Annotated in this window: 52 protein-coding genes (2 of these 52 only partly in view); 18 read left to right on the top strand and 34 right to left on the bottom strand. The window is 60.3% G+C overall.

The features are described from left to right. From LOY67_RS12835 to LOY67_RS12740, 20 genes are all read right to left on the bottom strand, one after another. A protein-coding gene (locus LOY67_RS12835; protein WP_265067522.1) for a cytochrome P460 family protein crosses the window boundary here: on the bottom strand, positions 1–196 show its 5' end (the start). It extends 311 nt beyond the left edge of the window; the window shows 196 of its 507 coding nt (coding positions 1–196); it begins with the start codon at positions 194–196; its stop codon lies off the left edge, out of view. Between the two features lie 22 nt (positions 197–218). Then, positions 219–1,289: an alpha/beta fold hydrolase gene (locus tag LOY67_RS12830; protein WP_265067521.1), complete on the bottom strand. Its 1,071-nt coding sequence runs from the start codon at positions 1,287–1,289 to the stop codon at positions 219–221. Between the two features lie 83 nt (positions 1,290–1,372). Beyond that, positions 1,373–2,701 carry an epoxide hydrolase family protein gene (locus tag LOY67_RS12825; RefSeq protein ID WP_265067520.1) on the bottom strand — a complete coding sequence of 443 codons (1,329 nt, stop codon included), beginning with the start codon at positions 2,699–2,701 and terminating at the stop codon, positions 1,373–1,375. A gap of 425 nt (positions 2,702–3,126) precedes the next feature. Beyond that, a protein-coding gene (locus LOY67_RS12820) for an IS3 family transposase (RefSeq protein WP_265063257.1) occupies positions 3,127–4,274 on the bottom strand; the annotation gives its coding sequence in 2 pieces (ribosomal slippage) (positions 3,127–4,019 and positions 4,019–4,274; 1,149 coding nt in all). Between the two features lie 611 nt (positions 4,275–4,885). Continuing rightward, positions 4,886–6,001: a TRAP transporter substrate-binding protein gene (locus LOY67_RS12815; protein WP_265067519.1), complete on the bottom strand. Its 1,116-nt coding sequence runs from the start codon at positions 5,999–6,001 to the stop codon at positions 4,886–4,888. Positions 6,002–6,105: 104 nt separating this feature from the next. Next, entirely contained in the window at positions 6,106–6,537 is a 432-nt protein-coding gene (locus LOY67_RS12810; RefSeq protein WP_265067518.1) for a chemotaxis protein CheY, read from the bottom strand. After that, a complete protein-coding gene (locus LOY67_RS12805; RefSeq protein ID WP_265067517.1) occupies positions 6,534–7,739 on the bottom strand; it encodes an EAL domain-containing protein in 1,206 nt (401 codons plus the stop codon). The genes LOY67_RS12810 and LOY67_RS12805 overlap by 4 nt, the downstream gene beginning before the upstream one ends. Before the next feature lie 424 nt (positions 7,740–8,163). Beyond that, on the bottom strand, positions 8,164–9,381 hold the full coding sequence (gene nhaA, locus LOY67_RS12800; protein ID WP_265067516.1) for a Na+/H+ antiporter NhaA: 1,218 nt from the start codon (positions 9,379–9,381) through the stop codon (positions 8,164–8,166). Positions 9,382–9,599: 218 nt separating this feature from the next. Further along, on the bottom strand, positions 9,600–10,373 hold the full coding sequence (locus LOY67_RS12795; protein ID WP_265067515.1) for an OmpA family protein: 774 nt from the start codon (positions 10,371–10,373) through the stop codon (positions 9,600–9,602). 10 nt (positions 10,374–10,383) lie between these two features. Beyond that, the gene (locus LOY67_RS12790; protein WP_265067514.1) at positions 10,384–10,800 is read right to left on the bottom strand and encodes a DUF4398 domain-containing protein; all 417 of its coding nucleotides are present in this window, start codon (positions 10,798–10,800) and stop codon (positions 10,384–10,386) included. A 424-nt stretch (positions 10,801–11,224) separates the two neighbouring features. Continuing rightward, entirely contained in the window at positions 11,225–11,905 is a 681-nt protein-coding gene (locus tag LOY67_RS12785; protein WP_265067513.1) for a fimbrial protein, read from the bottom strand. A 692-nt stretch (positions 11,906–12,597) separates the two neighbouring features. Beyond that, the gene (locus tag LOY67_RS12780) at positions 12,598–13,602 is read right to left on the bottom strand and encodes a fimbrial protein (protein WP_265067512.1); all 1,005 of its coding nucleotides are present in this window, start codon (positions 13,600–13,602) and stop codon (positions 12,598–12,600) included. Positions 13,603–13,638: 36 nt separating this feature from the next. Further along, positions 13,639–16,113 carry a fimbria/pilus outer membrane usher protein gene (locus LOY67_RS12775; protein WP_265067511.1) on the bottom strand — a complete coding sequence of 825 codons (2,475 nt, stop codon included), beginning with the start codon at positions 16,111–16,113 and terminating at the stop codon, positions 13,639–13,641. A gap of 220 nt (positions 16,114–16,333) precedes the next feature. Then, a complete protein-coding gene (locus LOY67_RS12770; RefSeq protein ID WP_265067510.1) occupies positions 16,334–17,002 on the bottom strand; it encodes a molecular chaperone in 669 nt (222 codons plus the stop codon). A 101-nt stretch (positions 17,003–17,103) separates the two neighbouring features. Next, on the bottom strand, positions 17,104–17,625 hold the full coding sequence (locus LOY67_RS12765) for a fimbrial protein (RefSeq protein ID WP_265067509.1): 522 nt from the start codon (positions 17,623–17,625) through the stop codon (positions 17,104–17,106). Positions 17,626–18,014: 389 nt separating this feature from the next. After that, positions 18,015–18,506, bottom strand: coding sequence for a hypothetical protein (locus tag LOY67_RS12760; protein ID WP_265067508.1), 492 nt, complete (start codon positions 18,504–18,506; stop codon positions 18,015–18,017). Between the two features lie 411 nt (positions 18,507–18,917). Continuing rightward, positions 18,918–22,553, bottom strand: a complete 3,636-nt coding sequence (locus tag LOY67_RS12755; protein ID WP_265067507.1) for a transporter substrate-binding domain-containing protein — start codon at positions 22,551–22,553, stop codon at positions 18,918–18,920. Continuing rightward, positions 22,553–23,179: a response regulator transcription factor gene (locus LOY67_RS12750; protein ID WP_265067506.1), complete on the bottom strand. Its 627-nt coding sequence runs from the start codon at positions 23,177–23,179 to the stop codon at positions 22,553–22,555. Before LOY67_RS12750 ends, LOY67_RS12755 begins: the two co-directional genes overlap by 1 nt. Before the next feature lie 192 nt (positions 23,180–23,371). Then, a complete protein-coding gene (locus LOY67_RS12745) occupies positions 23,372–24,391 on the bottom strand; it encodes an EAL domain-containing protein (protein WP_265067505.1) in 1,020 nt (339 codons plus the stop codon). Between the two features lie 307 nt (positions 24,392–24,698). After that, entirely contained in the window at positions 24,699–24,875 is a 177-nt protein-coding gene (locus tag LOY67_RS12740) for a hypothetical protein (protein WP_265067504.1), read from the bottom strand. A gap of 1,152 nt (positions 24,876–26,027) precedes the next feature. Between LOY67_RS12740 and mgtE the strand changes: the two genes are divergently transcribed. Beyond that, positions 26,028–27,413 carry a magnesium transporter gene (gene mgtE, locus LOY67_RS12735; RefSeq protein ID WP_265067503.1) on the top strand — a complete coding sequence of 462 codons (1,386 nt, stop codon included), beginning with the start codon at positions 26,028–26,030 and terminating at the stop codon, positions 27,411–27,413. Positions 27,414–27,472: 59 nt separating this feature from the next. Continuing rightward, complete coding sequence (locus LOY67_RS12730) at positions 27,473–28,201, top strand: MgtC/SapB family protein (protein ID WP_265067502.1); 729 nt, start codon at positions 27,473–27,475, stop codon at positions 28,199–28,201. Positions 28,202–28,497: 296 nt separating this feature from the next. Here LOY67_RS12730 and LOY67_RS12725 read toward each other — a convergent pair whose 3' ends face one another. Next, on the bottom strand, positions 28,498–31,530 hold the full coding sequence (locus tag LOY67_RS12725) for an FAD-binding and (Fe-S)-binding domain-containing protein (protein WP_265067501.1): 3,033 nt from the start codon (positions 31,528–31,530) through the stop codon (positions 28,498–28,500). Between the two features lie 144 nt (positions 31,531–31,674). Here LOY67_RS12725 and LOY67_RS12720 point away from each other — a divergent pair, with 144 nt between their 5' ends. Next, positions 31,675–32,559: a LysR substrate-binding domain-containing protein gene (locus LOY67_RS12720; RefSeq protein ID WP_265067500.1), complete on the top strand. Its 885-nt coding sequence runs from the start codon at positions 31,675–31,677 to the stop codon at positions 32,557–32,559. 25 nt (positions 32,560–32,584) lie between these two features. Here LOY67_RS12720 and LOY67_RS12715 read toward each other — a convergent pair whose 3' ends face one another. From LOY67_RS12715 to hpaA, 7 genes are all read right to left on the bottom strand, one after another. Next, positions 32,585–33,142, bottom strand: a complete 558-nt coding sequence (locus LOY67_RS12715; protein WP_265067499.1) for a cupin domain-containing protein — start codon at positions 33,140–33,142, stop codon at positions 32,585–32,587. Positions 33,143–33,507: 365 nt separating this feature from the next. Beyond that, positions 33,508–33,849 carry a hypothetical protein gene (locus LOY67_RS12710; protein ID WP_265067498.1) on the bottom strand — a complete coding sequence of 114 codons (342 nt, stop codon included), beginning with the start codon at positions 33,847–33,849 and terminating at the stop codon, positions 33,508–33,510. 228 nt (positions 33,850–34,077) lie between these two features. Continuing rightward, positions 34,078–34,377: a chorismate mutase gene (locus LOY67_RS12705; protein WP_265067497.1), complete on the bottom strand. Its 300-nt coding sequence runs from the start codon at positions 34,375–34,377 to the stop codon at positions 34,078–34,080. Positions 34,378–34,540: 163 nt separating this feature from the next. Beyond that, on the bottom strand, positions 34,541–35,323 hold the full coding sequence (locus LOY67_RS12700) for a hypothetical protein (protein ID WP_265067496.1): 783 nt from the start codon (positions 35,321–35,323) through the stop codon (positions 34,541–34,543). Between the two features lie 109 nt (positions 35,324–35,432). Further along, positions 35,433–35,678, bottom strand: a complete 246-nt coding sequence (locus LOY67_RS12695; RefSeq protein ID WP_265067495.1) for a hypothetical protein — start codon at positions 35,676–35,678, stop codon at positions 35,433–35,435. Between the two features lie 129 nt (positions 35,679–35,807). Then, a complete protein-coding gene (hpaR, locus tag LOY67_RS12690; protein WP_265067494.1) occupies positions 35,808–36,230 on the bottom strand; it encodes a homoprotocatechuate degradation operon regulator HpaR in 423 nt (140 codons plus the stop codon). 181 nt (positions 36,231–36,411) lie between these two features. Further along, positions 36,412–37,317 (bottom strand): 4-hydroxyphenylacetate catabolism regulatory protein HpaA, encoded by a 906-nt coding sequence (hpaA, locus tag LOY67_RS12685; protein WP_265067493.1) that lies wholly within the window; start codon positions 37,315–37,317, stop codon positions 36,412–36,414. A gap of 184 nt (positions 37,318–37,501) precedes the next feature. Here hpaA and LOY67_RS12680 point away from each other — a divergent pair, with 184 nt between their 5' ends. The 8 genes from LOY67_RS12680 (at position 37,502) to hpaI (ending at position 44,871) form a co-directional block, all read left to right on the top strand. Then, positions 37,502–38,179 (top strand): fumarylacetoacetate hydrolase family protein, encoded by a 678-nt coding sequence (locus tag LOY67_RS12680; protein WP_265067492.1) that lies wholly within the window; start codon positions 37,502–37,504, stop codon positions 38,177–38,179. Further along, positions 38,176–38,946 carry a fumarylacetoacetate hydrolase family protein gene (locus tag LOY67_RS12675; protein WP_265067491.1) on the top strand — a complete coding sequence of 257 codons (771 nt, stop codon included), beginning with the start codon at positions 38,176–38,178 and terminating at the stop codon, positions 38,944–38,946. Before LOY67_RS12680 ends, LOY67_RS12675 begins: the two co-directional genes overlap by 4 nt. 5 nt (positions 38,947–38,951) lie before the next feature. Next, a complete protein-coding gene (gene hpaE, locus LOY67_RS12670; RefSeq protein ID WP_265067490.1) occupies positions 38,952–40,412 on the top strand; it encodes a 5-carboxymethyl-2-hydroxymuconate semialdehyde dehydrogenase in 1,461 nt (486 codons plus the stop codon). A 202-nt stretch (positions 40,413–40,614) separates the two neighbouring features. After that, positions 40,615–41,472 (top strand): 3,4-dihydroxyphenylacetate 2,3-dioxygenase, encoded by an 858-nt coding sequence (gene hpaD / locus LOY67_RS12665; RefSeq protein WP_175362890.1) that lies wholly within the window; start codon positions 40,615–40,617, stop codon positions 41,470–41,472. 24 nt (positions 41,473–41,496) lie between these two features. Then, positions 41,497–41,889, top strand: a complete 393-nt coding sequence (locus LOY67_RS12660; protein WP_265067489.1) for a 5-carboxymethyl-2-hydroxymuconate Delta-isomerase — start codon at positions 41,497–41,499, stop codon at positions 41,887–41,889. Positions 41,890–41,938: 49 nt separating this feature from the next. Continuing rightward, positions 41,939–43,243: an MFS transporter gene (locus LOY67_RS12655; RefSeq protein ID WP_265067488.1), complete on the top strand. Its 1,305-nt coding sequence runs from the start codon at positions 41,939–41,941 to the stop codon at positions 43,241–43,243. A gap of 10 nt (positions 43,244–43,253) precedes the next feature. After that, positions 43,254–44,057 (top strand): 2-oxo-hept-4-ene-1,7-dioate hydratase, encoded by an 804-nt coding sequence (gene hpaH / locus LOY67_RS12650; RefSeq protein WP_265067487.1) that lies wholly within the window; start codon positions 43,254–43,256, stop codon positions 44,055–44,057. Between the two features lie 16 nt (positions 44,058–44,073). Further along, positions 44,074–44,871, top strand: a complete 798-nt coding sequence (gene hpaI / locus LOY67_RS12645) for a 4-hydroxy-2-oxoheptanedioate aldolase (protein ID WP_265067486.1) — start codon at positions 44,074–44,076, stop codon at positions 44,869–44,871. A gap of 175 nt (positions 44,872–45,046) precedes the next feature. Here the strand turns inward: hpaI and hpaR (LOY67_RS12640) are convergent, their stop codons facing one another. The 3 genes from hpaR (LOY67_RS12640) to LOY67_RS12630 all read right to left on the bottom strand — a co-directional run bounded on the left by hpaR (LOY67_RS12640) (position 45,047) and on the right by LOY67_RS12630 (position 47,890). Beyond that, positions 45,047–45,469, bottom strand: coding sequence for a homoprotocatechuate degradation operon regulator HpaR (gene hpaR / locus LOY67_RS12640; RefSeq protein ID WP_041020126.1), 423 nt, complete (start codon positions 45,467–45,469; stop codon positions 45,047–45,049). 237 nt (positions 45,470–45,706) lie between these two features. Continuing rightward, on the bottom strand, positions 45,707–46,648 hold the full coding sequence (locus tag LOY67_RS12635; RefSeq protein WP_265067485.1) for a p-hydroxyphenylacetate 3-hydroxylase reductase component: 942 nt from the start codon (positions 46,646–46,648) through the stop codon (positions 45,707–45,709). A gap of 72 nt (positions 46,649–46,720) precedes the next feature. Next, positions 46,721–47,890 (bottom strand): p-hydroxyphenylacetate 3-hydroxylase oxygenase component, encoded by a 1,170-nt coding sequence (locus LOY67_RS12630; RefSeq protein WP_265067484.1) that lies wholly within the window; start codon positions 47,888–47,890, stop codon positions 46,721–46,723. A 299-nt stretch (positions 47,891–48,189) separates the two neighbouring features. Here LOY67_RS12630 and LOY67_RS12625 point away from each other — a divergent pair, with 299 nt between their 5' ends. The 6 genes from LOY67_RS12625 to LOY67_RS12600 all read left to right on the top strand — a co-directional run bounded on the left by LOY67_RS12625 (position 48,190) and on the right by LOY67_RS12600 (position 53,067). Beyond that, positions 48,190–49,488 (top strand): NAD(P)/FAD-dependent oxidoreductase, encoded by a 1,299-nt coding sequence (locus LOY67_RS12625; RefSeq protein ID WP_024779817.1) that lies wholly within the window; start codon positions 48,190–48,192, stop codon positions 49,486–49,488. Between the two features lie 42 nt (positions 49,489–49,530). After that, positions 49,531–49,896, top strand: coding sequence for a cupin domain-containing protein (locus LOY67_RS12620; protein ID WP_265067483.1), 366 nt, complete (start codon positions 49,531–49,533; stop codon positions 49,894–49,896). A gap of 51 nt (positions 49,897–49,947) precedes the next feature. After that, positions 49,948–50,607, top strand: a complete 660-nt coding sequence (locus LOY67_RS12615; RefSeq protein WP_265067482.1) for a helix-turn-helix transcriptional regulator — start codon at positions 49,948–49,950, stop codon at positions 50,605–50,607. 85 nt (positions 50,608–50,692) lie between these two features. Then, entirely contained in the window at positions 50,693–51,514 is an 822-nt protein-coding gene (locus LOY67_RS12610; RefSeq protein WP_265067481.1) for a molybdenum cofactor biosynthesis F family protein, read from the top strand. Further along, a complete protein-coding gene (locus LOY67_RS12605; protein WP_265067480.1) occupies positions 51,507–52,310 on the top strand; it encodes an SDR family NAD(P)-dependent oxidoreductase in 804 nt (267 codons plus the stop codon). The genes LOY67_RS12610 and LOY67_RS12605 overlap by 8 nt, the downstream gene beginning before the upstream one ends. Beyond that, entirely contained in the window at positions 52,300–53,067 is a 768-nt protein-coding gene (locus LOY67_RS12600) for an SDR family oxidoreductase (protein WP_265067479.1), read from the top strand. Before LOY67_RS12605 ends, LOY67_RS12600 begins: the two co-directional genes overlap by 11 nt. A 274-nt stretch (positions 53,068–53,341) precedes the next feature. Here LOY67_RS12600 and feaR read toward each other — a convergent pair whose 3' ends face one another. The 3 genes from feaR to LOY67_RS12585 all read right to left on the bottom strand — a co-directional run bounded on the left by feaR (position 53,342) and on the right by LOY67_RS12585 (position 56,492). Next, the gene (feaR, locus tag LOY67_RS12595) at positions 53,342–54,304 is read right to left on the bottom strand and encodes a transcriptional regulator FeaR (RefSeq protein WP_265067478.1); all 963 of its coding nucleotides are present in this window, start codon (positions 54,302–54,304) and stop codon (positions 53,342–53,344) included. Between the two features lie 123 nt (positions 54,305–54,427). Beyond that, on the bottom strand, positions 54,428–55,048 hold the full coding sequence (locus tag LOY67_RS12590; protein ID WP_265067477.1) for a DUF3156 family protein: 621 nt from the start codon (positions 55,046–55,048) through the stop codon (positions 54,428–54,430). Continuing rightward, a complete protein-coding gene (locus tag LOY67_RS12585; RefSeq protein WP_265067476.1) occupies positions 54,993–56,492 on the bottom strand; it encodes an APC family permease in 1,500 nt (499 codons plus the stop codon). The genes LOY67_RS12590 and LOY67_RS12585 overlap by 56 nt, the downstream gene beginning before the upstream one ends. A gap of 290 nt (positions 56,493–56,782) precedes the next feature. Between LOY67_RS12585 and LOY67_RS12580 the strand changes: the two genes are divergently transcribed. Then, positions 56,783–57,268: the beginning of an alginate export family protein gene (locus LOY67_RS12580; RefSeq protein ID WP_265067475.1), read on the top strand. The gene runs 843 nt beyond the window's last position; the window shows 486 of its 1,329 coding nt (coding positions 1–486); it begins with the start codon at positions 56,783–56,785; the stop codon falls past the right edge of the window.

Genomic DNA, 57,268 nt, shown 5'->3' with positions numbered 1-57,268 from the left:
GCACCGCTCGAAGCTCGTTCAGCGGCTCGGCTTCCTGTGCCGGCGCTATCAGCGGCCAGGTGCGATAGCCATCGGGAAGCTTCACCCCATAGATCGGTGAAGCCTCGCCGCCGCCGGCATCGCCCAGGGCCAGGCCGGTGTTGATCAACGCCGCCGATGCAACAGCGGCGGATGCCGCCAGATGCTTGAGTTTCATCGTTGCTCTCCCTTGCGCCGGATCAGAGATGATCGGCATCGATGACGGCCTGGGCGAAGGCTTGTGGGGCCTCCTGCGGCAAGTTGTGACCGACACCGCCGCTGATCAACCGGTACTCGTACTTGCCGGTGAAGCGCTTGGCATAGGCCTCGGCCGGTGGGTGCGGCGCGCCGTTGGCATCGCCTTCAAGGGTGATGGTCGGCACGCCGATGGACGGGAACGCCGCCAGTTTCTTCTCCAACGCGTCGTACCTGGCCTCGCCCTTGATCAGGCCCAGGCGCCAGCGGTAGTTGAAGATCGATACCGGGACGTGATCGGGGTTCTGCAACGCGGCGGCGCTGCGATCATAGGTGGCGTCGTCGAAATCCCACTTCGGCGAGGCCAGTTTCCAGATCAGCTTGGCGAAGTCGTGGGTATTCTTTTCATAGCCCAGGCGGCCGCGCTCGGTGGCAAAGTAGAACTGGTACCACCACTGCAACTCGGCGGCCGGCGGCAAGGGTGTCTTGCCGGCTTCCTGGCTGCCGATCAGGTAACCACTCACCGCCACCAGCGCCTTCACCCGCTCCGGCCACAGCGCCGCGACGATGTCGGCGGTGCGCGCGCCCCAGTCATAACCGCCGAGCACGGCCTGCTTGATGTGCAGCGCGTCCATGAAGTCGATCAGGTCACTGGCAAGCGCGGCCGGCTGGCCGTTGCGCACGGTCTTGGCCGACAGGAAGCGCGTATCGCCATAGCCCCGCGCATAGGGAATCAACACGCGATAGCCCTTCTGCGCCAACTCCGGCGCCACATCGGTGTAGCTGTGAATGTCGTAGGGCCAGCCGTGCAACAGGATGACCACCGGCCCATCGGCGGGACCGACTTCGGCATAGGAAACGTCCAGCAAACCCGCCTTGACGTGCTTCAACGGGCCGAACGAAGTATTGGCCCCCGGCGTGATGGCGCCGATGGTACCGGCCGGCACCTCGGCAGCGCTGGCCTGTGACGAGGTCACGGCCAGGGCGCCCAACTGCATCATGGCGACCGCCAGGAGAGCCGGTGCGAGCAGACGCCGATGCCGTGGTTTGGAGGTGTGGTTCAAGATTTTGGTCATGGTGAGTCTCCCTTGCGAACCGCCGCACGGCGGTTGCGAATCATGTGATCGAAGGTGTTTAGCGGACACGCTGCGGCGCTGGGTTACTTGGCCGCCGCCCGCAATGGCCGGAATGCTTCGCGCAGTTCTTCACTGAACAGTTGAGGTTGTTCCCAGGCTGCGAAGTGACCGCCCTGGTTGACCTCATTAAAGTAGGACAGCGACGGGTACGCACGCTGTGCCCAGGTCTTCGGCGCCTGGTAGATCTCGTGCGGGAACACCGTGATCGCCACCGGCACCTTGATGTCCGTGGTCTTCTGCGCGGCGGCGCTGAAGTTATTGTTGTTGTTCTCCCAGTAGAAACGGGAGGACGACGCCCCGGTGTCGGTCAGCCAGTACAGGCTGATGTCATCGAGCATTTCATCGCGGCTGAGCACGCGCTCAGGCTTGCCGTCACTGTCGGTCCAGGCCGCGAATTTCTCGTACATCCACGCTGCCGTACCGGTGGGCGAGTCGGCCAGCAGGTAGCCGATGGTCTGCGGCCGGGTCACCATCATCGCGCCGTAGGCCGCATTACGACCGAAGAACGTACTCAGGGAGCTGTAGGCTCGGCGTTCCGGATCGGTCAGCCCGGCGGGTGCCGGATCGCCGCTGTTGATCGGCTTCACCAGTTCCGGCAGCACAGTGGCCGGCATGTTCAGGTGGATGCCCAGCAACCCGGGCGGCGCCAGGCGGCCCAGCGCATCGGAAATCACCGAACCGTGATCGCCGCCCTGGGACACGTAATGGCTGTAGCCCAGGCGCTTCATCAGCACGTCCCAGGCCTTCGCCACCCGGTCGGGACCCCAACCTAGTTCGGTCGGTTTGCCGGAAAAACCATGGCCGGGAATCGACGGGATGATCACATCGAAGGCATCTTCCGCACGGCCGCCGTAAGCGGTCGGATCGGTCAGCGGGCCGATAGTCTTGAGGAACTCGAACTGCGATCCGGGCCAACCATGGGTGAGGATCAGCGGCATGGCGTTGGGGTGGCGCGAACGCACGTGGATGAACTGGATGTCGACGCCATCGATGGTGGTGATGAACTCCGGCAAGGCATTGAGCCTGGCCTCAGCCTTGCGCCAGTCGTAGCCATCGCCCCAATACTTCACCAGCGCTTGTACCTGAGCCAGTTGCACGCCCTGGGAGACGTCATTGACGGTTTCCTTGTCGGGCCAGCGGGTGGCCGCAATGCGTTGGCGCAGTTCGGTCAACTGCGCTTCATCGACGTGAATATGGTAAGGGCGAATGGCCTCCGATCCGGCCGATGCGGCACTGGCGGACGGACTGTCCGCAGCCAGGGTGACCCCGCTGCCGGCAAGCAGGGCAAGACCGACGATGGCGGATGACGCCAGGCAACGCTGCCAGGTAGAAACGGAACAAGCTGCATGCATGATGGATCTCCTTGAAAGTCCGTGGTGAGAAAGCGTGGGCTGTCTCGACGCAGGTCATTTAAGGCCGGGCAGGTATCGCGGATGTGTCAGCAACCGCCCGTAAAGAAACAGTCCGTATCGGCAAGGGGGCTGGATACACAGAGATACATTGGAGGCAGGAAGCTGAGATCAGCCACAGGGGATTTGGGGTGAGCAGGATCTTCGGGGCGACCCGGAAAAACTGTGGGAGCGAGCCTGCTCGCGATGACGGCGGCACAGCCAACATCAATGCAAGCTGACCCACCGCTATCGCGAGCAGGCTCGCTCCCACAGGGGATTTGGGGTGGGCAGGACTTCTGCGGGCGACGCGAAAAAAACTGTGGGAGCGAGCCTGCTCGCGATGACTGAGGTGGTCAACTTTTTCCGGACACCTCAATCGGTGTTTTTCAGGCTGCTTGCCGCTCATACTGATTGGGCGGTAAATAGCCCAAGGATGAATGGATTCGCCTTCCGTTGTAGAACCGCACGATGTAGTCCGTGATGTCCTTGATCGCTTCGCCATGGTTGGCGTAATCCTTGCGCCAAACACGCTCCATCTTCAGATTCAAGAAGAAGCGCTCCATGACCGCATTGTCCCAGCAGTTGCCCTTGCGACTCATGCTGCAACGCATTCCATGTCGCGTCAGCAAGTCCTGGTAATCCGTACCGGCATACTGGCTGCCTCGATCCGAGTGTGCGATCAGGCCCGGTTCAGGTTGCCTCTGCGCGATGGCCAGTTGCATCGCACTGCATACCAACTCTGCCCGCATGTGGGGTGCCATGGCCCAGCCCACGATTTTGCGTGAGTACAGGTCCATGACGGCCGCCAGGTACAACCAGCCGCTGCGGGTACGGATGTAGGTGATGTCAGCGACCCACGACTGGTTGATGCGCTCGGGATTGAACTGGCGATTGAGCAGGTTCTCAGCCACCGGAAAATTGTGATTGCTGTCAGTGGTATGAACGAACTTGCGCTTCCAGATCGGGCGCAAATCCTGTTGTTTCATCAGGCGGCGGACCTTGTTCCGTCCAACGGAGACGCCAGTGTCACGCAGCGCTTTCACCAAACGACGACTGCCATAACAGTGTTCATTGGACACGAAGGCAGCCTTGAGCTGAGCGGCAACCGAGCACACAGGTTTTGGCTTCAAACGCCTCTGACGAGCTTCGTAAAACCCCGAACGACTGATCCGCAACACCCGGCAGATACGCGCCACCGGGTAGGCCTTGCATTGAATTTGGTGAACCAACTGGTGGATCACTTCAACTCGCGGGCAAAGAAGGCCGTAGCTTTTTTTAATATGTCATTATCCGTCTTCAGTTCGCGGACTTGCTGTTCAAGCTGGCGAATACGCTGCTGGTCGCTGGTCAATGGTTTGCCAATCCCCGTACCGCCCGACTGCTCGGTTTGATACTGCTGAACCCAGCGGCGCACGGCGGTGTCGCTCAGGCCTAAATCGGTACAAACCGAGTTCACGCTCAGACCTTGATCAACAATCATCTTGCAGACCTTCAGCTTGAACTCGGCGTCGAATTTTCTGTATTTCTTAGTCATGGAATATTCCTCAATGGGTGTAGTTTCACCCATTGAGGTGTCCGGGGCCATTAGACCAGCTCAGACGGCTGCACATTCAACATCAATGCAAGCTGACCCACCGCTATCGCGAGCAGGCTCGCTCCCACAGGGGATTTGGGGTGGGCAGGACTTCTGCGGGCGACTCGGAAAAACTGTGGGAGCGGGCTTGCCCGCGATGGCGGCGGCACAGTCAACATCAATGCAAGCTGACCCACCGCTATCGCGAGCAGGCTCGCTCCCACAGGGGATTGGGGGTGGGCAGGACGTCTGCGGGCGACCCGGAAAAACTGTGGGAGCGAGCCTGCTCGCGATGGCGGTGGCACAGTCAACATCAATGCAAGCTGACCCACCGCTATCGCGAGCAGGCTCGCTCCCACAGGGATCTGGGGTAGACATGACTTCTGTGGGCGACGCGAAAAAAACTGTGGGAGCGAGCTTGCTCGCGATGGCGGCGGCACAGCCAACATCAACGCAAGTTGACCCACCGCTATCGCGAGCAAGCCCGCTCCCAGAGGGGATTTGGGGTGGGCATGATTACTGGGGGCGACTCGGAAACATCGCGGCACTGGACTTGCTGATGCAGATGCGACTCACCTGTTTTCGTTGGGGACTTGCGAACCATCCGAACTGAAGTAGGCCTTCAACAAAACCTCTGCGCGTTCGCCTACCCGCGACTGCCAGGTTTCCAGCGCATGCAAACCGGCATCGCGCAACGCCTGCTGTACAACAGGCGCTGGACTATTCTGAATTACAACGCCATTGGCACGCATTCGTGCGGCATTCTCCTCCAGCCGCGTGTTCAGCCGCGCCCACTGTTTGTCTTCAGTGACTTTGGCGGCAGTGGTTACAGCCTCTCGCTCTGCCGGGGTCAGCGCTTGCCAGGTGGCGGCATCGATGACCGCAAATGACAAAGGCATGGCGTAGCCAATGGCCGTAAAGCAGGGTAAGTAGTTCCATAACTTGCGGCCGGCACCACCATCACCCGACGACAGCACAGCATTCACCGAACCGTCAGCCAAGCGAGGCATGGCATCGACAAACGACAGGCTCTGCGCGGTCGCTCCTGCCGAACGCATGACCTCGGCAGAGGTCTCGTCGTATGTGCGTACAGACAGTGCATGCAGATCGTCAAGAGTCTCTACGGGGTTACGTGACCACAGACCTGTTGGCGGCCAGGGCGAGATGTAGAGCAGGTGTTGCCCCTGTTTCTCGAAAGCACGCGCATAGTCAGCCCGAGCCAGGTCGGCCAATCGGCGTGCCTTATCAACGGACGTAGCCAGGAATGGCAGCGAAGAGAGAAGAAAAATCGGATCGACCTCACCCAACGCACCGCCGAACATGTCGCCGACTTGCAGCTTACCGTCGCGAATCGCGATCAACATCTGCGCCGACTTGAAGCCTGCGCTTGCATCGAATGAGGGCTGCGGTGCTATCGCGCCCTGTGTGCGAGCAGCGATCTCTCGCGCAAACGTTATAAGCCCCTCGCCCGGCATCGACGTTGCGGGGTACTCGGTGGCCATCCGCCAAACGACTGGCGAGGATTGCGTATGAGCGAGGTGAGAGGATGTAGCTCGGACCTCTAAGTTGCCCTGTTCGTTGAATGGTTTGCTCGTCTCTCCCAGCACTGCGCCTGAAGAAATTGCAACACCAATCGCCAGTGCCCCCGCTTGAGCTCTCCATGAAAAAACGCTTTGTTTAGTTTCCATATAAACCCCCAGACTCAAGTTCGCAGCTACACGCTTGCATTATCAACCAGTCATTTCCCCCCACTGCACGAACGCTCGCAGCCATACAGCCACCGGTGGCACGCTCAGGCAGTCGCGCAGAACCATGGCAACGATTTCAACCCGACCCGCCGGCTCGGTGGATCGATGATGCTCATCAATACATTCAGCGAGGTGGCATCGGGAGTTTCGGTCCAACGGATCTGGACCGTTTGATCGGGCCGTTGCAGCACCAGCTCGATGGATTTGTCCGGCGTGTCGTAGAACAGCGCATGCAGGATATGCGGACGCGCCCGACAGAATGCGCTCATGTCGATGCCCTTGGGCACAGGCAGATTCCGGTTGACGATGAGCAGATCGAACGACTCGCCTGGATGGTCGGTCAGCGAAGCCAGTTCATCGAAGGTGCGGATCGGCGCGACCCGGTAGTAACCGAGACGATTCAGCAGCCGTTCGAGATGCAATAGCTGGCTAAGGCGCTCGTCGGCGATGAGGACACGCAGGGCTTTATTGGTCATGCGCGCTGGCTCCGCGGTTGGGTCTCATCAAGCCAGCGAACCAGGTCGCCACCGCTCATGGGCCTGGCGTACCAGTACCCCTGCCCTTGCGTGCAGCCCATGTTCAACAGGTGCTGGCGCTGCTCGTCGGTCTCGATGCCCTCGACCACCACGGACATGCCCAGCTTCTCACCCAGTGCCAGAGTGCTGCTGACCACTGCATGGCAACGCGGCTCCTGCATCATCGCCCGGGCGAACTCACCGTCGAGTTTGATTTCATTGAAGGGCAATTGATACAGGCGTTGCAGGGAAGAGAAGCCCGCACCGAAATCATCGATGGACAGTTGGCAGCCCATCATTCGCAGGCGAAACAGGCATTCCAGACTGGTTTCCGGCGCCTGCAGCAAGCCACTTTCCGTCAACTCGAACGTGAGGCTGGAGCCGCGCACGCCGTACTCCACCAGCAGGGTGTGGATCCGGGTGGCGAGCGTCTCGTCCGTCAATTGCGTGGCGTGCAGGTTGAAGGCGAAATCGAGTTCATGCCCGAACGCCTTCAGTTGCTGCTGCAAGGCCAGGCTCTCATGCAACTGCTGGAACAGCAGCTCATTCAACAGGCCACAGCGCTCCAGGACCGGCATGAAAAAGGCCGGCGACAGCACCTTGCCGGACGCTTCCCGCCAACGCGCCAACACTTCAACCCCGGTCACCTCCCCCGTTTCCAGGATGAACTTGGGCTGGAAAAACGCACACAGCCCACGGTCCGCCAGGGCCTGGCGGACCTGACTCTCATCAGGGAGTACTCGTGGCTGCTCTGGAAGGGTTCCAGTACGCGGCACACTGTGATGCTTTTTTAGCAGGCGCTCCAGGGTTTCATAGTGCAGCGGCTTGCCGATGTCACCCAGCAGCTCCAGGTTCAACAGCGAGATGATCTGCCGCACCGTGCGGCGCAGATCTGCGGAAAGCGAGCTGCTGATGATCACCGAGCCGACCAGCCCCGAATGCCCGACAGCCTGCAGAAACGCCAGGCCATCCATGCCTTCCATGCGCAGGTCGCACAGGGCGATATCGACCGGGCCGACCTCATTCAAAATCGCCAGCGCCTCCGCTCCGTCCGCCGCCTGGAATACTTCAGTGCACCCCAGTTGCTGCAACAGGTTGACGGCAAAGGCGCGTTGAAACGAATGGTCTTCAAGAACGATGACACGCAAAGAGAAATTAGACATTGGAACCACCCACGAAAGTGTGATGGGTCATTCTGTGCGTTGGCTCGAAGGAACAACCGAGGCAATGGCCTCAGTGCTTGTATGAAATTTCCTAAGCAATTCGACGGGGGAAATGCGATGTGTCGGTGTGTCTGATGGATCGAGGTGGCTGGATTGGAGCCGCTTCGCGTCTCAGCGGGAGCAAGCTCCCTCGCCACAGGGATTGTGGTCACTGAACTTTGGAAACTTGGCTGCGGTGACTCACACCACAGTATCCCTGTGGCGAGGGGATTCATCCCCGTTGGACTGCGCAGCAGTCCCAAAACCTGACACTTCGGTGTATCAGGTGGATTGAGACGACTGGACTGGAGCCGCTTCGCGGCTCGACGGGGATAAATCCCCTCGCCACAGATGGCCCCCCTCGCCACAAGAGTGGTACACGGCATCAACCCGGTGTGTGTGCACCAGAACGCTTGGCACTGCGCAGAACAATGACAGCCAGAACAGCGGAAAGGATCGACCCCAGCAGAACCCCAACCTTGACCTCATCAATCAACGCCGGAGCATTCGGAAACGCCAGCGCGCCGATGAACAGACTCATCGTGAAGCCGATACCGCACAACAGCGCAACACCATACAACTGAAGCCAGCCACACCCCTCGGGCAGCTTCGCCAACCTGGCACGGATCGCCAGCGCCGCCAGACCAAACACACCGATCTGCTTGCCCACCAGCAACCCCAGCGTCACCCCCAACGGCACTGGTTTGATCAGGTCACCGGGAGAGATACCGGCCAGGGACACCCCGGCATTGGCAAAGCCGAAGATCGGCACCACCGCGAAGGCCACCCACGGGTGCAGTTTTTCTTCGAGGTGCAGCAGCGGCGACGTGTGTTCGTTGGCCGGGTCACCCAGCGGAATGCACAGGGCCAGAATCACCCCGGCCAGGGTCGCATGGACGCCCGATTGCAGCATGAAGAACCAGAGCAGCGCCCCCACTACCAGATAGGGCAACAGCGCCCGCACCCCGCAACGGTTCATCACCACCAGGACAACGACAGCCCCCAGCGAAGCCAGCAGCATGCCGACCGACAACCCCGTGGTGTAAACCAGAGCAATGATGAGCACCGCACCGAGGTCATCGAGAATCGCCAGCGCCGACAAGAAGATCTTCAAGGAAACAGGAACCCGCTTACCCAGCAGCGACAGTATCCCCAAGGCAAACGCGATATCGGTTGCAGCAGGAATCGCCCAGCCACTGAGGGTGTCGGCGCTGCCCCAGTTGACGGCGATATAAATGAAAGCCGGTATCAGCATGCCGCCCAGCGCGGCGAAGCCCGGGAGTGCGCGATCACTCCAGGTGGACAACTGACCCACCAGCATTTCACGCTTGATCTCCAGGCCCACCAACATGAAAAAAATCGCCATCAGGCCATCGTTCACCCAATGCTCAATCGACAGGCCGGCCACCTTGACTTGCAGTGTCGCGAAGTAAGCAGCGGACCAGGGAGAGTTGGCAACGACGAGCGCGACGAATGCCGCGGCCATCAGGATCAGGCCACCGGAGGATTCGGCGGCGAAGAAACGGGAAAGAAAACTTGCAGCGGAGGAAGATGACTCACGACCATCCTGGGTCTTGGGCAAACTTGAGGGATTGACACTCATAAGCACGAAACTCCATTCGATGGCGGACCTGCGCAGATCAGACCGCTCTTCAGGAACAGCCGAACGGGAATTCTACACAGATGGTAAATGGCCAGATAGCCCACGCCGCGTGGCGTGGGCCCTACTCTGTTCAAAGCGAACATCCCGCTATTCCGGTAGTTGCGCGGGCGATTCCCCTATGAAAGGGCAGCTCCTGCTGCCCTGCCCGCCAACCGGAATCAACCGCGACCTTGAACCATCGCCGAACCGTTGGAGATGATCACCTCCACCCGACGATTGAGCTGCCGCGAGCTGGCGCTGGAGTTATCGGCCACCGGATACTCCCGGCCATAGCCGGCAGTGATCAGACGGCTTGGGTCGACACCCAGGCGTTGCAGTGCAAAGGCAACGCTGTCGGCGCGACGCTCGGAGAGGCGCTGGTTGGAAGCGTCATTACCCACGCTGTCGGTAAAGCCTTCGATGCGCACCTTGCGCTCCGGGTTGGCAGCCAGGAAGTCAGCAAGCTGACGCAGGTTGTTGTTCGCACCGTACTTGAGGTCAGACTTGCCGGTATCGAACAGTACATCGCCAAAGGTCACCACCTGACCGCGATCGGTATTCTTGGCGTTGAGCGCTTGCAACGCCTTGAGCTGCTGGGTGCGTACGTCCAGTTGAACCTGGGTGCGTTCCACAGCAATGTTGCTCAGGCCGGCTTCGGCCTGACGCCCGGCAATGGTCTGCTCGGCCAGGGCGATTTTCTGTTGGGCGATGTAGGCCAGCTGATCGATAGCCGGTGCCTTGCGGTCCTGGTTCGACAGCAGGTCGGCCTTGTTCAGCGCGTTGAAAGCGTCCTTGGTTTCAATGGCCGCCAGGGTGCTTGACGCCGGGTTGCTCTGCAGGGTCGAGAACTGCGAGCGGGCCTCAACCAGATTGGCATTTTCCGGGGTCGCGGCGCAGCCCACCAGGGTCAGGCCGAACATCGAAACCATGGGTACCAGCAAAGAAATTCGCATGGATGCGTCCTCAGTTAGTTTGAGTAGAAGTTGGGTTGATGCCGGAGTTCGGGGCATTGAGCATTTCGTTCTTCAGTACTTGAATGCCCTGCTTCGCCGCTTCCAGATCCTTTTGGGTTTTCACCGTCCGGGCCTTGCGCTCAGCCAGACTGGCATCGGCTTCGATCTGCTCGGCCAGGGCCTTGGCTTCTACGTATTTCTTTTCGCCAATGGCGCGTTGCATTTCGAACACTTTGTCCTGGGCGGTTTTCATTTCCAGCGGCGCATATTGAGTGGCACCGGCCGCCACCGCCCGATTGACCGCATCGGTGGACAAGGCGATTTGCTCATTGGGCATCGGCGCGCTGGAGCAGCCGCCCAACACGGTGGTCATGACGATAATCAGGCCCGCAAAGCCGGCCCGGCTGTAAAGGTGTTGATTTTTCATAAGGGACTCTCCAAGTTTTTCAGGTCAACTGTTTTTCGAACACTTGATGTGTGCACTTAACCGGCACACAGCGTTTCACCTACCAACATGGTTTATTGAATGGTTGTCACCTCGCGCATTAAAGACACTTGCAGTAACGGGAAATTGGCAAGTGCAGTCCTACGAAACTATTGGCACTTCGAACTGGCGTTGACGTAAGTGCATGGGGCTTATTCTGTCTGATGCCCCAAGGTAACAACCGAGGTAACGGCCTCAATCCTTGTAGGAAATTTCCCAAGGGGTGAGGCAAGCAAAAATGTTGGGTAAAAAAGAACCAGCGAATGCTGGTTAAAAGGGAGGAAACTCGGTGTGCGCCATTGCGTAGCAATGGCGCTTGCATGAATGGACACAGGCAAATGCCCTACGAACAATCCAACCTGCACGCTTAGTTGTAATTCATGGTAAAGGTTGCAGTGCTATTGGCTTGACCCGCGGTGACAGCAGCGGCTGTCTGATAATAGCGAGCAGACAAACCGATATTGTAAGAACCGCTACCCGCCACCGTCCCCACGGCAATGGGGATGCCCAACGTAACGGGGGTGCCGTTGTAAAGCAGCTGTAATCCCACACCCGTGGCAATCGAAGTGGCAGCCGTATCCAGCGCCAGCACTCCTACGACCCCGGAACCATGGGGAACACCATTCAACATTACTTGAACCCGGGTACCAGCGTCGCAATTGAGTGGGATATTGAAACTTCTTTCCGGTGTTGTAGTGCCTAAAGTGGTCAGATCCTTGGTTGATACGCTCCCCATCGGCACCACAATGGATGTATTGGTGACGGAGCATGCAACGGTGGATACCGAGGACGTACCAAAATTGAAGCTATATACGAAAGTCTGGCTAACGAGACTGGCTTGAATCTGCCCCGGCAAAGTAATTTTTCCGCTGCCGGTCACATCGGCAATCTTGACCAACTCGAACGTGGTAGCCCCCCAATTGTTGCCGCAGTACCAGATATACGCCGTCCCCCAGAAACAACCAGGTTGGCCGGTATTGGTTACATCCCTTGGAAACGGACCGATAAATGGAAGCGTATAACCCGTGCTGGGCGTTATGACGCGCATCGCGATTCCAGCCGTACCCGTAGTAAACAGTTGCTCTCCATTGAACATGACCGACGTAAGGCCTGATACCCCCCAACGGGCTACGAAAACAGTGCTTGGGGTTGGCCTGCTGCACTGTAGGAAACTCCCCCTGGAACTGAATCGGGTTGAGGTATAAGCGGCCAATGTCGTACCAATAGCCGCATCCCGCTGCACCACAAAATTACCGAACGTTACAGTCTCGCTGTCCGACGCCGAGCCCGATAGAAACGTACATGATGCCTGTGAAAAAACTGAATAGCTTCCAGTCAGGCACAGCACAGCAGTCAGATACTTTCTGTCCATATCGATTTAATTCTTCCATATTTTTTGTGGTCTTCCATTTGCCAAAGAGTGGCGAGTTTATCCCGCATCGACCTTCAGCCTTGTCACAGTAATACCGAACAGCACCGCAAACACTTATCAGCATTATTTATTATTAGTCACTCTCCACCTCAATGGACTTGCAGCCCAAAAAGGCCGGCAACTAGTGGTCTGCACGGCTAATTCGAGTACTCAAATTCGAGTGTCAGGGCTTGCCAAGCAAGGCGCCATGACGAGTCGTAGCCCCGCTACGGCGAGGAATGGCAACGCAGCGTGGCAAGTCCTGGCGCCGAAGTTGAGTAAACGAATTAGCTACCCAGGCACTAGCCCCTATGAACACTTTTTTAAACCTAGTTATACGTCATGGTAAAGGTTGCAGTGCTGTTCGCTTGCCCTGCGGTGACCGTCGCGGCCGTCTGGTAATAACGAGCAGTCAAGCCAACATTGTAAGTGCCGTTGCTGGTTGTCGCTCCCACGGAAGTCGCCGATCCCAAAGTAACAGCGGTGTTGTTGTAAAGCAGTTGTAACCCCAGACCGGTCGCAACGCTAGTAGAGCCCGACGAATCCAGAGCCAGCACACCGGCTATGCCGGAACTGTGACGGGTGCCGTCCAACGTCACGCTGACTTTAGTACCTGCGTTGCAATTGAGCGGAATCGTGACTGTTTTTGGGGACGCTGTAGCGCCTACACCAGTGAAGTCTTTTGTTGATACTTTATCCATAGCAATAGGGATGGATGTATTGGTTACGGTGCACCCGGGGCTGACAATGCTAGAACTCGTCAGATTGGCTGTATAAATCCAGTTCCAGCCACGTATGCTGGCTCTGACTAGTGTCCCAGCCGACATTTGTCCAGCACCAACACTGGGAGATATCTTAACCAGTTCAAACGTTACAGTTCCCCATGAGCCACCGCAGTAACCCCATGGAGTTCCAGAGGTAGTACAAAAATTACTAGTTATTATTCGATCAAATGCACCGCTGCCAAACTGACCAGTTGTTGAGCCTGCCCCTGGAGTGACGATACGAATCGCATAGCCGGCGACACCAGACTGATAAAGAACCTGGCCTCCATAGGAAACGGGTGTCAACCCTGGGGAGCGCCAATCCTGCTGGTTGAATGTTGTACACCCTGTAATAAAGAGATTGCGATTCATAAGTACTGTCGATGTTTTCGTAGCCACCACCGTACCAACGGGTGTGGAAAGTGGGGCTGTCACGGTGCCGAAGTTAATCAATTCTTGTGTATCAGCAGAATAACCGGCCACAAAAGTACAGTCGGCATAGGCCGAAACGCTGGCGGATGCCCCTCCTAATGCCAACACTGTCAACAGTGCTTTCTTGAGTATGTTCATGTCATTGTCACTCTAAAATAAATGGATGGCGTGCACTTACTTACAAGATGCCTCGAATGTACGCACCGTCGAAATCGCGTCCTTGGAAACCTTCGGCAATGTGAAGTCCACCTTGCATTGCTGGTCGGCGCGGTCGCCCCATTTGACCTGCAATTGCCCTGCATCCGGTACGCCACCGAGAAAGACCTCGCCATCCAGCCCCACGATGGCGCTGTTCGGCGTTGCCATGGTGTCTTCCACCACGGTGGCGGTGGCCCCGAACGGCACCGGTTTGCCCTGGTGCTTGAGGGTGATCATGGCCCGGCTACCGGAACGGGTCTGGAAGTTGGCCAGTACCACCGCGCCCTTGGTCGGGATGACGGTCTTGGTGGTGCTTTCGATGTCGACATCGTCGGCCAAGGTTTCACCGTCCAACGTGACGCGGTTCTGACGGTAGGTACTCACGTACGGCACCACCGCGTAACCGCGCCAGTCGGTCTTGACCCCGGTATTGTTTTGCACCTTCACGCCCGAAGCGCCCGGTGCCCGCACCAGCGCCAGGGTTTCACCCTGTTGCTGAGAGAACGTCACGCCATAAGGGTGAGCGACAACGCCGCCCTGCAACCCGTAGTTCACCTGCTGGGAATTGCGGTCGTAGTTGTAGCCGGCCATCGCCTCGCCGTAAGTGCCCTTATAGTTGGCGCTGGCACCGCCGCTGCCGCCGACTCCCTGGTTGGCATAGCTCTGCTGCACGTTGTAGTTCAGGTTGTTATCCGCCAGCGCGGTGCCGCTCAAGCCCACATCCTGGGTGGTGTTGCCCCGTTTGCTGGTGCTGAGGTTGTAGCGCGCCCAACTGTTGGGCAGCACTTTCTCCAGAGGCACCTGCACGCTCACGGACAGTTGCTGGTCCTTGCTGTTGCGGCCTTCATAGGTCGGGGCCTGGGTATAGGTGTAATCCACGCCATAGGTCACGCCTTTATAACCGGCGGTATAACCGGCACTCACACTGCGCTCGTAACCCTTCTGGCGCCAGAAGTCCTGCTGATAACCGTTGACGTAGAAGTTGCCGTACTCGCCCAGGGACTGGCTGACGTTGATCTGTGCCTTGCTGCGCTTGTTATACAGCCCACGCCAGTTGTTGAAGTTGCCCGGATCGATCTCATTGGCTTCCTGGAAGTCGTAGTAGCCGCTGGTGGAATAGCGATAGCCCGCCAGGGTGAACGCGGTGCCGGTGGCAGCGATGTCCTTGGCGTACTGGAAGCGATAGGACTGGCCGCTATGCTTGGAACCGTCGCGCAGTTCGGTCTTGGCCTGGGTCACGTCGGTGGAAATCGAACCCCAATCGCCAAAGCCATGGCCGACACCCAGGCTGCTTGCCGCATATTTATCGGAGCCCAACAGGCCGCCATACAACGTGGTGTCGTGGGGCATGCCGTAGATCAGCGTGCCCTGGGCGAATGTCGGATTGCTGCTTTCGCTGGCATTGGAACGGTATTCACCGGCGGTCGCCGAGTATTTCAGCCGCCCCTCACGCAACATCACCGGCACGGCGGAGAACGGTTGCAGAGAACGACGCTCAGTGCCGTCGGCCTCTTTGATCGTGACTTCCATATCACCGCTCGACGAGGTCGGATACAGGTCGGTAATGGCGAAGGCACCAGGCGCCACATAGGTCTGGTAGATGATGTAACCGTTCTGCCGCACGGTGACCTGGGCATTGCTCTGGGCAATACCACGCACCACTGGCGCAAAGCCTTTCAGGCTGTCGGGGAACATGTTGTCGTCCGACGCCAGTTGCGCACCGCGATATTGCACGCTGTTGAACACATCGCTCGGGGTGGAACTGTCACCCAGGGTCAATTGACCCTTCAGCGACTGGACGTCCCGTTGCGCGTAGGTGTTGACGTTGTCCCAGTTGCTTTGGCCATTGCTCTGGTTGAAAGCGGAATAGTTGCGCAAGCGCCATTCGCCCAGGTTCACGCCGCTGCGCAAGTTCAGGTAATAGTTGTCGTCCGTGCCCGAGCGACCATCCCGCGAGGTATTGGCGCCGCTGAAGTTGTAGTTCAACAGCCCGGCGGTGATCCCCTGGTCCCAGGTGGCAGGGTCGACGTAGCCACGGGCCTCGCTGGTGAGCGCCGCTTGCGGAATACTGATGTCCAGCCGCTGCCGGCTGAAGTCGAAGCGGCTGCTGGCGTCGGGAATATAGTCCTGCAGGCGGGTAATGATTTGCGTGGCCGGCAGTTTCTGCAGATTCGGCAGCGCTTCAAGCTTGACGCCCATCTCTTGCAATTGCTGCGGGGTCACTTCGGGTTGCAACTTACCTTCGACGTCGACAAAGGTCACGTCACGTTGGGTGACCCGGTTGTCGTTCACGTAGATATCCACCCGATACGTACCGGGAAGTTGCCCGCCCTGGCTGGAAAAATGCTGGAGATCAACGGAGCCTTGGCCGGTGGTGTCAATTTCCAGCGCATGGGGGTTGAAATAATCCTCGGCCATTACCACGACCGGTTGCAAACTGAACCCCACCATACAATGGGCCGTGATCAACATTGCCAGACGGGAGGGAGTAAAAATAGAAGAGCGCGTATTGTATTCACACTGTCGCGCCTGGCCCTGACATTCCACTCTCATATAAAAATTCTCCACCCAACTAACGTATAAATGCAAGCCACCCCCACACCCGGCAGGCAGTCGATCCGGCAATTGAAATTTGAACTAGATAGATACTTGATGCGTTGCAGCCATATCATCAGAGCGGTGCATTAGCCGCTGGGGAAATGCCACCGTAATCATTGATCGCCGTCCAACTGACAGCACCGCCCGCACCGGCAGGCAAGGTCCAGGTCAATGAACTTTTTGGCGCGACCATACCGGCGTCGCTGATTTCCTTATCACCCACACTCACGTTATAAAAAGAAACGTAGTAAGGCGTAGGATTGTTGACCACCAACTGACCACCGCTGCGGGTGAACTTCAACGACTTGTATGCTTCACCCGCGTCACCCGGCAAACCGGCCGGACGATAAAACAGCTTGATGCGGGTCTTTACAGAAATCTGCAGTTCATTGGCATCAGTCTTCTCTGAGGCGGGGATCGACTTGACGTTGACCCAGAAAACTGATTCCTGGTTATCCGGAAACTGGCCGCCGGTACGGATGATGCGCAGCATGTTTTCCTGCCCCGCGTCGAGACGGAACAACGGCGGCGTCATGATGAACGGCGCCTTTTTAGTGCCGTCCTCGACCCAGGACTGAATCAGGTAAGGGGTTTTCTTTTCCGGATTGCTCACGGAAATCGACGCTTCTTTTTTCGAACCGTCATACACAACGCGTGTTCCACCGACCACCACGCCGGCCCAAGAGGTATTAACGACCCCTACAAGACAAGTGGCGATACAAACGGATTTTAGCCAATGCATTGATAAATTCTCCTTGAATAGCGTTGCAGTCATTCACAGGGATACAACTTTGAATAGCCAGAGCAGGCCGGGCATTAACTATTGATGCCCGGCCCTTTTGCTTAGTTGTAGCTGACGGTGAAGTCACTTACAGCGTTCGCGGTACCGGCGGCCACGGTGCCGGTAGCCATGTATTTGGCGACGAATTGGAAGGTGGTGTCGGCGCTGGCCGAAAGGGGTTTGCTTGCCGAGGGGCTGCCCACCGCAATCTGAGTGGTTGCATCGCTTTCATACAAGCCGACACCCACACCAGTAGCCACACCGGTACCGGCTGTCAGTGCCAACAGGTTTTTGTTAGTTGCATCGGTCGGTCCATCGAACTTCACGGTGGCGCTGGTAACTGCGACCGGGCAAGAACTCAATACGATGCTGAACTTGGTCGGAGAAGCGACACTACCTACAGTTGCCAGAGCCGATGTATTGACGGTACCCAAGGCGACCGACTGGGTGGCGGTGGCTGGAGTAATGGTGCAGGCCGCAGAAGTTACAGTACCGGTAAAGTTTATTTTACCGTCGGCGGCATTAGCCAGGCCAGCAACACCGGCACCAGCCAGCAGGGTTACAGCGATCAGAGTCTTTTTCATTTCGGTATTCCTTGAAGTTAAGAAACGAGCGCTTGTAACAGCGCCTGAACTCTCGTTTGTTCTGTAGGAGAGCTGTGTGAATATTCGCAGGTCTAGCCTTGCCTCTATAGGTCGGGTTTCCGTAGCACTTGTAGGAAATTTCCCAAGGAAATCTGAGCATCACTTTTTCTGTGGCGAGGGGATTTATCCCCGCTGGGTCGCGAAGCGGCCCCCATTCAAATCGCCCGATACACCGGGAGTTCAGTAGTTGGGACTGCTGCGCAGTCCAGCGGGGATGAATCCCCTCGCCACAGGGTTTTGCGCTGGACTGGAGTTAACCGATACCTGTCTTGAATCGCAGATAAAAAAAACCCAACTGACGTTGGGCAAAGGGGAAGCCTGTTACTCGTTCAATAGCCATTCACCAGAAAAGACAGAAGCCCATCGGCTTTTACTGCGCTGACTTCAATCTGCATCGTAAGGACCCTGCCCTTGACGGGGCGTCCGCTGACGATGGGGATGATCAGATCGCCCGGTACCGCCATGACCGAGGAAGCATAAGCGCCCCGCGGCGCCTTGGATGAGCGTGGTTGGGCCAGATCGACGTAGCGGCCATCGAGTTGGGTGTGGCTCAGGCGCACATTCAGGGGACCGGTCTGGGCGAATAACCCGGCGTCCCCCAGCTCGCCTTCTATCGACACGACCAATTGCGATGACCGTGGACAGGTGGCTTCCAGGGTGATGATCCGGGTGTCCTTTGTTTTCGACTTGAGTGTGATCAGGTAGCCAACATTGCGGTTGGATTCCGTTAGCGTTACATCGCATTCCTGTGCAAATACCTGCTCCGTGCTGGCGGCCATGATGGCTAGAAACGATAAGGTGAACTTGTTTAAAGCACGCAATCAATAACACCCCGTTAATGGAAGTAGGCGAAAGAGAGTTCTTTCATCTGAACTTCAGGATAAGGTTGGGGTGGATTTGGACGTAGGCGCTTCGGCCCAAGATAATGTAGGAATTTTCCTGCGACTAGTTGTGGTGAACACAAGTATCGTGAACACCCTGGGACACTGTGGGAGCGAGCCTGCTCGCGATGGCGGCGGTACATTCAGCATTGAGGCAAGCTGACCCACCGCTATCGCGAGCAGGCTCGCTCCCACAGGGGGAGTTGTGGTGAATACAAATACCGAGGGCACCCCGGGAAACTGTGGGAGCGAGCTTGCTCGCGATGGCGGCAGAGCATTCAGCATTGATGCAAGCTGATCCACCGCTATCGCGAGCAGGCTCGCTCCCACAGGGTTTTGTGGTGACTGGTCTTAGGCCTTGCGGCTGTAGATGTTCAGGGCATCGGCCAATGCCGACATTTCGAGTTGCAAGCTAGCGCCGACCTCTTCGAGCAGATGCAGATCCCTCGCCTCACAAACAGCCTCCATCTGTTCGCAAGCGGCAATCAGTCGCCAGGCCTTGACGATGCGGGCGCCGCCCTTGATCTTGTGCGCCAGGTTCGACAGTGCCGGCAGGTCCTGCTCCAGCAGCATGCCCGACAGGCTTTCGAAGTCTTCCTGGTTGCTCACCGCCAGGTCATTCACCAGGGCTTGCATGGCGACCTCATCACCGCGCACCAGTTGTTCAAGGCTGACGAGGTCGATACTGCCGCTCGGTTCGGGCTCGGGCGGGTCCATGAAGGCGTCCACCGCCTCGGTTTCCACCTGGTCCAGGCGCTTGCCCAGCTCTTTCAAGCTGATGGGTTTGAACAGGCAGTCGTCCATGCCCGCATCCAGGCAGCGGTCTTTTTCGTCAGGCTGGGCGTTGGCGGTAAAGCCGATGATCAGGCAACGGGAGGTGCCCCGTTGCGCCTCTTCGTCACGGATGGCGCGGGCAAGGGCGTAACCATTCATGATCGGCATGTTGCAGTCGGTAATCACCACATCGAAATGCTTGCTGCGCCAGGCCCGCAGCCCATGGGCGCCGTCCTGGGCTTCGACCACCTTGTGGCCGAGGTAACCCAGTTGCTTGGACAGCAGCAGCCGATTGGCCGGGTAGTCATCGACCACCAGGATCGCCAGCGTGTGTTGCGAGGAGGACTCTTCAATAACAGACGCCAGCTCCGCCGGAACCGGCTCCAGCACCGGCAACTGCAACTGCACCTCGATCTGCGTGCCCTGCCCCAGCACACTGTGCAAGTGCAACTGCCCGCCCATCATTTCGCACAAGGTCCGGCTGATCATCAGCCCCAACCCCGAACCGCTGCGGGCCGATTGGTTGTTGTTACTGGCCTGGCTGAAGGGGCTGAACAGTTGCTGTTGGTCTGCTTCGGAGATCCCGGTGCCCGTGTCTTCCACCCGCAACCGGATGGACAATTGCTCGGCGGTGCTGGACGGCAAGACCTCGACCATCAGCCGGACCTCACCCTCGGCGGTGAACTTGATCGCATTGCTCAGCAAGTTGGAAATGATCTGCTTGAACCGCAACGGATCGATCAACACGTCGCAATCGACCTTGGCGTCCAGCGCCAGCACCAGCGCCAGATGTTTCTGTTGGGCCAACCCATCGAAAATGTTGCCCAGGGATTTGAGCATGTCTGCCAGGTTCGCCCGCTCCGGGGTCAGCGACAACTTGCCCGACTCGATCCGCGCGATGTCGAGGATGTCACCAATCAGGTCCAGCAGGCCATGGGCGGCCCCGGACGCCACCTCAATGGCGAAACGATCGAGCACGCCTTGATCGGCTTTTTTCAGGGTCAGTTCCAGCATGCCGATGACGGCGTTCATCGGTGTGCGGATCTCATGGCTCATGGTCGCCAGGAAGGTCGTCTTGGCCCGGTTGGCTTCCTGCACCATGCCAAGCAACTGCTGGCGCTCGCTGACGTCGATCCAGCCGGCGATCATGCCGATGATCGCATCGTCGCTGTCGCGGTACGGCAGCATCCAGTGGTAGATGGTCAGCACGCGCCCATCCGTCAGGGTCAGCTCACGGTCTTCGGTACGGGCGACGCCTTCGGCCATGACCTGAAGGTATTCGGTGTGGTAGTTCGTGGCCTCGGCCGGATCGGCAAACATGCTGTCGGCGGCCCATTTGCCCAGAGCCTCGTCGAGGGCCAGCCCGACCGCCTCCAGATAGCCGTTGTTGCAGATCAGGATGCGACCTTCACCGTCCAGGACGTAGATGGGATGAGGCGTTCCATCGATCAAGACACGCATGAACTCCAGCTGATTGCCAAGGGCTCGCTCCGCCGCTTTCCGGCGACGGATCTGTCTTGCCAGGTAGGCGATCCAGAAGAAGGCCAGCAACAACAACCCGCCGGCAATCATGAAGCCCTGGATGATCGCCTCGCGGTTACGCAACCAGTAGCTGTCGTTGACCACCACATCGTTGCGCCAGCGGTTGCTGATCTCGGCCATTTCCTCGGGCGTGATGCTCAGCAAGGCCTTATCCAGGATCGAGTACAACTCCAGGGCACCTCGATTGGTGGCGAACGCGACCCGGGCGGGCTCGGAGCCGACGGTGCTGGTCATCTGCAAACGGCCCTGATAGCGCTGCGCAATGGTATAGCGGGCGCTGATCAGGGTATTGATCGCCGCATCGGCTTCACCCTTGACTACCATGCCCATGGCCTGGTCGTTGTTCTGGGTGTAAACGAGTTGGACGTTCGGAAAGTTGTTCTGGAAGTAGTCCTGGGACATGACTCCCTGCGTCAGCGCAACCCGCTTGCCGGCCATATCCTCCAGGGTCTGCGAGCTATCGGCGCCTGTCCGGTTGACCAGGATGAAAGGCGTCGTCAGATAGGGCCGGCTGAACCGGACCTTGCTTTCCCGCTCGCTGCTGGGGGTCATGCCGGCGATAAGGTCCGCCCTGCCGGCCTCGACGTCATCCACTTGCCTGACCATCGAATTGCTGCGCACGACATCGAACTGCAAACCGGTGCGCGCAGTGATTTTTGCCAGCACATCGGCACTGGCGCCGCGAAACCGGCCGATCTCGTCGAAGAATGAAAGCGGCAGGAAGTTCTCCATCACCGAGACCTTGATCCGGGGGTGCTGTTCGAGCCAGCGTTGCTCCCGGGCATTCAGGTGCAGGCGGTGCTGCGCCTGGATGTTCATTTCGGCCGCGCCCCAGCGGCGCAGGATGCTCATGCGTTCGCCCAGGGGGATCGCGCTCAGCGTACTGTTGATGATGCGCAGCAGGCGCTCGTTGTGCACGGGTAAGGCAAAGGCAAAGCGACCGCCCTCCATCGCGGAAAAATCCGTCAACTGTATGTTGTTCAGATAATTCATTTCGATCAGGTAGTTGGCGCTGATGACATCGCCCAGATAGACATCCGCCTGACCGAACGCCACGGCGCTGATGGCGCTCAACGTCGACGGATAGAGCACCAGGTGCGCCCCGGGATAGAACGCGTGGACATCCTGCGAAGGCAAGTAGTGATACAACATGGCGATTCGTTTGTCCGCCAGGTCCGCTGTCAGTGCCTTCTTGTCATCACCACGGGTGACCAGCATGGGCTGGTCTTCGGCATAGGCGTTGGACATCGCTACGCCCGAGTCCTTTGCCTCGAAGGAATTGGCGGTGCCGAGCAGGTCGATCTCGCCTTTTTTCAACGCCTCGATGAGTTCCGACCGCGAATCGTAGCGACGGATGTGCACCTGGACATGCAGCAACTGCGCAATCAGGCCGACGTAATCGGCGGTGAGCCCTTCGTAGTCATGGCCGTTGGTGGTCAGGTCGAACGGCGGGTAATCCGGCGCGGAGATCCCCAGGGTCAAGGCGCCCTTGTGCCGCAGCCAGCCCCAGTCCGACTCATCGAGCTCGACTTCATAGTCATCGACAGTTGAACGTCCGAACAGCTGGAAGGCTTCGGCTTGCGGCTCGAACTTCGCCGCCGCGTGCACCCAGCCGCAAACAGACCACAGGGCCAGCAGCAATGCCAGGCAAAATCGACGATAAAGGCCCATCAAATCAGGCTGTTACGCTTGGCCATATCCGACAGGTGCACCAGCGATTTCAAGTTGAGCTTCTCGATCAGGCGCGCCTTGTAGGTACTGATGGTTTTGTTGCTCAACAGCATTTCTTCGCCGATCTGCTTGTTCGACAAGCCTCTGGCAAGCTGCTGCAGGATCGACAGTTCACGGTCGGAAAGCTTCTGGATCAGCGCCTGCTCCGTCGCCTGGACATCGTCGCGGCACACCGAGGTCACCGTCAGGTCGGGAAAGAAGGTGTAGCCGGACTTGATGGCGTTGATCGCCTTGACCAGTTCTTCCAGGTCATCGGCCTTGGACACATAGCCCGACGCCCCGGCCCGCATGCAGCGCATGGAGAAGAACACCGGCAACAACGATGTCAGGACCAGGGTCTTGACCGGCAGCTTCAGGCTCGCAATCCGGCCCAGGGCGTCCAGTCCGTCGACACCCGGCATGGCGATGTCCATCAGGACCAGATCCGGCACATGCTCGCGGATCAACTGCACCGCTTCGGCGCCGTTGCCTGCTTCGGCGACGATTTCATATTGTTCCTGCTTCAGAATGGCTCTCACCGCGGAACGAATGAACGGGTGATCGTCTACTACTATGGCCTTCAGCATATGAACCCCTGAAAAATCAATAACCTGACAATATCGAGCGAAGCTAAAAACCGTTTTTCAGGCAGATAGTCAGACAAGATAAACGCATGCCTTATCGGCGTGAATAGCTGTCAGATAATTTTCTGTATGTCGTGCGCCAGCCCTCATATCCTTATCAAAAAAGACTCTGTCCGTAGATCAACTCGAAAGAAATCAGGTTTGGCTTCTGCGAAAAGCAATGGCCGGGCTTTGTAGCCAGAGCAACAGTTCGTGGGAGGACATGGGTTTTGCGTAATAAAACCCTTGCCCCAACACACAGCCCATTTCAATCAGCGTGCGGCATTGTTTTTCCTCGCTGACGCCTTCGATGACCAGTGCCATGTCCAATGAGCGCGCCAGGGCGATGGTGCTCAGGATGACGGCCCTGCTTCGCGGCTCATCGAGGCTCTGGACGAATTCGCCGTCCAGCTTGATTTCGGTGAATGGCAGTTGGCAAAGCAGCTTGAGTGAGGAAAACCCGACGCCAAAATCGTCGATTGAAAGCCCACAGCCCATCATTCGCAGCCGTAGCAGGTTCTCCTGGACGTCCGGAGGCATTTCCAGAAGGCCGTTTTCGGCCAACTCGAAGGTCAGTTTTGTTCCGCACAGGTTATGGAAGCGCAAGACCTGACGAATGTGGTCAATCAGTGCCGCGCCCTTCAGTTGTGACGCATGCAGATTGAAGGACAACTCCAGCGGCTGCTTCTCCCGGTCCAGCACGCCCAGCAGACCGAGGCCTTTCTTCAACAACTGCTTGAACATCTCATCGATCAGGTCGTAAGCCAGCACTGCCGCGAGGAAATCCTTGGGCAGAAGCAGGCCATGGACCGGATGCTGCCAGCGCGCCAGGACCTCGACACCGGCCACCTCACCGTCGGCCAGCCTGAACTTTGGCTGGAAGAACGCACAAAACTCCCCCAGGGCCAGCCCACGGCGAATGTCACTTTCAGTGGGCAAGGTGACAGGGATCGGGACACGAGGACTCAGCGCCCGTTCACGCCGGTAGCGCAGCAGCATTTTCTGTAGGGGTTTGACCTGTATCGGCGTGCTCAGGATCCCGAGCAACTTGAGGCCGGTAAACGACGCCATCTGCTCGATGGCCCGGCGCAATTGCGGTTGGAATTCGCAATAGAGGATGACCGCCTGAATCAGGGAAAGCCGACTTGCGCAGTTAAGAAAATCAAGGCAATCCATGCCTTGACCGCTCAAATCACAGAGGGCGACGTCCACCCCCCCCTGTTTCTGGAGCGAAACCAGTGCCTGCCCACCGCTGCTGGCGGGCAAAATGTCTGAAACACCCGAACGCTGCAATGCATGGATGACCATATCGCGCTGTAAAGAATGCTTGTCTAGAACGAGAACACGCAGAGAGGTCATCTGTCGCCTGCCAATGCCTTGGGCTGATGCGACGATTTTTACAGAGAGGGAGGGAGCATCAGAATGACTGCGCTCCCAAGGGCTTGTAGGAAAATTCCCAAGACATACGCTACGGCAGCGCGGCCTAAGGCGAGGTCAGTGTCACCAGGTAGGCACCACGGGTGATGGGTTTGCCTGCGCTGTCCTCCAGGACGTAGTCCTGATTGAAATAGCGCCCGCCCTTGCCACTGTCCGCGACCAGCCGGACGTTTACCGGGGAGTTGTCCAGGCTGCTGACGGTGCCCACGGGACGTACGCTCATGACGTTTCCTCGCGCCAGGCTGGGACACGCCTTCAGGCTGAGAGTCGCCGATTGGCCGCCGACACTGCAGGGAGGCTCAACGATATTGCCGACAAAGTGAATGACGCCATGTGACGGCGGTGGTGGAGCTGCGAGACAGGTCCCAGCCATACTGAAGAAAAGCAAAGTGCCTACAGAACTAAGTCGGGTATTCATTCGAAACGCTCCTTCTTGTTGTAAGAACTGTATCGACAGTATAAATCTGAACTTGAGTCTCCAAGATTTGTCTGATAGCCGGTTTTCTCAGCCCGCTTCCGCCAGGTCCAACATCGCAGCAAACTGACCCACCGCTTTCGCGAGCAAGCTCGCTCCCACAGGGGATCTGGGTGGGCATGACTTCTGCGGACGACGCGGAAAAACTGTGGGAGCGAGCCTGCTCGCGATGGCGGCATTACATCCAACATCAATGCAAGCTGACCCACCGCTTTCGCGGGCAAGCTCGCTCCCACAGGGGGGCTGGGGTGGGTATGATTTCTGCGGGCGACGCGGAAAAACTGTGTGCGAGCCTGCTCGCGATGGCAGCGGCAGATTCAGCATGGGTGCAAGCTGTCGCCATTTTTCACCCAAAACAGGTTGTCAGGCCCTATCCAGAGGGCTATGATGCCGCCCGTTTAAATCTTGGAGTGCTTACCGTGGACAGTTTCAGTAGTCGATTCCATTCGACTAACCACAGGTAAGGTAATCGCGGGTTCTTCTCTCGCTACTGCCTTGCCGATCTGGCGGGTAGTGGTATCAAACGACCGGGCTCCGGTCGCCTTTTGCTTCTTCCCATATGCATCTGATTTGTTGCCATGAATGTTGGCAGCGACTTCGCGGCTGCGCGCCTGTATGCGCCGTCGAAGGATGACGCACGAACCTGTTTATTGTTTCGCGCCTGATTCCGCCCTGTTGCCAGGAGCACCTCGGCTGGAACTCAGTCGCGCCTCGGACGCCTGCGCCCGTGGCATTTCATCAACCTACCGGAGACCGTCATGGACCCTGACCCTAGTAGATCTTGTCGCTTGAATATCAATTTTTTCACCCCGTTATTGGCCTTCAACCGCCGAGGCTTGCCCATGATCTGAAAGATCGGGCATGCCCACGGTCATCAAAAGGCCGGAAAGGAGCATCCCCATGAACCGCGAAGACCTCCTGTTTTCTGTTCGTACCCTGTCCCACTCGCTCGATGCAGCGGGCTTCATCAACCTTGCCAAATACATCCACCCTTCCGATCTGGTCGAGGCTCTTGATGTCTTGAACACGAAGGACACGGCCTCTCTGCTACTCACCCTCGCCCCGCTCGCGCGCGCCGAGCTGTTCGCCCATTTTCCCGGGAAACGCCAGGACGCCTTGCTGCGCGCAATGCCGCGCGAGGCCGTGGTCATGCTGTTCGAGCACATGCCTTCGGACGACCGTGCCGATCTCTATAACCGTCTGGGCGAGGAAGCCAAGCAGAAGCTCTTGCCTGCACTGGCCAAGGTCGAGCGCGATGACATCCTGAACCTGGCAGCCTATCCGGAAGGAACCGCCGGCTCGGCAACGACTTCGGATTACGTTCATGTTTCACCGGACATGACGGTGGCCGAGGCGCTGGCCCATGTCCGTGCCACGGCCCCTGACAAGGAAACCATCTATAGCATCTATGTGCTCGATCAGGATCATCGGCTCAACGGCACCGTATCGTTGCGCGACCTGGTACTGGCTGACGCGTCCACAAGCATCGGCGCGATCATGCGCCGCGACCCAGTGTTCGCTCGTGCCCAGTGGCCACGTGAGCAAGCCGCCGAACTGATTCGCCATTACGACCTGCTCGCGTTGCCGGTAACCAATGGCGGCGAGCGGATGATAGGTATCGTCACGGTCGATGACGCCATGGATATCGAAAAGCAACAGGACGCTACCCAGCTCGCCCGCTTCGGCGGTACGGCCAACCTGGGCGGCCCCGATCTGGACGTCATAGCCTCGTCGTTCAAGCAGATGTTCACAGTGCGCGTGTTCTGGCTGGTGATACTCACTATCTTCGGCATCCTGACCAGTACTTTCGTCGCTGCGCAGGAAGAAATCCTGACACAGGTCATCGTACTGGCGGCCTTCATTGCACCGATCGTGGACATGGGCGGCAACACCGGCAGCCAGTCAGCCACCCTGGTGATTCGTGCGATGGCGCTGGGAGAACTCAAGCTCAAATGGTCCGATGTGGGGTTCATCATCAAGCGTGAGCTGCCAGTGGCGGCAGCGCTGGGCGTGGTGGTCGCGGTGGTGGAAGTCGTTCTGGCCTACTTCGCCAAGGGCGTCGGTTTCGATGTGCTGATGGTGGTTGGCTTGAGCATGCTGGTCTGTACAGTGCTCGGCGGCATCATTGGCGCGCTCCTGCCGTTCCTTGCGCGCCGCATCGGCACCGATCCGGCCACGCTGTCCTCACCGTTGATCACCTCGATCATGGACCTGCTGGGCGTATTCATCTACTTCGGCTTCGCCTATGCCTTCCTGGGTGACCTGCTGACGCAAACATCGGTCTGATTCAGCAATTCTGTAATGAAGCCCAGCCATGCTGGGCCTCATTATTGAGGGGGAACATTATGTACATCACTCAACATATGGATCTGACTGCGTCGCTCAATACACTGGCTAGCCTGCTGACTGCTTTCCTCCTTGGCGCCGTAATTGGCCTGGAGCGCCAGTATCGCCAGCGCACGGCGGGCTTGCGCACCAACGTGCTGGTTGCAGTAGGAGCCGCGCTGTTCGTCGATGTCGCCATGCGTTTTCACGCCATCTATGGCGGCCCGGCAAGCCCTTTGCACGTGGTGGCCTATGTAGTCTCGGGCGTGGGCTTTCTGGGGGCCGGCGTGATCATGCGCGAAGAGGGCAATATCCGCGGCATCAATACCGCCGCGACGCTCTGGGGGTCGGCCGCCGTTGGCGTAGCCGCCGGTACCGGCATGCTGATCGAGGCCGTGCTGGGTACGTTGTTCGTGCTATCGGCCAACACGCTGCTGCGCCCCATCGTCAACGCCATCAACCGGCAACCGCTCGACGTGGAATCGGTGGAGGTTACCAACACGGTGTATGTGATTGCCGACAAGGAGCGCCAGAAGGAAATCATGAAGGCATTGGAGGTCAGTTTGGAAAGTGGCCGTTACCCGGTGCACGACCTGGAGGTCAACGCTTTCGGTGAGGACGATGTGGAAATCGAGGCCACCCTCACCGTGACTTCAATTGATGGCGATGAGCTGGATGCGCTGATGCTCAAGTTGACGGCTTTGCCGGGTGTACGACAGGCGTTCTGGAGTCCGAGTACAACAGGATGAATACGATACAAGCTGACCCACCGCCTTCGCGAGCAAGCCCGCTCCCTCAGGGGATTTGCGGTGGGCATGATTTCCCTGGCCGACTCGGAAAACTGTGGGAGCGAGCTTGCTCGCGATGGCGGCGGTACACTCAAGCCTGATGCAAGCTGACCCACCGCTTTCGCGGGCAAGCTCGCTCCCACAGGGGATCTGGGGTGGACCTTATTTCTGTGGCCACCTCGGAAAACTGTGGGAGCGAGCCTGCTCGCGATGGCGATGGTACATCCAACATCAATGCAAGCTGACCCACCCACTCCTTAACCGCGCCGCGCCACCAACACCTGCTCCAACACCACCTCCAACGGATGCCGCAACTGCTTGTCCGCCAACCGCTTCACCTGACTGCGGCACGAATACCCCGTCGCCAATGCCTCCCCTTCCTTGTCCAGCTTGCCGGCCCAGGACTGTTCGAAAATAGTCCGCGAAGTCTCCTGGTTGCGCAGTTCATGGCCGTAAGTACCGGACATCCCGCAGCAGCCCGTCGCCTCGGTCACCAGCGTGAGCCCCAACTTGGCGAACACGCTTTGCCACTGGGACGTACTGGCGGGCACGTTGGTCTTTTCGGTGCAGTGCGCCAGCAGGCGGAAGGTCCGGGCAGCGGGATCCGGCTGTTGGGGAACCACATCGACCAGCCATTCCTGAGGCAGCAGGACTTTCGGGCAATCACCGATCCCTGGCACCTTCTGATATTCCTGGCGGTAGACCAGGGTCATGGCCGGATCGAGGCCGACCAGGGGCACCGAGCAGTCGGCGAGAGCCTTGAGCTGGGTGGCGTTGCGGATCGCCGCCTTGTTGAATGCCCCCAGGAAACCCTGCACATGCAGCGGCTTGCCGTTGGCGCTGTACGGCGCCAGGAACACCCGGTAGCCCAACTGATGCGCCAGTTCGATAAACGAGGCCAACAACGGCGTCTCGAAGTAGCGGGTGAAAGCATCCTGCACCAGCACCACACTGCGCTCCCGTTGCGCGGGCGTGAGTTCGCGCAGGGCCGGCACGCTGGCGACCGATACTTTGCAGCGGCTCAACGTGGCCTGGAAGTTGTAGCGGCTGATCAGCGGGCTGTCGACCATGCCCACCTGGCCCGCCAGCAGACGACTCAGCCATGTCGAGCCCATCACCGCGTTGTAGAGCCCTGGTGCATAGGCCATGTAGGGAATGGTGAATTCCAGCGAACCGATCAGGTAATCACGCAGTGGCCGTTGATAGCGGCCATGGTAGAGCTGCAGGAAACGCGAGCGGAACTCCGGCACGTTGACCTTGATCGGACACTGTCCCGCGCAGGACTTGCAGGCCAGACAGCCGGCCATGGCGTCATAGACTTCATGGGAGAAATCCGCCTCGCCCTGGGAACGCGCACGATTGTTACGCAGCCGCGCCGGCAAGCCTTTCAGCCACGACGCACCGCCCCGCGCCGCTTCCAGTACATCGACATTGGCCGCACCTTGCAGGCGCAACCATTCACGCATCAGCGACGCCCTCCCCTTGGGAGAATGCTGGCGTTCGCGGGTGGCTTTCCACGACGGGCACATGGCGTCGTCGGGATCGAAGTTGTAGCAGGCGCCATTGCCGTTGCAGTGCACGGCGGTGCCGTAGCTCTGCCAGACGCGCTCGTCGATCTGCCGATCCAGGTCACCGCGCAGCGTCACCTCGTTGACCTTGAGCAAACCTTCGGCGGCATCCGGCGGCGTGCAGATCTTGCCGGGGTTGAGCTGGTTGTGCGGATCGAACGCGCCCTTGAGCGATTGCAGCGCCGGGTATAGATCGCCAAAAAACGCCGGCACGTACTCCGAGCGCAAACCCTTGCCGTGTTCACCCCAGAGCAAGCCGCCATAACGCTGGGTGAGTTCGGCCACGGCATCGGAAATCGGCTTGACCAGCGCGGCCTGGGCCGGGTCTTTCATGTCCAGTGCCGGCCGCACGTGCAGCACACCGGCGTCGACGTGACCGAACATGCCATAGCTCAAGCCATGACCGTCCAGCAATGCGCGAAACTCGGCGATGTAGTCGGCCAGCCGCTCCGGCGGCACGGCGGTGTCTTCCACGAACGGCTGTGGACGGACCTCGCCTTCGACATTACCCAGCAACCCGACCGAACGCTTGCGCATGGCATAGACGCGGTTCACCGCTCCGGCCCCTTCCGCCAGCGTATGGCCCAGGCGCTCGATGGTCGTGTCGCTCTGCAGATGCGTCACGAAAGCCGCCACATCGGCGTTCACTTGCGCGACGTCGTCACCGCTGAACTCCACCAGGTTGATGCCCAGGGTCGGGCGCTCGGCGTCGGCCGGAAAATACTCGGCGACGCTGTGCCAGACAATGTCTTTCATCGCCAGCAGCAACACCTTGGAGTCCACCGTTTCGATGGACAGCGGCTTGTGGGCCAGCAACGCATTGGCGTCGCGCAGGGCATCCATGAAGCTGCCGTAACGCACATTCACCAGCACCGAATACTTGGGAGTCGGCAGTACGTTGAGCTTGGCCTCGACCACAAAACCCAGCGAACCCTCGGCGCCGCACAGCACACTGTTGAGGTTGAAGCGACCGTTGTCATCGCGCAGGTGCGCCAGGTCGTAACCGGTCAGGCAGCGATTGAGCTTGGGGAATACCGACTCGATCAACTCGGCCTGGGTTTCCTGGATCTGCCGTGCGGTGCGGTACACCTCGCCGATGCGACCCGGTTCAGCGCACACCGTTTCCAGCTCGGCATCGGAGAGCGGCTGAGTGTGCAGGCGCTCACCGCCGAGCAGCACGCTGTGCAGTTCCAGCACGTGGTCGCGGGTCTTGCCGTAGGTGCAACTGCCCTGGCCGCTGGCATCGGTGTTGATCATACCGCCCACAGTGGCGCGGTTGGAGGTCGACAGTTCTGGCGCGAAAAACAAGCCGTGGGGCTTGAGCGCGGCGTTGAGTTGGTCCTTGACCACACCGGCCTGCACCCGGACCCAACGCTCGGCCACGTTGATTTCGAGGATGGTGTTCATGTGCCGCGACAGATCGACCACGATGCCGTCGGTCAGCGACTGGCCGTTGGTCCCGGTGCCACCGCCCCGGGGTGTCAGCTTGATCTGGCGAAACCGCGGCTCGGCCATCAAGGTGGCGATGCGCGCAACGTCGTCAGCGTCCTGGGGAAACACCGCTGCTTGCGGCAGGCGCTGGTAGATCGAGTTGTCGGTCGCCAGCACGGTACGGGTGCCGTAGTCGGCGCTCAGATGACCACGAAAGCCACTGGCGCGCAGGGCTTCGAGAAATTCCGGGTAGTGGGCCGCAGGGGCTACAACGGGCAGTTGGGCAATCATTAACGGCCTCTTGGGGGGCTAATCACGTAAATACTTGTCGCCTGCGCATGAATAGGTCAGGCTCGGAACGACCTGGCTCAATGTTCCTTCAGGTTCTGTGCCTGGACAAACGGATATTCCTGCCGCTATCGATGACTTTTACGAATGAATTACCGTCACCTTACTCCGTCCATGTCACTGCTGCTGGCGTTTGAAGCCGCCGCTCGACATGAAAGCTACACCCGGGCCGCGGTTGAACTCTCGCTGACGCAAAGCGCGGTCAGCCGGCAAGTCCAGGCATTGGAAGAACAACTGGGGCTGACGCTGTTTCGTCGCGAAGGCCGCCAGGTCCGGCTGACCGATGTCGGTCGCCTCTATCAGCGCGAGATGAGCGAAGCCCTCGGCCGCATCCGCAGCGCAACGCTACAGGCGATGGCGTATCAATCCGGCAGCGGCACCCTGCGCCTGGCGACGTTGCCGACCTTCGGCTCGAAGTGGCTGCTGCCACGCCTGCATGAGTTCTACAAAACCCACCCCGGCATCCTCGTACACATCAGCTCCCGCATCGATGCCATCGACTTCGACACCAGCGGCATCGACGCCGCCATCGTCGTCGGCACCGCCGACCTGCCGGGCCTGATCAGCCACCGCCTGCACGCCGAAGAACTGATCGTGGTCATCTCGGCACAGGCAGCCAAGGCCCACCAGGCGTGGACGCCGGAACGGATCAGTGAGCAGATGCTGCTCAACGTGGCGAACAACCCCAACGTCTGGGGCGACTGGTTCAGTCATTACAGCCTGCCCCACGCCAGGATGCGCCTGGGCCCGAGTTTCGAACTCACCTCGCACTTGATCCAGGCGGTGCGGGCGGATATCGGCATCGGCCTGGTGCCGCGTATCCTGGTGGCCGACGAGCTGGCCAACGGCGAGCTGATCGGCCTCGACCTGCCCTTCGCCAGCCGGCGCAGTTACTACCTCACCTATCCGCCACGCAACGAAATGCTACCGTCGTTGCGGGCGTTTCGTAGTTGGTTGTTGGAACAGATCTGATCACGACCGGTTTTGTGTGGTTGAACTACTGAAGAGGTCGAGCGGCGGGCGTCGTCAACGGCATCTCTTCGACCCCCGCATAAAACACCACCAGTTTGGCCGGCGTATACCCCGGATTACGCCCGTTGTGCCAAGTACCCACTACCTCGGCCACTGCTTCTCCGGCCTTCAGTCGTTTCTTGCTCCCATCCTTGAGGGTTACCTCCAACTCCCCTTCCAGCAACAGCGCAAACGACGGCACAGGGTGCAGGTGCCAACCGGTTTCAGCACCCGCACTGAGTTCGACCAGCATTCCGGTCACCTGGGCTGCCCCGCGTGGATAGACAAGCGGTTGGCCGTCCCAACTGGTCGATGTTTTCAGCAACTGGGTGACCTTGACCGCCCCGCTGTCAGCCACATAGCGCTGATTACCATCCATCAATCGGGGCATGGCTTCCTCGCCAGCAACTGCCTGCGTTGCCGAAAACAATGGCACCAACAAAGCGCCTGCCGCTACCCAGGCAGTCGTATTACCCAGAAGAAACAGGAAGTTTCGGCGCCCGGCATTTTTCGCCGGTTCCTCGTGGTCATTGAACTTGCACATCAACACTCCCGGACTCGGCAAGAAAGAGATCCCGCTCGGCCAGCCACCCAAACCGCCACCAAGTCAGTCCGGCGCTATTCTCAATGTCGACAATCACAGAAGCATTTGGAAATGTCCGAACAGCCTGTAGGAAATATCCGAAGCATGATTGCAGTGGGAGTGTCTGCCACGATTGGTGACGGCTGAAACGAGGGTTGACGTACCCGCGTGAAGAACTGGCAAACCCGCTCCCACAGGGGATTGGGGGTGGGCATGATTGCAGTACTTTTCCACCGGCATAAAAAAGCCCCGTAACCAAATGGGTCACGGGGCAAGGAATTGGTTGGTTGCGGCCAACCAAAGGAGCTCTGTGAAAAGCGACGAGATCAGATGCAGTCCTCTGCGGCACGCTCAAAACTCGACGGCAGCAGGTTCGAGGCCAGCAGGTGCCGCTCGTAGATGAACACCTTGCCGCCGTTCCCGGCCTTGTAGGCCTCCAGCACGTTGTCCGCGGAGACTTTGCTCGGCACGACGATCCGGTAGCTGCGCTGGGTCTGTGAGACGGTCGGGTTCAACTGACTGTCCTGCAATTTCGGCACAACGCACTCGGCATACTGGGCCGGGGTCTTCTGGGTCTGCAGGGTCAGCGTCGGATCGTTTGGCGCGGAGGCACAACCGGCGAGCAGCAAAGAGGCAAACGCCATGACAGGCACGAATAGAAAGCGCATCAGTTTCATCCAGAAAATAAAAGGATCAGGCTCGCAGGACTACGGAACAGTGTTGCGTATGTCTTGAGCCACTTGTTCGATGGGTGCGATTGTCCAACGGCTGGCGACAAAGCAGAACATGCGTTTAGTGATGGTCACTATTAGTTCTAACAATAGTTGCGTGCCCTGGCGTCGCGAAGCCGGGTTTCCAGCCTCGCTGAGCCTGAGTGATGATGAACGCCGATGGCGTCAGGACTGGGCTGTCAGGGCCGAGTGGGTTTTCAGTTCTTCGTCAATGAACGCAGCGATCATGGCCCGGTAGACCCGCTCCACGACATCCGGCGAGGCACCGGCTTCATTCGCAATCCCGCGCACTTTGCTGATGACCTGCTCGACCCGCGCCGGCGCACGCACATCATCCGTGGTTTTCTTGAAGCCTGCCGCCTGGGTGACGAAGTTGCCGCGCCTGGCGAGGAGCGCAACGACCTCGCGGTCGATCTGGTCTATCTGCTGGCGGACTTCTTCGATTGATGTGCAGCGTAATTCCATTCTTTATCTCCTTCTTCGACCATGGTGGGAGCGAGCTTGCTCGCGATACGGTGGCACATTCAGCATCGATACAAGCAGGCCCACCGCTATCGCGAGCAGGCTCGCTCCCACAGGTTTTGTCGTGAACCTGCAACCCGCGCCTGTCATGTCCTTTCGTCGGGCTTCATTCCGTGTAGCGCAGCCACAAATGTGTCCGGCCAGAGAGAGCCTTTGTGACGGCTGAAACCAATGCTTGCCGGTTTTCATCAGGGGTGTTGTAGAGCACACAGAAATCCGCCGCCACAGCACTGACGATGGAGGGACTGGGAGGCTCTGCACGCAGGAAGCCGAGATAAGCCGCCCCAACCCCTATCAACTCATAACCATAGGCAAGGGAAAAATGCCGTGCAACCGCAAAGTTCTGCGCGGGGTCGAGGTCGCAACTGAAATAGCCGTTGGGAAACGCGGCAAGCGCCTGACAGGCCTGCTCGACCGGAACCAGAAGTGCCGATACGGGTTGGTCGAGAAGGGAAACAGGGTTGTCCTGATAGCCGATCCACTCTTGCAGCGCCTGCTCATCGAGGGTCAAGCCGTGAGCACAAGCGTTTTCGAACGAGGCGGTTTCAACCAATTCTGTGAAATTGCGCAAGCAGATGGCGAATTCGGCCTTCGTCGTTGGATAGCCCAGGTACTCACCCTGCTCGAAGCATTCCGCAGGCAACCCGGCAATCTCCTGTTCCGTGGCCTCGTCCAGCCGCAGATTATCGCGCGCATGCCCGGAGGTGTAGCGCGCCTGGGCCAGATCATCCAATGAGAAGAGCGGTCTGAATCCGGGGTGGTCGGCAGCGATCTTGCGATGTGCCTCGATCAGATCATCCAGGCAGGAAATTGAACTGAGGCGGTACTCATCGCATGTGCCTGCAGATGGGTTTCCTGGCGTTCCGTTACCGTGGAATCGGGTGTGCATTAAATGGCTGCCTGTTGTTTGTGCGCCGATACAGTGTTCGCCCGTTCAGGCTCAACGCCCTGGTGAATTCCATTCGGCGATCAGATTCATCGAAAGTCGCAAAGGACCGTCAGAGCTTCGGGATAATCCCGGTGGCCTCGGCAATCGTCGCCAGCACCTCTTCCATTCCCGCGATGTGACTCTGAAGGTCTGCAAAAGACTGATGGACCGCTTCGTCGACGTCTACGGTTTGCTGGCCACGAAGCGCTATTCCTCTGCGCAACTCTTTTTCCTGAAGCTCGTTCACGCTTTCGCGCAGAGCCCGGAGCTGGTCGAATATCTGCGCGACTCTGTCTTTGCTATCGGCGTTCATCATCTCCAACCCAACCTTTTGATGAGTTCGCGGCGGTACGGTGTGTCGAACTGTTCGGGCACCAAGATCACCCCCTTACGAACATGGTTCGCTGGCGTGCAGCTCAGGGCCCGATAAAGGCGCCTCGTGAAGTCAAGGCTTGATGTTCTTCAGCTCATTGAGCAACGCCATCAACTGCTGCATCTTTTCCTCGCCGAATTGCTCTTCGATCCGCCGATAGTTGCCTTCCATTCCCTCGCTCATGGACACGAAACACTGCTCGCCGCGTTCGGTCAGGCCGACGAACACCCGACGCTGGTCCTGGCTGGATTTCTGCCGGCGCACCAGGCCATCGCGCTCCAGGCGGCTGAGCACGCCGGTCATGCTGGGCTTGAGGATGCAGGCCTGTTGGGCGAGCTGATGGCTTTCCAGTTCACCTTGCTGATGCAGGATGCGGATCACCCGCCATTGCTGCTCGGTGAGGTCGTGCTGGTTCAATGCGGGGCGAAAAAAAGCCATGGCCGCTTCGCGGGCTTGCAGCAGGATCAGCGTCAGTGAAGGTCTGGGGTTGGCCATGTTTGGACTGCCTGATGAACAAATGGGCAGCTTAGAGGCCTCATGTAGGAGCTGTCGAGTGCAACGAGGCTGCGATCTTTCCCCTTACATTTAAGTCGCGAGCGAAAGATCACAATCAAAAGATCGCAGGCTTCGCCAGCTCCTACACCCACAGCGGCAGCCCACGCCATGAAACCGGCTCTCAGCGCAACCCCGACTGCCGCTGGCGATACTCCCCTGGGGTGAGCTGCGCATAGCGCTGGAAAAACCGACTGAAATAGGCCGGGTCCTTGAAGCCGAGCTGGTAGCAGATTTCATTGGCCGAGCTGCCGGTGAACAGCAGCAGGCGCTTGGCCTCTTGCATCAACCGCTCCATGATCAGTCGCTTGGAAGGCAGGTCGGCAATGCGTCGGCACACGTCGTTGAGGCGCGCCTCGGTCACCCCGATGCCCTCGGCGTAGCGCGACAGCGGCCAGTGTTGCAGGTAGTGCGCTTCGATCAGTTCGTTGAAGCGGTGGAAGATCTTCAGGTCCTCATGCCGCGCCGGCCGCGCTTCCAGGGAGTTGGAGCACAGCCGCAACAGGCTGATCATGATCAGCCGCGTCAAACCGTCCAGCGCCACGCTGCGCCCCGGCCGACCGGCGGACACCTCCTCGCTCAATTCCTCGAACAGATACTCCAACCGCCGTACCTCCCCGGCCTGCTCCGGCCCCAACTGCGCCAGCGCCACACAGGCCGCAGGTAGTTGCACGCCGGCTGGCGCGAGTCCGGGGTCGGCGTCGATCAACTGCCAGACCAACTGCTGGCGCACCGTCAGCACGTGCCCGTCACTGTCGGCCTCGGTCACGAAGGAATGGGGGATGGTCGGCGGCGTGAGAAAGAACATCGGCCCGGATTCGACGTACTGCTGATCGTCCAGATACACCCGCACGGTGCCGCTCTTGACGTAGTGCACCTGAAAGAACCGGTCGTGGCGGTGCACCGGCATGTTCCGACCGAAAAAGCCCGCCAGGTTGGCGAGCCGGTCGTAATGCACTTCGGCATCGCTGTAGCGCTGGTCGTAGACCTGACCAATGTTGATGTTCGGGATCGGCTGACGATCGGTCATCACGCAGTACTCGTTTTTATTCTGATTCAGGTAACGCCTGGGGCTCATCCTGCACCGAATCCGGGAAGGCAACCAGTGCCGGTCATTCTGTCACGCTTGACGATAGTTAACATCTTAATTATAACTGTTAACACATTAACAATATCGCAGAGCCCTCATCCCTCTGCACTGCCAGGAGACAAGCATGAGCCGTGCCCTGCATGACGTCGCAACCGGCACCCTGTTCGGGGTCGCGCTGAACTACCGGGGGTTGCTGAAACAGCGCCTCGCCGAGTTCGAGCAACCGCCCTACCAGAAGCCGCCGGTCAAGCCGGTGCTGTTCATCAAGACGCCCAACACCCGTAACCGGCACGACGCCGAGGTGGTCCATCCCGGCCACGGCGAACGGCTGCAACCGGGACCCGCCCTGGGCGTGGTGATGGGCAAGTCGGCCAGCCGCGTCAGCGCCGCCGAGGCCCTGGACTACGTGGCCGGCTACACCGTCGTCAATGAATTCAGCCTGCCGGAAGACAGCTACTACCGCCCCGCCGTCAAGGCCAAATGCCGGGATGGCTTCTGCGCCATCGGCCCGGAGCTGGTGCCGAGCACCAACATCGCCGATCCCCACAGCCTGGCGATCACGCTGTACGTCAACGGCGAGGTGCGCCAACAGAACAGCACCGCCAACTTCGTTCGCAACATCCCTCAACTGATCGCAGAGATCAGCGAGTTCATGACCCTGCACGCCGGTGACGTGCTGATCACCGGCACGCCTGAAGGCCGCGTCGACGTGGTGCCCGGGGATCGCGTCGAAGTGGACATCGGCGGCCTGGGCCGTCTCATCAATACCGTCGTGGCCGAGCAGCCAGGAGCCCGTTCATGAAACACGCACGCATTCGTTTTGAAGGCCAGGTCCACGCCGTTACCGTCGAGGCCGGCAACACCGTGCGCCTGGCCGACGGTCGCCTGCTGGCCGAGGACCGGGTCGAGTGGCTGCCGCCAGCCACCGGCAGCATGTTCGCCCTGGGCCTGAACTACGCCGACCACGCCGCCGAGCTGGCCTTCAAGCCGCCGACCGAGCCCCTGGCGTTCATCAAGTCGCCCGGCACCTACACCGGCCACAACCAGCAGACCTGGCGCCCCGACAACGTCGCCTACATGCATTACGAGTGCGAACTCGTGGCGGTCATCGGCAAAGCCGCCCGCAACGTCAAGCGCGAGGATGCCCTGGACTACCTGGCCGGCTACACGGTGTGCAACGACTACGCGATCCGCGATTACCTGGAAAATTACTACCGCCCCAACCTGCGAGTGAAGAACCGCGATGCCACGACCCCTGTCGGCCCGTGGATCGTCGACGTCGCCGATGTGCCGGACCCGGCCGACCTGAAGCTGCGTACCTGGATCAACGGTGAACTGCGCCAGGAAGGCAGCACCAAGGACATGATTTTCGATATCCCCTACCTGATCGAGTACCTGTCCAGCTTCATGACCCTGCAACCCGGCGACATGATCGCCACCGGCACGCCGGAAGGCCTGGCGGACGTGGTGCCAGGGGATGAAGTGGTAGTGGAAGTGGAAGGCGTCGGCCGTCTGGTCAACCGAATTGTCAGCGAAGCCGAGTTCTTCGCATCCCGTAAAGAGGCTTGAGCAAGATGATCAAACACTGGATCAACGGCCGTGAGGTCGAAAGCAAAGACGTCTTCGTCAACTACAACCCGGCCACCGGCGAAGCCATTGGCGAGGTCGCCAGCGGCGGCGCCGAGGAAGTCGCCCAGGCGGTAGCCGCGGCCAAGGAAGCCTTTCCGAAGTGGGCCAACACCCCTGCCAAGGAGCGCGCCCGGCTGATGCGCAAGCTCGGTGAATTGATCGATCGGGACGTGCCGAAGCTGGCCGAGCTGGAAACCCTCGACACCGGTTTGCCGATCCACCAGACCAAGAATGTGCTGATCCCGCGGGCATCCCACAACTTCGATTTCTTCGCCGAAGTCTGCACCCGCATGGACGGCCACACCTACCCGGTCGACGACCAGATGCTCAACTACACCCTGTACCAGCCGGTGGGTGTCTGCGGCCTGGTATCGCCGTGGAACGTGCCGTTCATGACCGCGACCTGGAAGACCGCGCCGTGCCTGGCCCTGGGCAACACCGCCGTGCTGAAGATGTCCGAGCTGTCGCCCCTCACCGCCAACGAGCTGGGTCGCCTGGCCGTCGAAGCGGGAATTCCCAACGGCGTGCTGAACGTGATCCAGGGTTACGGCGCCACCGCCGGCGACGCCCTGGTGCGGCACCCGGATGTGCGGGCGATTTCCTTCACCGGCGGCACCGCCACCGGCAAGAAGATCATGCAGACCGCCGGGTTGAAGAAGTACTCCATGGAGCTGGGCGGCAAGTCGCCGGTGTTGATTTTCGAAGACGCGGACCTGGAACGAGCCCTCGACGCGGCGCTATTCACCATCTTCTCGCTCAACGGCGAGCGTTGCACCGCCGGCAGCCGGATCTTCATCCAGGAAAGCGTCTACCCGCAGTTCGTCGCCGAGTTCGCGGCCCGCGCCAAGCGCCTGATCGTCGGTGATCCAAAGGACCCGAAGACCCAGGTCGGCTCGATGATCACCCAGGCCCACTACGACAAGGTCACCGGCTACATCAGGATCGGCCTCGAAGAAGGCGCCACCCTGCTGGCCGGTGGCCTGGAACGCCCGGCCAACCTGCCGGCGCACCTGAGCCGCGGCCAGTTCATCCAGCCGACGGTGTTCGCCGATGTGAACAACAAGATGCGCATCGCCCAGGAGGAAATCTTCGGCCCGGTGGTCTGCCTGATCCCGTTCAAGGACGAAGCCGAAGCCTTGCAACTGGCCAACGACACCGAATATGGCCTGGCGTCGTACATCTGGACCCAGGACATCGGCAAGGCCCATCGCCTGGCCTATGGCATCGAGGCCGGCATGGTGTTCATCAACAGCCAGAACGTCCGCGACCTGCGCCAACCTTTCGGTGGTGTTAAGGGTTCCGGAACCGGCCGCGAAGGTGGACAGTACAGCTTCGAGGTGTTTGCCGAGATCAAGAACGTTTGCATTTCCATGGGCGGTCATCATATTCCAAGGTGGGGCGTGTAAGTCGGTGCCATAGGGCCAGTGATGAACCCGTGGCGAGGGAGCTTGCTCCCGCTGGGATGCGAAGCATCCCCTGCTTTTTGGCGATTGCTGCGCAATCGAGCGGGAGCAAGCTCCCTCGCCACAGGGGCTGTGCTCATTCAGAACAGGTTGTGATTCACCCGTTATCAAGCCTCAACAAAAACAATTTTTCAGGAGAATCATCATGGGCGAAGTCGTCCTGGCTGCGAAGATCTGCCACGTACCCTCGATGTACCTGTCGGAGCTGCCCGGCAAGCACCATGGCTGTCGTGCGGCGGCGATTGCCGGGCACAAGGAAATCGGCCGGCGCGCCCGCGAGCTGGGCGCCGACACCGCCGTGGTGTTCGACGTGCACTGGCTGGTCAACAGCGCCTACCACGTCAACAGCGGCGAGCATTTCAAGGGCATCTACACCAGCAACGAGTTGCCGCACTTCATCAAGAACATGGAGTACGAATACTCGGGCGCACCGGAACTGGGCGAGCTGATCGCCGCTGAAGCCAATGCCGCCGATGTCCGCACCCTGGCCCACAACATCCCCAGCCTTGAACTGGAATACGGCACCCTGGTGCCCATGCGCTACATGCACATGGATGTCCCGCCGGAACAGCAACTCAACGTGGTGTCGATTGCCGCCTGGTGTGCCTGGCATCGCCTGCAAGACAGCTTCACCTTCGGCGCCGCCGTGCGCCGGGCCATCGAAAAAAGCGACCGCAAGGTGTTGGTGCTGGCCTCCGGTTCGCTGTCCCACCGTTTCTCCGACGATCGCAATGCCGAGGCCAACATCCATAACTGGACGCGGGAGTTCGACAAACAGGTCGACCTGCACGTCGTGCAGATGTGGCGCGAGGGCCGCTGGAAAGAATTCTGCGCCATGCTCCCGGACTACGCCGAACACTGCTTTGGCGAGGGCAAGATGCATGACACCGCGATGCTCCTGGGGCTGCTGGGTGGGCCGGATTACGACAAGCCGGCGGAAATCATCACCGAGCCATTCGGCAGCTCCGGCACCGGCCAGATCAACGCCATTTTCCCGGTTTGACCCGCCTGCCCAGGAGAGCTGACGATGCCGCACTTCATCGCTGAGTACACCGACAACATCGAACAACAGGCCGACCTGCCCGGCCTGTTTGAAAAAGTCCACGGCTTGCTGGGCGACAGCGGCGTGTTTCCCCTCGGCGGCATCCGCAGCCGTGGTGTGCGCCTGGACACTTGGCGTATGGCCGACGGCAAGCATGACTATGCCTTCGTGCACATGACGTTGAAGGTCGGTCACGGTCGCGACCTCGCCACCCGCCAGAAAGTCGCGGAAAAACTCTTCGAGGTCATCACCGCGCACTTCGCCGAGCTCCAGGCCCAGCGCCTGCTGGCCCTGTCGTTCGAGATGATCGAATTGCACGAGCACCTCAACTTCAAGGCCAACAACGTCCACGCCTTTCTCAAGGCCCAGACAAGCTAAGCGCGCCTGCTAGTTGCCCATCGGCCTCTCTGACAAAAAGTACAAGATCATGAGCACAGCCAATCCCGCTGGCACTGCCGGCACCGTCGCGCACGACCGCACCCACGCCACCATCACCTGGCGGCTGATGCCGTTGCTGCTGGTCTGCTACCTGTTTGCCCATCTGGACCGCATCAACATCGGCTTCGCCAAGATGCAGATGAGCGCCGACCTGCAGTTCAGCGACACCGTCTACGGCTTCGGCGCCGGCCTGTTCTTCATCGCCTACGCGCTGTTTGGCGTGCCGAGCAACATGGCCCTGGACCGGGTCGGGCCACGCCGCTGGATCGCCACGCTGATGGTAGTCTGGGGGGCCTTGTCCACCGGCATGTTCCTGATTGAAAGCGCCAGCGGTTTTTATGTGCTGCGCTTTCTGCTGGGGGTGGCCGAAGCCGGTTTCTTCCCGGGCATCCTGGTGTTTCTCAACCGCTGGTACCCGGCCAGGCGTCGGGCCCAGGTGACCGCGCTATTCGCCATCGCCGTGCCGATGGCGGGTGTGATCGGTGGGCCGTTGTCCGGCGGGATTCTCGAACACTTCCACGAGGTGGGCGGCCTGCGCGGCTGGCAGTGGATGTTCGTCATCGAGGGGCTGCCGGTGATCCTGCTGGGCCTGGTGGTGCTCAAGTGCCTGCCGGATAGTTTCGAGACGGTCAGTTGGCTGACGTCCCATGCCAAGCAGCAATTGCGCGAACAACTGAGCGTTGAAGAGCAGCGAAAATCCATCACCTCGTTCTCGGCGATCCTCAATAACCCGCAGGTCTGGTTGCTGGTGGCGGTGTACTTCGCCGTGATGCTGGCGGTAAACACCCTGGCCTTCTGGATGCCCACCCTGATCCACGGCGCCGGCATCGGCAGCGATGGCAAGGTCGGCTTGCTCAGTGCGGTGCCGTACCTGGCCGGCTGTTTCTTCATGATCGGCTGTGGTCGTTCTTCGGATCGCAATCGTGAACGCCGTTGGCACCTCTGCGTGCCGCTGCTGATGGCGGCGGCCGGCATTGCCATCGCCGGGCTCTCCCCCGCCAATCCGACCCTGGTGCTCGGTGGCCTGATTGTCGCCGGCATGGGCGCCAGCGCGGCATTGCCGATGTTCTGGCAATTGCCGCCGGCCTTCCTCTCCAACCACACCCAGGCCGCGGGAATTGCCCTGATCAGTTCCTTCGGCAGCATCGCCTCATTCTTCGCGCCCTACCTCATCGGCTGGATGCGCGACACCACCCAGAGCGCCAGCTTGGCCCTTTACGTCCTGGCGCTGTTCATCACCCTGGGCGGCCTGCTGGTGCTGCGCACCCGGGCCGCCGTCGTTAATCCTCAATAGGGACCTTGTCATGCTCGATCAAAGCCTCATCCAACAAGCCGCCACCCGCCTCGACCACGCCGAGCGCTCACGGGAACAGGTGCGGCAGTTTTCCCTCGATCACCCGAACATCACTATCGATGACGCCTACGCCATCCAGCGCGCCTGGGTGGCGCAAAAGATCAAGGACGGACGCAAGCTGGTCGGCCACAAGATCGGCCTGACCTCCCGGGCCATGCAGGTTTCTTCAAACATCACCGAACCGGACTACGGCGCGCTGCTCGACGACATGTTCTTCGACGAAGGCACCGACATTCCTTTCGAGCGCTTCATCGTCCCGCGGGTGGAAGTGGAACTGGCATTCATCCTCGGCAAACCGCTGAAAGGCCCGAACGTGACGGTGTTCGACGTACTGGATGCGACCGAATGGGTGATCCCGGCGCTGGAAATCATCGACGCACGGATCCAGCAGGTCGACCCGCAGACCAAGGCCACCCGCAAGGTCTTCGACACTATCTCCGACAACGCGGCCAACGCCGGCGTGGTCATGGGCGGTCGCGCGGTGCGCCCCACCGAGATCGACCTGCGCAAAGTGCCGGCGGTGCTCTACCGCAACGGCGTGATCGAAGAGTCCGGCGTCTCGGCGGCGGTGCTCAATCACCCGGCCAAAGGCGTGGCCTGGCTGGCGAACAAGCTGGCGGCCTATGACGTCACCCTGCAACCGGGCCAGGTCATCCTCGGCGGCTCCTTCACCCGCCCGGTGGCGGCCAACCCGGGCGATACCTTCCATGTCGACTACGACATGCTCGGTTCCATCGCCTGCCGTTTCGTCTGACCTGGAGGACTGTTCAATGGACATGCCCATCAATCATTTCAAACAACGCCTGCAAAGCGGCGAGGCGCAGATTGGCCTGTGGCTCGGCCTGGCCGACGCCTACTGCGCCGAACTGGCGGCCAATGCCGGTTTCGACTGGCTGCTGCTCGACGGTGAGCACGCACCCAACGATGTGCGCAGCCTGCTCGGTCAGCTCCAGGCCGTAGCGCCCTATCCCGCCCAGCCGGTGATCCGTCCGGTGGTTGGCGACACCGCGCTGATCAAGCAGGTGCTCGACCTCGGCGTGCAAACCCTGCTGGTGCCGATGGTGGAAAGCGCTGGGCAGGCTCGCGAACTGGTGCGCGCTATTCACTACCCTCCCAGCGGTGTACGTGGCGTTGGCAGCGCGCTGGCTCGGGCTTCGCGCTGGAACAGCATTCCCGGTTACCTCGACAAGGCCGACGAGCAGATGTGCCTGCTGGTGCAGATCGAGAGCCGCGAGGGCCTGGCCAACCTCGATGCCATTGCCGCCGTGGAAGGTGTCGACGGTGTGTTCATCGGTCCGGCGGACCTGAGCGCGTCCATGGGCTTTCGCGGTAATCCGGGGCATCCGGAGGTGCAGGCGGCCATCGAGGACGCCATCGCCCGCATTCGCCAGGCCGGCAAGGCCGCCGGGATTCTCAGCGCCGATGAGAAACTGGCTCGGCGCTACATCGAGCTGGGGGCAGCGTTTGTGGCGGTGGGGGTGGATACGACGGTGTTGATGCGCGGCCTGCAGAGCCTGGCGGCGACGTTCAAGGATGCGCCGAAGCCTGCGACTGGTGGGGTTTACTGAGCTAAGTCGAGCGCTTTTGTGGCGAGGGGATTTATCCCCGCTGGGCTGCAAAGCAGCCCTAAAGCCTGACACCTCGGTGTATCAGGCAGATTGAGTTGGACTCTCTTGGGGCTGCTGCGCAGCCCAGCGGGGATAAATCCCCTCGCCACAGAAGCGTCGCCACACAGTTCAAATCTCAACGCCTGACCGCCTTCAACTCATTCAGCAACCCCAACAACGTCTGCAGCTTCTCCTCCCCCAACTTTTCCTGCAATCGCTGGTAATTGGCTTCCATGCTCTGGCTCATCGAGTCGAAGCACGCCTGCCCCTGGGGCGCCAGGCGCACCAGTACCCGGCGCTGATCCTGCTCGGCCTTGCGCCGCACCACCATGCCCGCTGCCTCCATGCGCACCAGCACGCCGGTCATGCTGGGCTTGAGGATGCAGGCCAGTTCGGCCAGTCGGTTGATCTCCAGCTCGTCGTGCTGGCTGAGAATCCGGATGACCCGCCATTGCTGCTCGGTCAGGCCATGTTGATTGAGGGAAGGACGGAAAAACCCCATGGCCGCTTCACGGGCCTGTAGCAGGGTCAGGGTCAAGGATTGGCGCGGTTTGGGCATGGAGGGTGTTCGCCAGGGGATTTAGTTAATGAGTTAACTAAATCTTAGCATCACCGCTGCCCGGTTGTCCGTGGTGAGTGAAATCGAGCACCCGGGAACCCCTGTGGGAGCGAGCCTGCTCGCGATGGCGGTGTGTCTGTCGCAAGATAATTGACTGACCTACCGCTATCGCGAGCAGGCTCGCTCCCACAGGGTACTGGGGTGTTCCTGCCTTTTGTGTTCGGCGTCGGAACTGTATCAAGCGCCCTTGATAACCCCCTTGAGCACCGTCTTGAAATGCTCGACCTGCCCCTCACCGAACTGACCGAACACCTTGTCTTGCTGCTCCCTGGCAATGGCCCAGAGCCCTTCGGTTTCGTCGATGCCCTTGACCGTCAGGCGCACCCGGTCGCCGTCATCGCTCACCAGGCCCTTGCGCTTGAGGTTGGCCACGGCCTCTTCGATCTCGCGCACCGGCATTGCCACTTCCCGTTGCAGGTCCACCAGGTTCAATCCGGCGTCGTTCTCCAGCACCATCAACATCCGCGCTTCGCTGGTGCGTAACCCGGTGGACAGTTGCCGTGGCTGGTAGCTGGCCTGATACGCCCGCAGCGCCTGGGTCATCAGGTAGTAGAGGTTGTGGCTCAAGCGACCCTGGAAGTGACTGCTGGGCGGCTGGCCCTCTTCCCGTCGGGTCATGCGCGTGTGGGGTAAGACCATCGAGTAGGCACCCTGGTGATAGAGCAGCGGCGAGCGCCCAAAGTCGTCGAAGGCCACGACCTTACCGATCATGATCCAGTGATCGCCGCCGTCAACCTGCTGGAATTTTTCACAGTGAAAACGCGCCGCGCAATCGGCGAATACCGGTGCCCCACCAGCGCCGTTGTCGAATTCGATCTCGGCGAAGCGATCTTCCTTGGGTCGGGCGAAGTTGTTAGACAGATCGATCTGGTCGGCGGCCAGCACGTTCACGGCAAAATGGCTGGCGTCTTCGAACACGCTGTGGCTGCTGGAACGCTTGTCGATGCTCCAGAGAATCAGTGGCGGGTCCAGGGACACCGAGTTGAAACTGTTGGCCGTCACGCCGACCTTGCGGCCATCTTCAGCTGCGGCGGTAACCACGGTCACACCGGTGGCAAAGTTACCCAGGGCGCGGCGGAATGCGCGGGTATCGAAGGGGCTATCGGACATACTGGACATGCAAGACTCCCGGCCGCCTCAGGTGACGGCCTCGATTTATTGTTTGATGAGCGGGGCTCGGCGAACGGGCGATCAAGCCAGAGTGGGGTCGGGCTCCAGGCCCATCAGTTCACGCCCGAGGATCTGCGCGCAGACGTCGTAGTCGGTGTAGGCATGGGCGCCCGTGAGGTGCGCATCGCGGAACAGTCGTTGCAGTTCGTTGGTCTCGAACCAGGCGCCACCGCCGGCCGCTTCCATCAGCCGATCCACCGCCTGGATGCACATCTTGGTGGCATAGGCCTGGTTGGTCCGCCAGAAGGCCAGGGTTTCCCGACTGGGGTATTCGTGGCGCTCGCCGTGTTCGGCATGCTCCTGCCAGGTTTTCTCGAGGAAAGCCCGGGCCGCCGCCACTTGATGCGTGGACTCGGCCAGGCGCATCAGCGCCGGAGTCGCCGCGCCGACGGCCGCACCGGTGTAGGCGCGCACGCGGTTGCGGGTTTTCTCGCGGAACACCTCGAGCATGCGCTCGGCCACGCCCAGGCTGACGGTGGAAAAACCGCTGGCGAAGTACGGCCGATACGGCGAGTAGAAAATCTTGCTATCGGGGTAAAGGCCGAAGCCGCCGGACGTGCCTTCCATCATGTCCTTGGCTTTCTGGATCCGGTGTTCCGGCACGAACGCGTTGTCGATGATCAACGTCTTGCTGCCGCTGCCGCGCATGCCCACCGCGAACCAGTCATCGCGAATGGCGTAATCGCTGCGAGGCAGTACCGCGAAACAATAGTCCTGGGTGCCTTCAGCGTTCTTGCGGCGAAACCCGACAATCGCCCACTCGGCGTGGTCGCAACCGCTGCTCCAACCCATTTCGCCGCTGAACATCACGCCGCCCTCGACCTCTTCGGTACGGCCAAAGGGTGCGATGCTGCTGCTGGCCGTGGCATCGGGATCATCGCTCCAGATTTCTTCCTGGGCCTTGGCCGGAAACATCGCCAACTGATGGCTGTGGGTGCACAGCAGGCTCATGGCCCAAGCCGTGCTGGCACAGGCACCGGCCAGCAGCGCGATGCAATCGGCGAACTGCGGCAGGGAAATCTCCATGCCGCCGTATTTCTTCGGCAGGAAGGCCCGATGCATGCCAATGCCCTTGAGCAAGGCGATGTTCTCGGCCGGAACGCTACGGTCCTGTTCCGCCTGGAAGGCATTGGCGGCAATCGCAGGGAGGATGGGCTTGAGGTCTTCGAGCAGCGGATTTGGCTTTTTCATGGACGGGCTCTTTTATTATTGGCGTCTGCCGATCCCACCTGGACTTGCAGGTTCGTGCCGCAGAAACGGCGGGATCAAATGATTAAGGCCGGTCCAGTATGGGCATTCATGGGCAGTCGAAAAATGCACGTTCCGGAGCCAAGATTGTACTTTTCATGGCGATGAAACCGCGCGATGGCGCGCTCGATCAAGTCCCGCGGCACGGATGGTCAAGACAAGTACCCTCGCCTGGGCCCTTAATAGAGGCATTGCGTGCAGGGCTCTGCACGGAGTTTCCTTTCACTTTGTCAGGTTGCGTCATGATCAATATCGAAACGCCCACCTATTACACCGCCACCAAGAAGTACAACCTCAGCTTCCCGACCCTGGAGCAGGACGTGGAAGCCGATGTCGTGGTGATTGGCGGCGGCTTCTCCGGCATCAACACCGCGCTGGAGCTGGCTGAAAAAGGCATCACCAATATCGTGGTGCTCGAGGCGCGTTACCTGGGCTTCGGCGGTACCGGGCGCAATGGCGGGCAGATCATGGCCGGCATCGGGCATGACCTGGAGAAGATCAAGAAGGACGTCGGTGAAGACGGCCTGCGCCAGGTCTTCGAGATCAGCGACCTCGGTGCGGACATCATCAAGGACCGCATCGCCAAATACGCGATCGACGCCGACTTCTGCCACGGTTACGGCTACATGGGCTTCAACGCTCGCCAGGAGAAAACCCTGCGGGCCTGGGAAAAAGACTTCAAGTCGATCAACAGCAAGCACGAGATCCGCTTTCTCGGCGGCTCCGACGTCCAGCAGATCATCGGCTCCAAGGCCTACGGCAGCGCCCTGCTGCACATGGGCGGCGGACACGTGCATTCGTTGAACCTGCTGCTGGGCGAAGCCAAGGCACTGGCCGGCCACGGCGTGCGCATCTTCGAAAACAGCCCGGCCCTGGAAGTCAGCTACGGCGAGCGCATCACCGTGCGCACCGGGCGCGGTTCGGTCAAGGCGAGCAAGCTGCTGTGGGCATGCGACAGTTTCCTCAACAAGCTGGAGCCGGAGCTGCATCGCTCGACCATCAACACCTACGCCTTCCAGATGATGACCGAGCCGTTGTCGGACGAGCTGATCCAGCGCATCAGCCCGATTCGCGGTGCCTACAGCGATATCCGCCCGGTGATCGACTACTACCGTGTCACCAACGAAAACCGCCTGCTGTTCGGCGCCGCCACGCCGCTGGTGGAGCACATCCCCCAGGACCTCAAGGCCTGGAACCGGCACCTGATGCTGAAGATTTTCCCGTACCTCAAGGACGTGAAGATCGACCTGGCCTGGGGCGGCCCGATGGCGTGCAGCCCGAACCTGTTCCCGCAGATCGGTACCCTGCCCGGCCGTCGCAATGCGTTTTTCGTCCAGGGTTATTCCGGGTTTGGCGTCACGCCGAGCCACATCATCTGCAAGGTGCTGGCCGAAGGCATGAGCGAAGGCTCGGCGCGCTACGACCTGGTCAGCTCCATCAAGCGCCCGACCATCATCGGCAAAGACGCCATCCGCCCGTTGCTGCTGACCGCCGGCAAGTCTTGGCATCAGTTGTCGGGATACTGGAATGGGCGTCGCTGACAGCCACACCGCTCTCTATCTCAATCATCAGGAGTCATTGCCATGTCCCTCATCACCCTCAAGAAAGACATCCAGCTGTCCGAGCTCGACGCCTGGGGCACCGTTGCCGACCTGGGTTCGCAAATTCTCGAAGGCGAAGTCAAGGCCTTCGGCAAGATGACCTTCGGCGCCCCGACCGATGCCATCAGCAGTGCCTACTTCGGCACCACACAGGGCAAGTTCCGCATGGTCTACCCCTTCGCCGAACAGGCCACCGTGGTCACCGGCGAAGTGGTGCTCACCGACGAAGCCACCGGCCAGAGCTCCCGCTACAAGGCCGGTGACAGCTGGTTCGTGACCAAGGGCACGCCGGTGCTGTGGGAAGTGGTCAGCGAGAGTTTCGTCAAGCACTACTTCGCGGTAGCCTGACCGGACAGGGCCGCTGGAATCGCCGGCGGCCCGCTTGCGAAGGTTACGTCCATGACCCTCATCCCCACCCAGGACATCGCCGGCCACTGTCTGCACGCATTCACCCAGCTGATCCCGGCCAGCCGGGCGGCCTTCTATTGCGTCGACCGGCACCTGCAAGCCCATGATTTCAGCCTGCAGGGCATGAGCGGCGAGATGCACCGCGACTACCTGGACAATTACCGCCAGTTCGACCCGCTGCAACCGCGCAACTGGGTGTCCAGCGAGCAGGCGGTGATGCCCCTGGAGCTGGCGATGACCCGACAACCGGTACGGGACAACCAGCGCTATCGCAGCTTCTTGCAGCGCCACGGCGTCGTGGATGTGGTGGAAGTCTTCGCCCGTCGGGACGGTCAACCGCAAGCCGCCATTTCGCTGCTGCGCACTGCCGAACAAGGCCCCTTCACCTGCCAGCAATTGACCCAACTCACGGCGTTGCAGGCCCTGCTGCAACTGGCCGTCGCCCACCTGCCCACCCACGAGGATGCCTTGAGCGATTTGACGCCCAAGGAACGCCAGATCGCGTTGCTGCTGCGCCAAGGTGTCAGCAACAAGCACCTGGCCCGGGAGCTGGATGTGGGCTTGCCGACCATCAAGACGCACCTGATCAACCTGTTCCGCAAGGTCGGCGTGAGCAGCCGCACCGAGTTGGTCAGCACGCTGTTTCTCTGACACGGTTCAACCATTCGGTTGATAGTCCGCGAGGACCCAGGCCTCCATGATCCGGATGGACACTTCATCCAACCGGAGCCTTGCAATGAGCACATCTACAGACTGGATCACCGTCGGCGCGCTGGCCGATGGCTTTGCCCCCGAAGCCTTCATCCTGCCCAACCTGGCGGACCTGAGCGGCAAGACCTTTACCCTGAATTTCGCCAATGGCTGGCAGATCGAGCATCGATTCGAGCAGGACACGTTGTCCTGGCATGCGGCCGACGGGCACTCCAGCGGCACGGCGGCGTATCGGGCCACATCGGTGCGCCCGGGGTTGTACCTGGTGGACTTCCTAAAGGGTGAAGGCGCGCAAACCCTGTCGGTCAGCCTGGTGCTCGACACCGCCAACGCTGCGTTCACCGCCGTAATCGGCCGCATGCCCGAGCAGGCGCAAACCCGCGAAGGCCTTTACGGCCGCGCATTGGCGGGTCAGCCGCTGACCAGCGTCAGCGTCGAGTTCCTCCACGGCAGCCTTGACCGCCCTTGGCAGCCAGGCCTCTGCCCACATGCACCGAGCAGCGAACTGGTGGGCCTGCGCAACCTGTATCGCTACAGCCCGAGTGAAGTCTACGAACACATCTACCTCAACGACCGGTTCTATGCCTGGCAGTGCCTCAAGGGCGTGGAGCAAGGCCTGTGCGACACCGATCGTTGCGACACCTACAAGGTTGCCGATGAGCTGTACCTGTTCGTCTGGCGGGAAAAGATCATCCCGACCCTCGGCCTGGTGCTGATCGACCTCAAGCAGCATCGCAGCGACGGCAAGATCTTCGGCTACGCCGGTGCGTCGTTCGATGAGTTCTCCAACTTCCCGGTCAGTTCCTACTGCCAGGTCCTCAACCGCACGGAGTATCCCGATGCCTGAATCACGCACCGTAGTGATTACCGGCGCCGGCACCGGCATCGGCGCCGCCTGTGCCCGGTTGCAGGCCGCCGAAGGCGCCAACCTGGTATTGATTGGTCGACGCCGCGAGCCCCTGGAGCAACTGGCCGCAGAAATCGGTGGCCTGGTGCTGGTGGGCGATGCGGCTTGCCCGGAGACCTGGGACGGTTTCGTCGCGCAGATTCGCCAGCGTTTCGGCCGGCTCGATGTGTTGCTGGCCTGTGCCGGTGGCATGGGCCAGGGCAGCGCCACCGAGACTAGCCCGCAAGCCTGGGATGCAGCGATGCGCAGCAACCTCGACAGCGCGTTCTACAGTGCGCGGGCGTGCTTGCCGCTGCTGCAGGAAAGCGCCGGCAACATTGTGCTGGTGGCGTCGATTGCGTCGTTGGCGGCGGGACCGCAGGTCTGCGGCTACACCACCGCCAAGCACGCGCTGCTGGGCCTGAACCGTTCCTTGGCGCGGGATTACGGCCCGAAAGGCGTGCGGGTCAACGCCGTCTGCCCAGGCTGGGTGCGCACGCCGATGGCCGATGAGGAAATGCAGGTGCTGATGCAGTTCCATGGCGAAACTCTGCAACAGGCCTACGAGCGGGTCTGCGCCGATGTGCCGTTGCGCCGCGCCGCCAGTGCCGAGGAAATCGCCCAGGTCTGCCGCTTCCTGGCCTCCAGGGACGCATCGATCATCACCGGCGCGGCGCTGGTAGCCGATGGCGGTTCCAGCATCGTCGACGTGCCGACATTGGCCTTCAGTCGAATGGAGACAGCCCATGCCGAATGATCTGGATTTCAGCGGTAAAACGGTGTTGGTGACGGGCGGCGCCCAAGGCATCGGCCGGGCCATTGTCGAAGGCTTCGCCTGGCGCGGGGCCCGTGTGGTGATCGCCGACCTGGGCCTGGCGCGGGCCGAAGCGCTCGCCAGTGAGTTGATTGCCGACGGCTGCCAGGTAGAAGCCGTGGGTGTTGACCTGGCGGACGCCACGGCGATTTCCGCAATGATGGCCGGGCTGGAGCAGCGCTTGGGACGGCTGGATGTGCTGGTGCACAACGCCGGGTACTTTCCGCTGACGGCTTTCGCGCAGATTACGCCAGCGGTGCTTGAACGGACGCTGGCGGTGAATCTGTCAGCGCTGTTCTGGCTGACCCAGGCGGCGCTGCCGATGTTCCGGCGCCAGGGCCAGGGCTGCGTGCTGGTGACGTCATCGGTCACCGGCCCGCGGGTGGCGTACCCGGGGCTCAGCCATTACGCCGCGTCCAAGGCCGGGGTCAACGGCTTCATCCGCAACGCGGCGCTGGAACTGGCGGCTGAAAATGTCCGGGTCAACGGCGTCGAACCCGGCATGATCGCGACACCGGCGATGGCTAACCTCGGTGACGACGACCTCAACCAGGACATCGCCCGACGGGTCCCCCTGGGCCGACTGGGCAAACCGACCGACATCGCCGGCGCCATGCTGTTCCTCGCCTCAGACCTGGCCACGTATGTCACCGGCCAGACCCTGGTGGTCGACGGCGGCTCGACCTTGCCGGAGGTTTGAAGCGGGTCGGCTTGCGAGGGTGGTGACAGTGCCACCGCCATCGCGAGCAGGCTCGCTCCCACACTTGTTCGAGGCGTTCATAGCAATCGCATGCGCCACAACTCCCTGTGGGAGCGAGCCTGCTCGCGATAGCGGTGTGTCTGCTACAGAAATGTTGAATGTGCCACCGCCATCGCGAGCAGGCTCGCTCCCACATTTGTTCGAGGCGTTCATAGCAATCGCGTACACCCCCCCTGCTCGCGATGGCGGTAGTTCGGTCAACAACCCTCCCGACTCAAACCATCCCCAACGCCTGCTGCAAATGGCTGGAGCGAAAATCCTTGGGTGACTGTTCGAACTGCTTCTTGAACGAACGGCTGAAGTGCGCCGAGTCGGTGAAGCCCCATTTGTAGGCGATCGAGGTGATGGATTCATCCCGCAGGAACGGGTTACTCAGGTCATCGGCGCTGCGCTTGAGCCGGGCCCGCTGGATGTAGCGGCAGACGCTGTCATCCTGTTCTTCGAACAAACGGTACAGGTGCCGCACCGAGATGTTCAGGCGATTGGCCAACCCCACCGGACTGAGGCCGGGCTGGGTCAAGGATTCGTCGATGACCTTCTGTACATAGCTGCGCAGATGGCTGCCCTGGAGCGTCGCGCCGTCGTCACGGGCATCGGTGGTGTGTTCCAGCGCCGAACCCAGCAGCGAGACAAAGGCACTCTGCAAGGCCTCACCCTCGCCCGCCACGCCCTCGCCGTCCGGGGTGTCCTTGCACAACTGGTCCATCAGCACATGCAGCATCCGCCCGCAGGCTTTGCTCGACGAGATTTTGCCAAAGGTCCTGCTTTCCCCGCCGAGTTGTCTCGACACATCCTGGCGAGACAAGGACAGCACAGCATGTTCAATCAGGCCGAACGGGCTGATCTCAAGGGAGCCGGCCGAATCCATCAACAGCAGCTCACCGGGGGCCAACTGGATGCTCAGGCCGTTCTGGGTGATGCGGCAATAGCCACTGCGCTGACTCACCAGCATGCAATCCTGGTCATCGTCGTGATCCGGATTGGGTGAATGACGCTTGATGGAACCGGCGTTGGTGCGCAGGTTGGACAGGGATAGACCGCCGCGGCAGAAATTCGATACCTGGCCGATAAACAACGCACGATTAAACGCCAACTCCGTCTCGAAGTGACCGCAAGTGGCGCGCAGATCCCGGTTCCAGGTCTCCAGCCCGTCTTGCCCAACCTGTTGCATGCTCATGGCGCTCTCCGCAGTGGCTTATTGTTTTTGTACGGCAATAGTTAACATGTTATCTATATGCGCGCAACAAGTACCTGATCGCCAGAGCAGTAGCAGGATTGATGCCAGGGCATCACAACAGAATCAGAAGCGCCCCAAGACCCGTTGCAAGCCGCTCAAGACCGCCAGCAAGGCCATGCGCTGCTCGCGTCCGAGAGGAATGTAACGACGAAAGGCTGGCATGCGATTGACCACCTCGCTGCCGCCCATGTGCTCCAGGCGTACACACCACTGGCGCCCTTGCAGGTCGATGCGCAAGCGCTTGAAGTCCAGCGGCATGAGCGCCTGATACAGCGCAGGATCCTGCTCCACAACCGCCAGCAGCCGGGCCGCCAGCGCCGTGTCCCCGCCCCGCTGCCGGCAACGAATGCCGCTGCGCCGAATGGCCCCGCCGTGGTGCAACTCCAGGCGTGCCGTACCCTCCATCGACGCCGGCACGCGCAGCACGAACTCGGTCATCACCAGGTGCATTAGCAACTGCGATTCAGTGCGTTCGACAATCTCCAGGTGAAGGCTGCCGTCATCGCTGACAACGGTTGCCGTCGCCGGTCCCGACAACTCAAATCGTGCCAGCCCGAGGTTGCGCCGCAGGTGCTCCAGGGTCACCCCAGGCCGATAACCGGCCGGGGCACGCCTGGCGCTGAACAGCTCAGACAGTTTTTGCAGCACGCTCGTCAAACGCATCGACAGGTTGCCCTGGCTCATGGGAGAACTCCTTGGCCAGCACGTCTTCCACCGACGCCGGCGTGAATGGATTGACCTTCTGCACCACCAGGGTCCAGAACAACGCATAGGCGGCGGTGCCACCGAGCATCACCGCGAACGGGATGTAGATGTCCGCCGGGTTCATGCCCGGTGGCGTGATGAACCACATGCCCAACACGATGCCGACGCTGGACAGGATCTGCGGTAGCGGGAACCACGGCGAGCGATAGGCCCGTGGCAGGTCGGGACGACGGATCCGCAGGCTGACCACCGACACGGTCACCAGCAGGTAGGCGAAACTCCAGGCACACACTGCCGCCAGCACCAGGTGCATGATGTTGTCGGTGTTGCCGCCGAGCCACAGCGCGTGCAGGCACGGAATCAGCGCCGCCACCAGGATGCACAGCAGCGGCGTCTTGAAACGTGGATGCAGGTAGGTGAAGACCTTCGGCAGGGCACCGTCCACCGCCATCCCATAGAGAATCCGCGGTACGCCGGCCATCAGGGTGTTGATGGTCGCCGCACCGGCAAACAGAAAGCCGATCCCCAGCCACAGCGGGCCGATGTCGCCCATGACCTGCTCGGCGAAGCGCGGAATCGCCATGGGTGTATCCAGCAGGTGCACGCCGCTGGCAGCATCCAGCAGCACGTTTTCCACTTGGCGTTTCATCGCCGCGCCGTAGATGAACATGCACGAGGCGACACTCAGCAATCCCAGGGTCATCGCCTTGGGCATGACCTTGGCCGAATTGCGCAGGTCCGGCGCCAACGGCGTCACGAACTCACAGCCGACAAACATGAACATCGCCATGCCCACCAGCGACAGAATGGTGATCAGGTCGGTGCCCACCAGCGAGACGCCGAACCAGCCCTCCAGTTGCACCGCCGGCGCAGCGATCAGGCCCAGCACGCCGAACACCATCAAGGTGGTCCACATGCCGAAGGTCAGGATGATCTCGGCCCTGCCGAACGCACTGACGCCGAAGGCATTGAGCACCCCGAAGACGATGACGAAGCCGACCCCAAGCAGCCAGGAGCCCCCGGCAGACTCGGCCAGGGTGTTCAGGTGTTCGAAGTTCACCAGCGCCATGACCCCGGAAAGAATGGTCTCGGCGGTCCCGGCGAACACATGCACGATCAGGTAGGCCGACAGCGTGCCGGTGATCGCAAAGAAACGCCCCATGCCACAGTTGATGTAGTCATAGACCGAGCCAGTGGTGGGCAGGATCGACGCGGCCTCGGCGAACGTGGTCGCCTGGGCCAGCATCATCACCACGGCGATCAGCATGGCCACGGCAAACGCGCTGCCGCCGATACCGAAGCCCATGGTCGCGGTGAGAATCACCGGGCTGGCCATGATCAGGCCGATGGTGCTGGCCAGGGCGGTGGGAAAGCCCACCGTGCCCCGGTTCAGGTGGGCGGTGAGCCGGTCATTGATCGACATGGTGCAGATCCTCGAAAAGCGGATTTTTAGTATGGATGCCACAGCCGTCCAGGAGCCGGCATTCGAGCTCCCCAGCCAGTCCCTGATCGAAACGGCGTTGCGTGCAGCCTCACTTTGCGCCGCCCCGTCCCGGGCGTCTTGCCCATGTCTGCCGCCGGTTTTGTTGCTGCCTGCCAGCGTCCGCCACCTGGCGGGCTGGGTCAATTGCATGGCAGCCAGGTGAAAGACTTCCCCGGCCCTTGCTCCCCTTAATGCGTGCTCTACCGTCCAACCACACTGGGGAAAACACCATGGAACACACACGCCATTCACCTTCGCTGCGCAGTGCCATCGGCCTGGGCATCGCCTTGCTGGTCGCCGATTCGTCGGCACAGGCCTATGCGCTTTACGCCGACGAAGACACCACGGTCACCGGCAACTTCCTGGCGGTCTACGGGCTGTTCAACAGCCGCAAGAACTACGACGGCACCGCCGGTGGTTCGAGCTGGCGGGAAGGCTTCATCAAGTATGGCCTGAGTATCGAGCAGACACTTGCAGGCAGCGGCAGCGTCTACGGCACAGCCAACCTGGTCAGCTCCGGCACCTGGGGCGACGGTGATCCGGCGGGCCTGAGCGACGGCTCCGAACGCAGCACAAAATTCGATGAAGCCTTCGCCGGCTGGCGCTCGGGGGATCTGTTTCCACTCCTGGGCAAGGATGGCGTCGACCTCTCCTATGGTCGCCAGGTGATCACCCTCGGCGATGGTTTCATCATCAACGACGACGGCTTGAACCTG

This window comes from Pseudomonas sp. B21-056 (assembly GCF_026016325.1).
Lineage (GTDB): Bacteria > Pseudomonadota > Gammaproteobacteria > Pseudomonadales > Pseudomonadaceae > Aquipseudomonas.
Note: the sequence above shows the minus strand (reverse complement) of the source record. Positions and strands in the feature narration are given on the sequence as shown.

What these genes read in the sequence shown, in the direction of transcription:
- LOY67_RS12805 (WP_265067517.1), bottom strand. Translation starts at nt 7,739, where the DNA reads ATGTCTAATTTCTCTTTGCGTGTCATCGTTCTTGAAGACCATTCGTTT.
- LOY67_RS12610 (WP_265067481.1), top strand. Translation starts at nt 50,693, where the DNA reads ATGAGCACATCTACAGACTGGATCACCGTCGGCGCGCTGGCCGATGGC.
- LOY67_RS12790 (WP_265067514.1), bottom strand. Translation starts at nt 10,800, where the DNA reads ATGAAAAATCAACACCTTTACAGCCGGGCCGGCTTTGCGGGCCTGATT.
- LOY67_RS12715 (WP_265067499.1), bottom strand. Translation starts at nt 33,142, where the DNA reads ATGTGCAAGTTCAATGACCACGAGGAACCGGCGAAAAATGCCGGGCGC.
- LOY67_RS12745 (WP_265067505.1), bottom strand. Translation starts at nt 24,391, where the DNA reads ATGGATTGCCTTGATTTTCTTAACTGCGCAAGTCGGCTTTCCCTGATT.
- LOY67_RS12605 (WP_265067480.1), top strand. Translation starts at nt 51,507, where the DNA reads ATGCCTGAATCACGCACCGTAGTGATTACCGGCGCCGGCACCGGCATC.
- LOY67_RS12795 (WP_265067515.1), bottom strand. Translation starts at nt 10,373, where the DNA reads ATGCGAATTTCTTTGCTGGTACCCATGGTTTCGATGTTCGGCCTGACC.
- LOY67_RS12830 (WP_265067521.1), bottom strand. Translation starts at nt 1,289, where the DNA reads ATGACCAAAATCTTGAACCACACCTCCAAACCACGGCATCGGCGTCTG.
- LOY67_RS12675 (WP_265067491.1), top strand. Translation starts at nt 38,176, where the DNA reads ATGAAACACGCACGCATTCGTTTTGAAGGCCAGGTCCACGCCGTTACC.
- LOY67_RS12615 (WP_265067482.1), top strand. Translation starts at nt 49,948, where the DNA reads ATGACCCTCATCCCCACCCAGGACATCGCCGGCCACTGTCTGCACGCA.
- LOY67_RS12785 (WP_265067513.1), bottom strand. Translation starts at nt 11,905, where the DNA reads ATGCGCGTCATAACGCCCAGCACGGGTTATACGCTTCCATTTATCGGT.
- LOY67_RS12755 (WP_265067507.1), bottom strand. Translation starts at nt 22,553, where the DNA reads ATGGGCCTTTATCGTCGATTTTGCCTGGCATTGCTGCTGGCCCTGTGG.
- hpaR (WP_265067494.1), bottom strand. Translation starts at nt 36,230, where the DNA reads ATGGCCAACCCCAGACCTTCACTGACGCTGATCCTGCTGCAAGCCCGC.
- LOY67_RS12815 (WP_265067519.1), bottom strand. Translation starts at nt 6,001, where the DNA reads ATGGAAACTAAACAAAGCGTTTTTTCATGGAGAGCTCAAGCGGGGGCA.
- LOY67_RS12630 (WP_265067484.1), bottom strand. Translation starts at nt 47,890, where the DNA reads ATGAAAAAGCCAAATCCGCTGCTCGAAGACCTCAAGCCCATCCTCCCT.
- feaR (WP_265067478.1), bottom strand. Translation starts at nt 54,304, where the DNA reads ATGAGCATGCAACAGGTTGGGCAAGACGGGCTGGAGACCTGGAACCGG.
- LOY67_RS12700 (WP_265067496.1), bottom strand. Translation starts at nt 35,323, where the DNA reads ATGCACACCCGATTCCACGGTAACGGAACGCCAGGAAACCCATCTGCA.
- LOY67_RS12655 (WP_265067488.1), top strand. Translation starts at nt 41,939, where the DNA reads ATGAGCACAGCCAATCCCGCTGGCACTGCCGGCACCGTCGCGCACGAC.
- hpaD (WP_175362890.1), top strand. Translation starts at nt 40,615, where the DNA reads ATGGGCGAAGTCGTCCTGGCTGCGAAGATCTGCCACGTACCCTCGATG.
- hpaH (WP_265067487.1), top strand. Translation starts at nt 43,254, where the DNA reads ATGCTCGATCAAAGCCTCATCCAACAAGCCGCCACCCGCCTCGACCAC.
- LOY67_RS12660 (WP_265067489.1), top strand. Translation starts at nt 41,497, where the DNA reads ATGCCGCACTTCATCGCTGAGTACACCGACAACATCGAACAACAGGCC.
- LOY67_RS12750 (WP_265067506.1), bottom strand. Translation starts at nt 23,179, where the DNA reads ATGCTGAAGGCCATAGTAGTAGACGATCACCCGTTCATTCGTTCCGCG.
- hpaA (WP_265067493.1), bottom strand. Translation starts at nt 37,317, where the DNA reads ATGACCGATCGTCAGCCGATCCCGAACATCAACATTGGTCAGGTCTAC.
- LOY67_RS12765 (WP_265067509.1), bottom strand. Translation starts at nt 17,625, where the DNA reads ATGAAAAAGACTCTGATCGCTGTAACCCTGCTGGCTGGTGCCGGTGTT.
- hpaE (WP_265067490.1), top strand. Translation starts at nt 38,952, where the DNA reads ATGATCAAACACTGGATCAACGGCCGTGAGGTCGAAAGCAAAGACGTC.
- LOY67_RS12705 (WP_265067497.1), bottom strand. Translation starts at nt 34,377, where the DNA reads ATGGAATTACGCTGCACATCAATCGAAGAAGTCCGCCAGCAGATAGAC.
- LOY67_RS12710 (WP_265067498.1), bottom strand. Translation starts at nt 33,849, where the DNA reads ATGCGCTTTCTATTCGTGCCTGTCATGGCGTTTGCCTCTTTGCTGCTC.
- LOY67_RS12680 (WP_265067492.1), top strand. Translation starts at nt 37,502, where the DNA reads ATGAGCCGTGCCCTGCATGACGTCGCAACCGGCACCCTGTTCGGGGTC.
- LOY67_RS12585 (WP_265067476.1), bottom strand. Translation starts at nt 56,492, where the DNA reads ATGTCGATCAATGACCGGCTCACCGCCCACCTGAACCGGGGCACGGTG.
- LOY67_RS12695 (WP_265067495.1), bottom strand. Translation starts at nt 35,678, where the DNA reads ATGATGAACGCCGATAGCAAAGACAGAGTCGCGCAGATATTCGACCAG.
- hpaR (WP_041020126.1), bottom strand. Translation starts at nt 45,469, where the DNA reads ATGCCCAAACCGCGCCAATCCTTGACCCTGACCCTGCTACAGGCCCGT.
- mgtE (WP_265067503.1), top strand. Translation starts at nt 26,028, where the DNA reads ATGAACCGCGAAGACCTCCTGTTTTCTGTTCGTACCCTGTCCCACTCG.
- LOY67_RS12590 (WP_265067477.1), bottom strand. Translation starts at nt 55,048, where the DNA reads ATGAGCCAGGGCAACCTGTCGATGCGTTTGACGAGCGTGCTGCAAAAA.
- LOY67_RS12600 (WP_265067479.1), top strand. Translation starts at nt 52,300, where the DNA reads ATGCCGAATGATCTGGATTTCAGCGGTAAAACGGTGTTGGTGACGGGC.
- LOY67_RS12720 (WP_265067500.1), top strand. Translation starts at nt 31,675, where the DNA reads ATGAATTACCGTCACCTTACTCCGTCCATGTCACTGCTGCTGGCGTTT.
- LOY67_RS12810 (WP_265067518.1), bottom strand. Translation starts at nt 6,537, where the DNA reads ATGACCAATAAAGCCCTGCGTGTCCTCATCGCCGACGAGCGCCTTAGC.
- LOY67_RS12725 (WP_265067501.1), bottom strand. Translation starts at nt 31,530, where the DNA reads ATGATTGCCCAACTGCCCGTTGTAGCCCCTGCGGCCCACTACCCGGAA.
- LOY67_RS12635 (WP_265067485.1), bottom strand. Translation starts at nt 46,648, where the DNA reads ATGTCCAGTATGTCCGATAGCCCCTTCGATACCCGCGCATTCCGCCGC.
- LOY67_RS12620 (WP_265067483.1), top strand. Translation starts at nt 49,531, where the DNA reads ATGTCCCTCATCACCCTCAAGAAAGACATCCAGCTGTCCGAGCTCGAC.
- LOY67_RS12625 (WP_024779817.1), top strand. Translation starts at nt 48,190, where the DNA reads ATGATCAATATCGAAACGCCCACCTATTACACCGCCACCAAGAAGTAC.
- nhaA (WP_265067516.1), bottom strand. Translation starts at nt 9,381, where the DNA reads ATGAGTGTCAATCCCTCAAGTTTGCCCAAGACCCAGGATGGTCGTGAG.
- LOY67_RS12740 (WP_265067504.1), bottom strand. Translation starts at nt 24,875, where the DNA reads ATGAGCGTACGTCCCGTGGGCACCGTCAGCAGCCTGGACAACTCCCCG.
- hpaI (WP_265067486.1), top strand. Translation starts at nt 44,074, where the DNA reads ATGGACATGCCCATCAATCATTTCAAACAACGCCTGCAAAGCGGCGAG.
- LOY67_RS12825 (WP_265067520.1), bottom strand. Translation starts at nt 2,701, where the DNA reads ATGCATGCAGCTTGTTCCGTTTCTACCTGGCAGCGTTGCCTGGCGTCA.
- LOY67_RS12770 (WP_265067510.1), bottom strand. Translation starts at nt 17,002, where the DNA reads ATGCATTGGCTAAAATCCGTTTGTATCGCCACTTGTCTTGTAGGGGTC.
- LOY67_RS12730 (WP_265067502.1), top strand. Translation starts at nt 27,473, where the DNA reads ATGTACATCACTCAACATATGGATCTGACTGCGTCGCTCAATACACTG.
- LOY67_RS12775 (WP_265067511.1), bottom strand. Translation starts at nt 16,113, where the DNA reads ATGGTGGGGTTCAGTTTGCAACCGGTCGTGGTAATGGCCGAGGATTAT.
- LOY67_RS12780 (WP_265067512.1), bottom strand. Translation starts at nt 13,602, where the DNA reads ATGAACATACTCAAGAAAGCACTGTTGACAGTGTTGGCATTAGGAGGG.